The sequence below is a fragment of the Amycolatopsis sp. NPDC114478 genome (genome assembly GCF_055633805.1).
The window spans coordinates 1-54,872 of the sequence record NZ_JBVKDO010000025.1; the positions used below are offsets into that span (position 1 = coordinate 1).

Below are 54,872 nucleotides of genomic sequence, written 5' to 3' on the forward strand. Positions count from 1 at the left end.
ATTTAATGCTCTCAAAGGAACCTCATACGAGGTTCAATACATAAGCTCTACTGGCTTAGTTCACTAGCACACTGTTGAGTTCTCAAGCAACACACCCCGAGTCGCGCCGCCGTCAAGCGGCCTTACTCGAAGCGAGTTATTTCTAGCAGTTTTTGGTGGGACACCCACTCAATCGCTTCTGCGAGAGCTTGGTTCGTGTCCCGGCGGCCACCCGGTCTCCCTGGCGACTTGGAGAACTTTACACCCCGCGAGGAGGCCCGAAACAGGGGGGTACCTTAACCGCGTTCCCGCAGGTCAGACCCCTGTTTCGGGCCGTCGGGGCCCGGTCAGCCGCCGAGCGCGACGCCGGCGACGTTCCGCTTGCCCTTGCGGACCACGAGCCACTTGCCGTGCAGGGCGTCGCCCGGCGCCGGCTTCCACTCCTCGTCCGCGATCTTCACGTTGTTGACGTACGCGCCGCCCTCCTTGAGTGTGCGGCGCGCGGCACCCTTGCTGTCCACCAGTCCCCCGGCGAGCAGCAGGTCGACGATCGTCGCGTCACCGGACGGGTCGACCTTGCCGTTCGGCACCTCGGCCATCACGGCGTCGAGGGTGCGTTCGTCCAGCTCGGCGAGCTCGCCGCGGCCGAACAGCGCCTGGCTGGCGTTGATCACCTGCCGGGTCTGCTCCTCGCCGTGGACGAGGATCGTGAACTCCTCCGCCAGCCGCTTCTGCGCGGCCCGCAGGTGGGGGCGCTGCTCGGTGTCCTCCGCCAGCGCAGCGATCTCCTCCTGGCTCAGGAACGTGAACATCCGCAGGTAGCGGACAACGTCGGCGTCGCCGACGTTCACGAAGTACTGGTACCAGGCGTACGGCGAGGTCATCTCCGGGTCGAGCCAGAGGTTCCCGCCCCCGGTGGACTTGCCGAACTTGCGGCCCTCGGCGTCGGTGACCAGCGGCGCGGTCAGCGCGTGCACGCCCGCCCCGTCGGTCCGGCGGATCAGGTCGACGCCGCCGACGAGGTTGCCCCACTGGTCGGACCCGCCGACCTGCAGCTTGCAGTCGTACTTGCGGTGCAGCTGCAGGTAGTCCTGCGACTGCAGCAGCAGGTAGCTGAACTCGGTGTACGACATGCCGTCGCCCTCGAGCCGCCGCTTGACCGTCTCCCGGTTGAGCATGACGTTGATCGAGAAGTGCTTCCCGACGTCGCGCAGGAACTCCAGGGCAGTCTGCTGGCCGGTCCAGTTCAGGTTGTTCTCGACGATCGCGCCGGTGGGCGAGTCGTCGAAGTCGACGAACCGTTCGAGCTGGCCGCGGATCCGCCCGGCCCAGTCGGCGACGACGTCGAGCGTGTTCAGCGTCCGCTCCCCGGTGTCCCGCGGGTCGCCGATCATCCCGGTCGCGCCGCCGGCCAGCACGATCGGCCGGTGCCCCGCGCGCTGGAAGCGCTTGAGCATGAGCAGCGGGACGAGGTTGCCGGCGTGCAGGCTGGGCGCGGTCGGGTCGAAGCCGCAATAGAGCGTGACGGGACCCTGGTCGAGCTCGCGCCGGAGGGCGTCGATGTCGGTGGACTGCGCGATGAGGCCGCGCCAGGTCAGCTCGTCGAGGATGTGTTCGCTCACGCCTGTAGATCCTCCCGCACCTGGTCAACCGACTAACTGGCGGGTCGGACCCGGCGCTTCCCGCCCCGGCGGTAGGTGGACACTGCCGGCGACGCGGCGTCCCAGAACCGCCACGGCGTGTCCATGGCCATCGCGACGCCGACGCGGGGCCCGGTGCGGATCCGCTCGGCGGGGACGCGCTCGCCGACGTGCAGCCGGACCGGCGACGCGGGGTCGGTCAGGTCGACGCCGTTCTGCGCGCGATCGACGCGCAGCACCGACGTCAGGATGGCCGGGCCCTTCGCCAGCTCGCCGGTCCCCCGCGCGGACGGCCGCCGCTTGCGGACGACGTCGAGGCCGGTGACGACCTCGCCGGCGCGGAGCAGCACCGCGCCGGGCATGCCTTCGTGCGTGCCGACGACGTTCGCGCAGAAGTGCATCCCGTAGACGAAGTACACGTACAGGTGACCCGCGGGTCCCCACATGACGGCGTTGCGCGGCGTGCGGCCGCGGTAGCAGTGCGACGCCGGATCGTCCTCGCCGCGGTAGGCCTCGACCTCCACGAGCCGGACGCCGACCGTGCCGTCGGGGCCGGTGGCCTCCAGGACCGAGCCGAGCAGCAGCTGGGCCAGGTCGACCGGGTCGAGGGCCAGCTCGTCACGGGTGAACAACCGGCCTGCGTCGCCGTTCAAACGGGTTCCTCTCGTCGAGCTGCCTGGCGGGATCACCCTAGCCCTTGAGCGATCGCTCAAACTTCTCTACAGTCGATTTGAGCAGTCGCTCAAACTCTGAGGGGAGCCGCGAGATGCGACCGAAGGCGCTCTACGTCGAGACCTTGATCCGCACGGACCTGGACACGCTGTGGCGGCACACGCAGGACCCGGCCCTGCACCGGCGCTGGGACTTGCGCTTCACCGACATCAGCCCAATCCCCGGGCACGACGGCCACTTCCGCTACGCCTCGCGGTTCCTCGGGGTCACGGTCACCGGCGTCGGAGTGAGCGCCGCCTCGCGCACCTGGCCGGACGGCTCGCGCACGTCCGTGCTGCGGTTCGCCTCCGCCGACCCGCTGTCGCTGATCAGCGCGGGGGCCGGGTTCTGGCGCTACACACCGGCCGGCGACGGCGTCCGGTTCGTCACCGGCTTCGACTACGGGACCCGCTGGGGACGCTTCGGCCGCGCGGCGGACCGGGTGTTCCGCCCGCTGTTCGGCTGGATGACGGCCTGGTCGTTCGACCGGCTGCGCCTCTGGCTCGAGACCGGCACGCCACCGGAGGAGCAACTGTTGACCGCGCCTTCGGCCGCCCGCTGCGGCCGGACGCGCCCCCGTGACGAGGTGGCGGCGCGATGACCGGCGTCTTCGAACGCGCGCTCGGCGCCGACTTCGCGTTCCTGCACCCACGCATGCGGGAACGTCTTGCCCTGTCGGCCGGGCGCGGCATGATCGGCCACGGCGTGATGGACCGGATCTGGCGCGGTCCGGCGTTCACGCTGCCGTTCCTGTGGCTCGGGTCGACGCGGCACATCCTGTTCCCCGACTGCGGCCGGAACGTGCCGTTCACCATCGAGAACTACCCGTACGTGGACCGGCACGGCCGCGAGACCGTGTCGTTCGTGCGCACCTTCGAGTTCCCAAGGCGGCGCAGGCGGTTCGACGCGCAGATGGTGTTCAGCCCCGGCCGCGGGCTCGTCGACTACCTGGGGACGCACCAGCACCTGGCGGTCGACCTCGCGATGTCCGTCCGGCCGGACGGCGGGTTCCGGATCCGCACCGGCGAGTTCCGGCTCCGGGAAGGACCGGTCCGCGCCGGCCTGCCGCGGGTGCTCACCGGCTCGGCGCGGGTCGACGAGTGGTTCGACGAGGCGAGCGGGCAGTTCCGGATCGAGGTCGCGGTGGTCAACCCGCGCTTCGGGCCGGTGTTCGGCTACGAAGGCGCCTTCGGCGCGCGGTTCGTCGACGTCGGCGGCGGGGTGAGCGGGGCGGTCAAGCCGCTTCGTGAGAAGGTCATGGACTGATGGGCACCGGCCGGAACTCCAGCTCGCGGGACACGAAGCAGAAGCTCGTGGACGGCGTGCTCGAGATCATCCGGCACCAGGGCATCACCGCGGTCTCCGCGCGGTCGGTCGCGACCGCGGCCGGCGCGAACCAGGCGCTGATCTTCTACCACTTCGGCAGCGTCGAAGAGCTGATCGCGCAGGCGTGTGTTTTAGCGACGGAAGCCCGCGTCTCGCTCTACCGGGAGCGCTTCGCCGCCGTGGCCACCGTCGGCGACCTGCTGGCGCTGGGCCGCGAAATCCGGGTCGCCGAACGCGCGGAGGGCAACCTCGCCGTGCTGGCCCAGACGCTGGCCGGGGCGCAGGGCAGCGAGCGGCTTTCCCAAGCGACCCGCGAGGGCCTGGAGAAGTGGATCACCGAGGTCCGGACGGCGCTGGAGCGCGTGCTCGCCGGGTCGCCGCTGGCCGAGCTGGCCGACCCCGCCGGGCTGGCCCACGCCGTGTCGTCGGGGTTCCTCGGGCTGTCGCTGTTCGAGACCGTCGACTCCGACGGCGCCGAGCAGGCCATCGCCGCGCTGGAGCAGCTGGCCGTGCTCGTCGACGTCCTGGACGGGCTCGGCCCGGTGGCCACGCGGGCCGTCCGGGCCAAGCTCCGCAAATCCCTCAGTTGAGCCACTGACGGGCCGCGTTGACGCGCTCCTCGAGCCGCGCGCGCTGTTCGGCCACGCGCTCGGGCGCCGTGCCACCCCGGGCATTGCGCGACTTCACCGAGCCTTCGACGGTGAGCACGGCCCGCACCTCAGGGGTGAGCGCCGGGTTGATCTTCTCGAACTCCTCGTCGGTCAGCTCGTCCAGGCCGGCGCCGCGGGCCTCGGCGACGCGGACGCTTTCGCCCGCCGCCTCGTGCGCGACGCGGAACGGGACGCCCTGGCGCACCAGCCATTCCGCGATGTCGGTGGCGAGGGTGAACCCGGCCGGGGCCAGCTCGGCGAGCCGGTCGGTGTGGAAGGTCAGCGTGGCGAGCATGCCGGCGATCGCCGGGAACAGGAGCTCGAGCTGCTCGACCGAGTCGAACACCGGCTCCTTGTCCTCCTGCAGGTCGCGGTTGTAGGCCAGCGGCTGCGCCTTGAGGGTGGCCAGCAGGCCGGTGAGGTTGCCGATCAGCCGCCCCGCCTTGCCGCGGGTCAGCTCGGCGACGTCCGGGTTCTTCTTCTGCGGCATGATCGAGCTGCCGGTGGCCCAGGCGTCGTCCAGCGTGACGTAGCCGAACTCGGCGGTGTTCCAGATGATCACCTCTTCGGCGATCCGGGACAGGTTGACCGAGAGCATCGCGACGGCGAAGGCGAACTCGGCGACGAAGTCACGCGAGGCGGTGCCGTCGATGGAGTTCTCGACGCTCGTCGCGAAGCCCAGTTCCTCGGCGACGGCCTCGGGGTCGAGCCCCAGCGACGAGCCGGCGAGCGCGCCCGAGCCGTACGGCGACTCGGCCGTGCGCGCGTCCCAGTCCTGCAGCCGCGAAACGTCGCGCAGCAGCGCCTGGCCGTGGGCCATCAGGTGGTGCGCGAGCAGCACCGGCTGGGCGTGCTGCAGGTGCGTGCGGCCGGGCAGGATCGCGTCCGGGTGCCGCTTGGCCTGGGACACCAGCGCGTCGATCACTTCGAGCGTCCCGGCGACGACCCGGCGGGCGGCGTCGCGCAGCCACATCCGGAACAGCGTGGCCACCTGGTCGTTGCGCGACCGGCCGGCGCGCAGCTTGCCGCCGAGCTCGGTGCCGGCCCGCTCGAGCAGGCCGCGTTCGAGCGCGGTGTGCACGTCCTCGTCGGCGATCGTCGGGGTGAACGTCCCCGAGGCGACGTCCTGCGCGAGTGTGTCCAGCGCGGCCAGCATGCCGGTGAGCTCGTCCTCGGTGAGCAGGCCCGCCTTGCTCAGCACTCGGGCGTGCGCGCGGGACCCGGCGATGTCGTAGGGCGCCAGGCGCCAGTCGAAGTGCGTCGACGCGCTCAGCGCGGCCATGGCCTCCGCCGGACCGCTGGCGAACCGGCCGCCCCAGAGCTGCACCGGCTGCTCGTTCCCGCTCACTGTTCTCGCTTCTCCTCGGTGTTCGTGTGTTCAGGCGACCGTGATCCGGCCGTCGTACAGGACCAGGCGGACACTGGCACATCCGCGGCCGGTCCGCCGTTCGAGTGCGGCGCACGCTTCGCCGCGCCCGATTCTCTGCGCTTCGCCACGCGCGCTCAACATCCGGCGCGCTTCGGCGACGGAGACGGTCTCGCCGTCGATCGCCACCGGGATCCCGTGGTCGAAGGTGATCACGACCTCGTCCGGCGCGAGGAACTCACCCTCGGCCGGGAAGATGTCGGCGATCGCGATCATGGTGGTCCTTCTTCTCCCGCTTCGTGCGCCGAGCGCTGCGCGAGGGCGGCGAAGCGCTCCGCCAGTTCCTTGCCCGTCAACGGTTCCCGGGCGATCACGGCGACGGTGTCGTCCCCGGCGATCGAGCCGACGACCTCTTCGAGCGCGGCCCGGTCGATGGCGCTGGCCAGGAACTGCGCCGCGCCCGGCGGGGTCCGCAGCACCATCAGGTTGCCCGACGAGTCGGCCGAGACCATCAGCTCCGCGAGCAGCCGGGAGAGCCGGGACGTGCCGCCCTGCACCCCGCGGACGGGACTGCCGTCCTCGGGGATGACGTAGACCGGCGCGCCCGAGTCCGGGCCGCGCAGCTTGACCGCGCCCAGCTCGTCGAGGTCGCGCGACAGCGTCGCCTGCGTGACCTCGATGCCCTCGGCGGCCAGCAGCTTGGCCAGCTCGGTCTGGCTGCGGATCGTCATGGTCGACACCAGTTCGGTGATCCGCGCCTGCCGGCCCACCCGGCTGCTGGTCATCGCCGGCTCTCTTCGAAGAGCCAGACCAGCAGGGCCTTCTGGGCGTGCAGCCGGTTCTCGGCCTCGTCCCACACCGCGCTCGCCGGGCCGTCGATCACCTCGTCGGTGATCTCCCAGCCGCGGTGCGCGGGCAGGCAGTGCAGGACGATCGCGTCGTCCGCGGCCTTCTTCAGCAGGTCCGCGTTGACCTGCAGGGCGCGGAACGGGCCGACCCGGTCGAGCCCGTCGTTCTCCTGCCCCATCGACGTCCACGTGTCGGTGACGAGCACGTCCGCGCCGGCGACGGCCTCGTACGGGTCGGTGAAGACGGTGGCGGTGCCGCCGGTCTCCTCGCCGCGCTTCTTCGCGTCCAGCATGACCTGCTGGTCGGGCTGGAACCCGAGCGGCGAGACCACGCGGACGTGCATGCCGGCGGTGACCCCGGCGAGCAGCAGCGAATGCGCCATGTTGTTGGCGCCGTCACCGAGGTAGACGAGGGTGAGGCCCTCGAGCTTGCCCTTGCGCTCGCGGATCGTCATCAGGTCGGTGAGCGCCTGGCACGGGTGGAACTCGTCGGTCAGGGCGTTGACGACCGGGATCGACGCCGCCGACGCCATCGCCTCGATGCGCTTCTGCGCGAAGGTCCGCCACACGATCCCGTCGACGTACCGCGACAGCACGCGCGAAGTGTCCTCGATGGTCTCTTCGCGGCCGAGCTGCATCGAGCGGCCGTCGACGATCACCGGGTGGCCGCCGAGCTGGCTGATGCCGACCTCGAACGAAAACCGCGTGCGGGTCGAGTTCTTCTCGAAGATCGCCGTGATCGACTTGCCGGCGAGGGTCTTGGTGCCGAGCGGGTCGGCCTTCAGCGCGTCGGCGAGGTCGAGGATGGCCTTCTGCTCGGCGGGACTGACGTCGTCGTCGCGGAGGAAGTGGCGGAGCATCAGTCGGAGTCCTTCGTGGTGGAGTCGAGCGCGTTCGGGAGGGCGGCGAGGAAGCCGTCGGCCTGCTCCGCGTCGAGGACGAGCGGGGGCGCGAGCCGGACGGTGCCGGGCGCGACCGGGTTGACGAGGTAGCCGGCGTCCTGGACCGCCTTGGCGACCGCGGCCGAGACCGGCTCGCGCAGGGCGATGCCGAGCAGCAGGCCGGCCCCGCGCACCCCGGCGACGAGCGGGTGGCCGAGCGCCTCGATGCCCGCCGCGATGTCCTTGCCCAGAGACGAGACGTGGTCGAGCAGGCCGTCCGCGGCGATGGTCTTCAGCACGGCCAGACCGGCCGCGCAGCACACCGGGTTGCCGCCGAAGGTCGTCCCGTGCTGGCCCGGCTTGAGCAGGTCGCCCGCCGCGCCGACGCCGATCACGGCACCCAGCGGCAGGCCGCCGCCGAGGCCCTTGGCCAGCGTGATCACGTCCGGCACGATGCCGGCCTGCTGGTAGCCGAACCACGTGCCGAGCCGGCCGAGGCCGGTCTGCACCTCGTCGAGCACCAGCAGCGTGCCGGTGGCCTTGGTGATCTCGCGCGCGGCCTGCAGGTAGCCGTCCGGCGCGGGGATCACGCCGGCTTCGCCGAGCACCGGTTCCAGGAAGACGGCCGCGGTCTCGGTGTCGACGGCCGCCTTCAGCGCCGCGACGTCCCCGAACGGCACGTGCTCCACGCCGGGCACCAGCGGTTTGAAGGGGTCGCGCTTGCCGGGCTGGCCGGTCAGCGTCAGCGAGCCCATGGTCCGGCCGTGGAACGCGCCCTCGGCCGCGACGACCTTGGTGCGCCCGGTCAGCCGGCTGATCTTCAGCGCGGCTTCGTTGGCCTCGGCGCCGGAGTTGACGAACAGCACCTTGCCGTTGCCGGTGAGGCCGGCGACGTCGAGCAGCGCCTCGGCGAGCTCGACGGCCACCGGGTTGACGTAGAGGTTCGACGTGTGGCCGAGCTGCTTGATCTGCGCGGTGACGGCCTCGACGATCGCCGGGTGGGCGTGGCCGAGCGCGTTGACGGCGATGCCGCCGACCAGGTCGACGTACTCCCTGCCGTCGGCGTCCCACACCTTCGCGCCTTCGCCGCGCACGAGGGTCAGCGCGGGCGTGCCGTAGTTGTCCATGAGGGCGGACTGCCAGTGCGTCTGGCCGTCCACATTGGACTTGAGGTCGGTCACGGGAGCTCCGTTTCGGGGAAGACCATGGTGCCGATGCCGCGCGAGGTGAAAACCTCCAGCAGCACCGAGTGGGCGAGACGGCCGTCGATCACGTGCGCCCGGCGCACGCCGCCGCGGATGGCGCGCACGCACGCCTCCATCTTCGGGATCATGCCGCTGGCCAGGGTGGGCAGCATCGGCTCGAGGTGGTCGACGCGGATGCGGTCGATCAGCGACGACCGGTCGGGCCAGTTCGCGTACAGGCCTTCGACGTCGGTGAGCACGACGAGCTTTTCGGCGCCCAGCGCGGCCGCCAGCGCGCCGGCGGCCGTGTCGGCGTTGACGTTGTGCACCACGCCGTCGACGTCCGGGGCGACGGTGGACACCACCGGGATGCGCCCGGCGTTGACGATGTCGAGCACCGCGTCCGGGTTGACCTCGGCGACCTCGCCGACGAGCCCGATGTCGACCTGCTCACCATCCACAGTGGCCTGTTTGCGCTCGGCGGTGAACAGCCGGGCGTCTTCGCCGGAGATGCCGACCGCGTACGGGCCGTGGGCGTTGATCAGGCCGACGAGCTCGCGGCTGACCTGGCCGGTGAGCACCATCCGGACGATGTCCATCGTCTCGGGCGTGGTGACGCGCAGGCCGCCCTTGAACTCGCCTTCGACGCCGAGGCGCTTGAGCATCGCGGTGATCTGCGGGCCGCCGCCGTGCACGACGACCGGGCGCAGGCCGGCCAGCCGGAGGAACACCATGTCCTCGGCGAAGGCCGCCTTGAGCCCGTCGTCGATCATGGCGTTGCCGCCGTACTTGACCACCACCGTGGCGCCGTGGAAGCGCTGCAGCCACGGCAGCGCCTCGATGAGCACCCCGGCCTTCTCGGCCGCCGTCGCGAGTCGTTCGTCCGCGGAAATCAGTGCCTCCTTGGTCATGAGGAGTACGCGCTGTTCTCTTCGACGTAACCGTGCGAAAGGTCCGTGGTGTAGATGGTGGCCGCGGCGCCGCCGACGCCGAGGTCGACGACGATCTCGACGGCCCGCGCGGTGAGGTCCGCCTCCGAGCGGTCGGCGGCGGGCATCCCCTGGGCGAACAGGGTGACGCCGTTGATCGCGATCGACACGGTCTCGGGATCGATGCGGGCCGGCACCCGGCCCAGCGCCATCGCGATCCGGCCCCAGTTCGGGTCGGAGCCGAACAGCGCCGTCTTGACCAGGTTGTCCTCGGCGATCGTGCGGGCGACCGCGATCGCGTCCGCTTCGGATTCCGCGCCCTGGACGGTGATGTCGACGTCCTTCGTCGCGCCTTCGGAGTCCGCGCGCAGCTGGAGGACCAGGTCCAGGCCGACCCGGGTGAGCAGCTCGGTGAGCTCGGCTTCGCTCGGCTCGACGCCGCTCGCACCGGAGGCCAGGACCAGGACGGTGTCGTTGGTGGACGTGCCGCCGTCGACGTCGAGCCGGTCGAAGGTGACGTGGGTGGCCGCGCGCAGGGCGCGGTCGAGGGTTTCCTTGTCCACCACGGCGTCGGTGGTCAGCACCGAGAGCATGGTGGCGAGGTTCGGGGCGAGCATGCCCGCGCCCTTCGCGAAACCGCCGACGCTCCAGCCGGTTTCGTGCTTCGCGAAGGCCTGCTTCGGCTTGGTGTCGGTGGTCATCACGCCCTTGGCGGCGTTGAGGCTCGCTTCGGCGCTCGCGTCGAGGGCCTTGAAGGCGCTGTCCACTCCGCACAGGACCGCGTCCATCGGCAGCCGTTCGCCGATCAGGCCGGTGGAGCAGACGGCGACCTCGATCGCGCCCGCCTGCAGCACTTCGGCGACTTTTTCGGCGGTGGCGTGGGTGTCCTGGAAGCCGCCGGGGCCGGTGGCCGCGTTCGCGCCGCCGGAGTTGAGGACGACGGCCTTGAGCCGCTGCTGCTTGAGCACCTCCTGCGACCACAGCACCGGCGCGGCCTTGATGACGTTGCGGGTGAACACGCCCGCCGCGACGTCCAGCGGGCCGTCGTTGACGACCAGCGTGAAGTCGAGCGCGCCGGAGGCCTTGATCCCGGCGGCGACGCCGGCGGCGCGGAAGCCCTGGGGGCCGGTGACGGTCACGGTGCCACTCCTACGGTGGAAAGGCCGGTGGTCTCGGGGAGGCCGAGGGCCAGGTTCATCGACTGGACGGCACCGCCGGCGGTGCCCTTGGTGAGGTTGTCGATCGCGGCGACGACGACCAGGCGCTTCGCGTCGGCGTCGACCGTGACCTGCAGCTGGACGTTGTTCGAGCCGAGCGTCGCCGAGGTCGTCGGCCAGGCGCCCGCGGGCAGCAGCTGGACGAACGGTTCGGCGTCGTAGGCCTTCTCGTACGCCGCGCGGGCGGCGGTCTCGTCGACGCCGTCCTTCAGCGGGGCGCTCGCGGTGGTCAGGATGCCGCGGGGCATCGGCGCGAGGACCGGCGTGAAGGACACGGTGACCCGCTCCCCCGCGACGGCCGAGAGGTTCTGCGCGAACTCGGGGGTGTGGCGGTGGGCGCCGCCGACGCCGTACGCGCTGGCCGAGCCCATCACCTCGGAACCGAGCAGGTTCGGCTTGAGGCTCTTGCCGGCGCCGGAGGTGCCGGTGACCGCGACGACCGTGACGTCCGGCTCGATGAGCCCAGCGGCGAAGGCGGGCGCCAGGGCCAGCGACCCACCGGTCGGGAAGCAGCCGGGCACGGCGACGCGCTTGGTGCCGGCGAGCTTTTCGCGGGCGCCGGGCAGTTCGGGCAGGCCGTAGGGCCACTGGCCGGCGTGGTCGCCGCCGTACCAGCGCTGCCAGTCGGCCGGGTCGGCCAGCCGGTGGTCGGCGCCGAGGTCGACGACCAGGACGTCCGGGCCGAGCTGGGCCGCGATCTCCGCCGAGTGCCCGTGGGGCAGCGCGAGGAACACGACGTCGTGGCCGGCGAGGGTCTCCGGGGTCGTCTCGGCGAGGACGCGGTCGGCGAGGGGGACGAGGTGGGGCTGGTGGACGCCGAGCTTCGTGCCCGCGCTGCTGGCGGCCGTGAGCGCGCCGATCTCGACCTCGGGATGGGTCAGGAGCAGGCGCAGCAGTTCGCCGCCCGCGTACCCGCTGGCTCCGGCCACCGCGATGTTCACCGTCATACGCATGATTATGCACACCCTTGCAAGTCTAAACAAACCCGGAGTGGTGCCCGCCACCTTGGGATGCTGGGCCCATGACGGACACCCCGGCCCGGTTGCTCGGCCTGCTTTCGCTGCTCCAGACACCGCGTGAGTGGCCGGGCAGCGAGCTGGCCGAACGGCTCGGTGTCAGCCCGCGCACGATCCGCCGGGACGTCGACCGGCTGCGCGAGCTCGGCTACCCGGTGGAGGCCAGCCGCGGTGTCGCGGGCGGCTACCGGCTGGTGGCGGGCACCGCGATGCCGCCGCTGGTGCTCGACGACGACGAGGCCGTCGCGATCGCGGTGGGGCTGCGGACCGCCGCGGGGCAGACCGTCGCCGGGATCGAGGAGGCGTCCGTGCGGGCGCTGGCCAAGCTGGAGCAGGTCCTGCCGGCCCGGCTGCGCCGCCGGGTGGGCACGATCGGCACGGCGACGGTCGCCGTCCCGGCCGCGGGACCGGCCGTCGACCCGGCGCAGCTGACTGTGTTCGCCGGCGCGATCACCAACCACGAGACGGTCCGCTTCCGCTACCGCGCCAACGACGGCACCGAGACGCGGCGCCGGGCCGAGCCGCTCCGGCTGGTCGCCGCCGGGCGCCGCTGGTACCTGGTGGCGTACGACCTGGACCGGGCGGACTGGCGCATCTTCCGCGCCGACCGGATCCGCGACGCCCAGGCGACCGGCGGGCGGGTGGCGCCGCGCCGGCCACCCGCCACGGACCTGGCGACGTACGTGATCGACCGGCTGTACGACCTCCTGCCGACGTACCGGGCGGTGGCGGTGCTGACGGAATCGTCGTCGCAGGTCGCACCCAGGCTGGGCGCGGCGCCGGGCGAGCTGACCGACCTCGACGAGGGCGGCTGCCGGTGGCGCAGTCACCCGGACACCCTGGACTGGCTCGCGTTCCGGCTGCTGGGCGTGGGGTGCGCGTTCACCGTCGAGGAGCCACCGCAGCTGGTGGCGCACTTGAGGGTGCTCGCGGACCGGGCCACCGCGGCGGCGGGTGTGCGGAGCTAGCTGGTTGCCGAAGCCGTCCGGCATTGGTCGTCCCTCTCCTGGTCGCAGCGTTCACCGGCCGCCGTGGTGGGCCCGTCCATCGGGGACCGGCCCACCGCGCCGTCAGCTCGGCTCACCCCCGTCCAGGTCCGTCCGCCTGCTCGGCGGCACGGGGAGGTAGCAGCCCGGGTTCTCCGGGTCGCAGCCCACGCGGGGCAACCGGGCGCGGATGCCGCCCGGCGTGCGCTCGAAGTACGCCGCGATCTCCGCGACGCTCTCGCCCGCGAGCCACCGCGACTCCAGCTCCGCGTCCATCGCCTCGTTCCACGGCCGGCCCTGCTGCGCGGGACGGCCGGCGGATCTTCGCCGCGGCCCCCGGCCCTCCCCGGTCGCGGACAGCAACCCGTCCGCGACGAGGTCGGCCACCTTGGCCGCCACCGCCACGTCCAGGTCGAGGCTGCCCTCGGCGACCGGTTCGCCGCCGGGGCCGCCGGCTTCCAGGGTGATCATCACCCGGGGAGTCGGTTCGGCGCGGTCGTCGTCCGTCCTGGTGGCGACCGCGATCAGGTAGGTGATGTCCTGTGCCCGGACCTCGGTCCGGCGCTCTTCGATGATCGACATGCCGCGAAGCTAGCGCGCACCCCCGACAATTTCCGGCCACGCGCTGCTCACGGCCGACTCCGCTCCGAAATTGTCGGCCCCCTCCCCTAACGTCTCCGGCGACCACACCCCGTCATCAGGAGGCGACGATGAGACACCGGCGGACAAGACGGTGCCCCGGTCCGGGCGAGCCGGACCGGGGCACCGTGGGGACCTTCCGATCAGAAGTGCAGCAGCTGTGCCAGTTGCTTCTCCTGCACGGCCTTCGCGGAGCTGTCCGACTTCTGCGCGGCGGCGCCGTCGGGCACCGGCGGCGGAACCGGGCTGCACTGGACGTCCGAGTGGTTGCCGGGCTGGCGCTTCGGCAGCGCGCCGGTGGCCAGGTAGTCGGCGACCTTGTCGTCCACACAGGACACCCCGGACAGCGAGCCGGCGTGCGTCGTGCCGCCCGGCGCGCTGATCAGGCTCGAGTTCGGGTACCGCTTCCGGACCTCGAGGCTGCCGGGGTACGGCGTGGCGGCGTCGAGCTCTTCGCTGATCAGCAGCGCCCCGGCGACCTTGCGGCCGTCGATGTCGACGGGCTTGCCCGCCTTGGCCGGCCAGTACACGCAGGGCGCGTTGAACCAGGCGTTGCCCCAGGTCTCGAACGGGGCCTTGAAGTAGGTCAGCCAGTTGTCGGCGCGCCACTTGTTCCAGTTGGTCGGCCACTGGACGTCGGTGCACTGCACGCCCAGGTACACGGCGAAGCCGTTGTCGGCGCCGGGCGGGTTCGAGTCGTCGTAGAGCGCCTTGAGCGTCTGCCAGTCACCCTTGTGGACGTAGCCGTCGAAGGCCTTGGCCATGTCGACCCAGCCGAAGACGTAGTAACCGGCCTGCAGGAAGATGTCGGTCCACTCGTCGCCGCCGATCACCCCGCCGGCCGGGTTCTTCGCCAGCTTGCGCTGCGTGGCGTACCACAGCTTCTCGACCGCGGAACCGGTCTTGCCGAGGTGGTACACGTTGTCGTAGGACGCCAGCCAGTCGAAGTAGATCTTGATGTTCTTGTCGAACGCGACGTCCTGGTCGAGGTTGGCCTGGTACCAGACCTTGCGCGGGTCGACGTTGCCGTCCAGCACCATCCGGCGGACGTTCTTCGGGTACAGCGTGCTGTACACCTGGCCGAGGTAGGTGCCGTAGGAGAAGCCGTAGTAGTTGATCTGCTTCTCGCCCAGCGCCTTGCGCAGGCTGTCCATGTCCTGCGCGACGTCGGTGGTCTTCAGGTGGTCGAGGATCTCACCGTTCTTCTTGCACGCGTCGGCGTAGCCCTTCGACCGGGCGAGCCACGTCTGCTCGAGCCCCGGCGTGGTCGGCACGTAGGCCGGCCGGTTGTAGCTGAAGTAGTTCCCGTCGCAGCTGATGGCCGGCTTGCTGGACCCGACGCCCCGCGGGTCGAAGCCGATCCAGTCGTAGTTGTCGCCGGCGTGGTTCGGCACGTACTTGCCGAGCACCGAGAGCCCGAGGCCGGACCCGCCGGGGCCGCCCGGGTTCACCAGCATGATGCCCTGGGACTGCGCGGTCTTGTGCTTGATCCGCGACACCGCGACGGAGACCTTGGTCCCGCCCGGCTTCGCGTAGTCCATCGGCACTTCGAGGAAGCCGCACTCGGCGCCGTTGGCCTTCAGGCTCGCCGACGCGCAGGGCCCCCAGGCGATCGGCGCGGGCGTGAACTGCACCCCGGGATCCGCCGAGGCGGCGGGCGCGGCGGCCATCAGCCCGGCCGCGAGACCCGCGGCGGCGACGGCGGCAACGATTCTCTTCACAGTCGTCCTTTTCATCCGCAATGGACAGAGTTCGCCGGATTCCGGCGAACCTACCGGCAACCTTCGCCAATCTCGTCGACCGGCGCGACTTCCGCCATCCGTCTTTCGTCGGTACCTGCGCCGGCCGCCGAGGGCCGGAACTGTCGGTGCCCGGCAGTACGCTGCGGCCCGCCGGAACGCGACAGGAGGACGCATGAGCGCGGACGAACAGCTGGTCAAGGCGATCCGCACGGGGCTGGCCGAGCTGGCCGACCCGGTGAAGGCACCGGCGATGCAGGCGTACATGAAGTCGGCCATGCCGTTCCGCGGGGTGGCTTCACCCGAGCGGACCGTGCTCCTCAAGCGGGTTCTGGCCGACCACAAAGTGACCGATCGGGTGAAATATTCAGCCACGGTGCTGGAGCTGTGGCGGACGGCCGAATTCCGCGAAGAGCGCTACGCGGCCATCGCGCTCTCCGGGCACCGGGCGTACCGGCAGTGGCAGGACCGGGAGCTGGTGCCGATGTACGAGGAGATGATCGTCGACGGCGCGTGGTGGGACTACGTGGACGAGCTCGCGATCCGCCGCATCGGCCCGATCCTGCGCGCCGACCGGAGCGGCGTGACGCCGACGATGCTGAGCTGGGCGGCGGACACGGACCTCTGGCGGCGCCGAACGGCGATCATCTGCCAGATCGGCGCGAAGGAGGACACGGACACCGACCTGCTCACGCGGACGATCGAACCGGCGATCGCGGAGCCGGAGTTCTTCCTGCGCAAGGGAATCGGCTGGGCGCTGCGCGAGTACGCGAAGACCGCGCCGGACTGGGTCCGGTCCTTTGTGGATGATCACCCGAGATTGTCGGGGTTGTCGCGGAGGGAGGCGTTGAAGCACATCGGTTGAGGCGAGGGGTGCGGGCGGTTGGCTGAAATGCCGGAAGGGGCCGGTTTCCCGACCCCTTCCGAACTACCCAGCCTCTATTGGCCAAGGGCAAGCGTCCACACGCTACGCGCGCAGCGTTGCCCCGAAGCGCTCGCCGGCGGCCGCCACCGCGGCGTCCCGGGCCTTCGTCGCCTCGTCGACCGTCAGCGTCCGGTCCGCCGCGCGGAACCTGAGCTTGTACGCCAGCGACCGCTTGCCCGCACCCACCTGCTCGCCCGCGTACACGTCGAACAGCGTGATGTCCTCGAGCAGCTCACCCGCGCCCTCACGCAGGACCGCGGCCAGGTCCGCCGACGGCACGTCCGCCGCCGCGACCAGGGCCACGTCCAGGAGCACCGGCGGGTAGCCCGACACGCTCGGCGCCGGACGCGAGTCCGGGAGCGGGATCGCGTCCAGGTCCAGCTCCATCGCCACCGTCCGGGGCGGCAGGCCCAACGCCTCGACCACCTTCGGGTGCAGTTCGCCCGCGTGGCCGACCGGCCAGTCGCCGACCTGCAGGCGGGCGCAGCGGCCCGGGTGCCACGGCGGGAGGTCCGTCGCCTGGACCGTCAGCTCGATGCCCGATGCCTCGGCGATCGTGCGGGCCGCCTCGACCGCGTCGGCCCAGTTCGCCTGCTCGCCGGGGCCCCACCAGCCCGCGCGGGTGCGCTGGCCCGCCAGGACCACCGCGACGTGCAGCGGCTGCTGCGGCACGGCGGCTTCGAGCAGCGCGAGCTCCTCGTCCGTCGGCCGCCGGTCGACGCCGAGATCCGGGACCTTCAGCGGGTTCGGTGCGGGCAGGACCACCTGGCCGATGTGGAACAGCGCCACGTCCTTCATCCCGCGGGACACGTTGCGCTGCAGCGTGTCCAGCAGGCCCGGCAGCAGCGTCGTCGCCAGCCGGTTGCGGTCGGCCTCCAGGGGGTTGCGGACCACGACCGTGTTGCGGCGGACGTCGTCCGCCGGGAGGCCGAAGGCGTCCCAGACCGAGTCGGAGATGAACGGGAACGGGCGCACCTCGACGTACCCTGCCTCGGCCAGCGCCCGGGACACGCTGCGGACGCGCCGCTGGCTGTCGGTCAGGCCGCGGCCGGCCGGGGCGGCCGGCAGCGTCGACGGGATGCTGTCGTAGCCCTCCAGCCGCAGCACCTCTTCGACGAGGTCGGCCGGCTGGCGCAGGTCGCCGCGCCAGCTGGGCGGGATCGCCGTGACCTGGCCGGTGCCGTCGTCGCCCGTGCTGACCGTGACCTTGCAGCCGATCTGGGAGAGGCGCCGGACCGTGACCCCGCGCTTGTAGTTCACGCCCGCAACCTTGTCGGGCAGGTTGATCGGCATCACGACGGGCGGGTTCGGCTCGACCGAGCCCTCGTCGGTGCGGCCGGGCTGGATGGCGGCGTCGCCGTACTGGCGCAGCAGCCGGGCGGCCAGCTCGACCGCCGCCGCGCTCAGCTGCGGGTCGGTGAACCGCTCGAACCGCTTCGCGGCCTCCGAGAACAGCTTGTGCCGGCGCGCCGTGCGGCTGATCGCGGCCGGGCTCCAGTGCGCCGCCTCGAGCAGCACGTCGGTGCTCTCCGGCGTGATCTCGGTGCTCGCGCCGCCCATCGTGCCGGCGAGGGAGATGACGCCGCTGTCGTCGGCGATGACCACGTCGTCCGGGTCGAGCGTGCGCTCGACGTCGTCCAGCGTCGTCAGCTTCTCGCCCGGCTTCGCCCGGCGGACCACCAGATCACCCTGGATGGCCTTGGTGGCGAACGCGTGCAGCGGGTGCCCGAGCTCGAGCATCACGTAGTTGGTGACGTCGACGGCCAGGGAGATGGACCGGATGCCGGCCAGCATCAGCCGCCGCCGCATCCACCACGGCGTCGGCGCCGTCGCGTCCAGGCCGGTGACGCGCCGCAGCACGAACCGCGGGCAGCCTTCCGGGTCCTCGACGTGGACCGGCCAGGCGTCGCCCTCGGCCGCCGGGACCTCCAGCAGGGCCGGGTCGCCGAAGGGCACGTCCAGCGCGTTCGACAGCTCGCGCGCGAGGCCGCGGACGGACAGCGCGTAGCCGCGGTCCGGGGTCGGGGCCAGCTCGAGCACGGTGTCGTCGAGGCCGAGCAGCTCGCGGGCGTCGTCACCCGGGCTCGCGGTGCCCGACGGCAGCACGAGGATGCCGGCGTGGTCGTCGCCGAGGCCGAGCTCGCGCGCCGAGCAGATCATGCCGTCGCTGACGCGGCCGTAGGTCTTGCGGGACGCGATGGTGAAGTCGCCGGGCAGGACCGCGCCGGGCAGCGCCACGACGACCAGGTCGCCCTCGGCGAAGTTGCGCGCGCCGCAGACGATGCCGCGGGTGCGGATGCCGTGCGGGCCCTCGTCCTCGAACTCGCCGTCTTCGTCGTCGTCCTCGTCTTCGTCGTCGGCGGCAGCGGCGTCAGTGGGCTCCTCGGCCTCTTCACCGACGTCGACGCGGCAGAACCGGATCGGCTTCTTGAACTCGGTCAGCTCTTCGATGTCGGCCACCCGGCCGACGACCAGCGGGCCGGTCACCGGCCCGAGCTCCTTGACGTCGTCGACCTCGATGCCGATCCGCACGAACGCGTCGGCCAGGTCCTGCGGCGTGACCTCCTCGCCGATGTCGAGGTGCTCGGTCAGCCAGCTGACGGGGACTCGCACTACGCCTCCGTTCCGAAGGGAAGGGTGAAGCGGACGTCGCCCTCCACCATGTCGCGCATGTCCGGGATCCCGTTGCGGAACTGCAGGGTGCGCTCGATGCCCATGCCGAACGCGAACCCCGAGTACACGTCGGGGTCGACGCCGCAGGCGCGCAGCACGTTCGGGTTGACCATGCCGCAGCCACCCCACTCCACCCAGCCGGGGCCGCCCTTCTTCTCCTCGAACCAGACGTCCACCTCGGCGGACGGCTCGGTGAACGGGAAGAAGTGCGGACGCAGCCGGGTCTTGGAGCTCTCGCCGAACATCGCGCGGGCGAAGGCGTCCAGCGTGCCCTTGAGGTGCGCCATGGTGATGCCCTTGTCCACCGCGAGGCCTTCGACCTGGGTGAACACCGGGGTGTGCGTCGAGTCCAGCTCGTCGGTGCGGTACGTCCGGCCGGGGCAGACGACGTACACCGGCAGGTCGCGGTGCAGCAGCGTGCGGGCCTGCACCGGCGAGGTGTGCGTGCGCAGCACCAGGCCGGAGTCCTCCTCGCCGACGTAGAACGTGTCCTGCAGCTGACGCGCGGGGTGGTCCTTGCCGAAGTTCAGCGCGTCGAAGTTGAACCACTCGGCTTCGAGCTCCGGGCCCTCGGCGACCTCGTAGCCCATCGCGACGAACGCGTCCGCGACGCGCTCGGAGATCGTGCTGATCGGGTGCCGGGCACCACGCGGGATGCGGTCCCACGGCAGCGTGACGTCGACCGCCTCGTCGCGCAGCACGCGCTCGTCGCGCTCCACCTGGAGCTCGGCGCGGCGGGCGTCGAAGGCCGCCTGGATGGCCTGCCGGGCCTCGTTGACGCGCTTGCCGGCCTCGGCCTTCTCCTGCTTGGGCAGGGCGCCGATCTCACGGCGGGCCAAGCCCACCGGAGACTGGTCGCCGAGATGAGCCGGCTTGACCTCGGCCAGCGCTTCGAGCCCGGTCGCGGCGGCGAACGCGGCTTCGGCGGCCTTGACCGCCTCCTGCAGCGTCTCGGGGGCGAGCACCGCGCCCTGGGCTTCCTTCTCCTTGGCTCCGGACATAACTCCTCGGCGTCCGCTGGGACTGGTCGTACGCGCACCGCCGGACACGCGGCGCGCGAGAGGTCAAAGGTGGGAAAAGTCTATGGGATCGGGTCCGCGCGCCCCCGGTCGCCCCGGGCCGCGCGGATGCACGCTCAACGCGCCCGGAACGCGTCGGCGAAGTCGACCGACGCGAATTCGCCGGGTACCACGCCATCGGCGGCGTAGCGGTACAGCGCCGTCTGGTAGATGCCGGACAAAGTCGTGGTGAAGACGGCGACGAGCACCGTCCACCCGACCGCGAGGGCGGCGCAGACGAACAGCGTGGCCGTGCCGCCCAGCAGGAGGCCGGCGACGAGCAGCACGACGTAGCCCGCCATGGCGAGGCCGACGCCGATCAGGCTCAGGCCGAAGCCGCCGGCCGCGTTCTCGCCCCACGTCCGGCGGAACAGCTCGACCGACCGCTTGACCCCCGCCTTGACCCCGGCGCCCTCCAGCACGACGACGGGGAGCACGAGGAACGTCGTGAGCCGCCAGGCCAGGCCGACCAGGCCGCTGACGATGCTCCCGAGGAACCCGAGCCGCTCCTCCACGGTCCGCAGGACCAGGCTGACCGTCGCGGAGACACCGGCCCAGCCGAGCAGCGCGGGCCAGCGGTGTGCGGCCGCGGCGAGGCCCGCGCCGACCGCCGGCGTGCCGCCGCGCAGCGCGACGTCGGCCTGGGAGATCAGGGCGGCGTTGAAGAAGATCGTCACGAACGCCGAGACGAGGTAGAAGGCCGCGACCAGCACCCACGAGCCGGCGGTGAGCCTGCCGTGGTCGGTGATCTCGGCGTGCGAGGCGAAGAACGCCGGCGTCAGGAACGCCCCCGCGACGAACAGCGCGGCGACGCCGGCCAGCACGGTGAACCAGGTCAGGCCCTTGTGGGCGCGCAGGACCTTGAACGAAGCGGTGAACAACGCGTAAGAGCGGGTGACCCGGCCCATGATTTCCCCCAAGTGGCCACAGTGGATACCGCGGCAGCCTACTCGCGGGTCAGCGCCGTGCCGCCATCGCACTCGTGTACACGCAGACGGCCGCCGCGGTGGCGAGGTTGAGGCTTTCCGCCTTGCCGTACAGGGGGATCCGGACGACGAGGTCGGCCCGGTCGAGGACGTCGGCGGGCAGGCCGTGGGCCTCGTTGCCGAAGACCCACGCCGTCGGCTCGGTGAGGTCCACCCGATCGAGTTCGGCGTCGGCGTAGCCGTGCGCGGCGAACGTGCGCAGGCCCGCGGCCGAGCAGGCGGACAGGGCCGCCGGGACGTCGCGGACGCGCGCGATCGGCAGGTGGAACAGGCTGCCGGCGGCGGCGCGGACGCACTTGCCGTTGTGCGGGTCGACGGTGTCGCCCGCCAGCACCACGGCGTCGGCGCCCGCCGCGTCGGCGACGCGGATCACCGTGCCCGCGTTGCCGGGGTCGGCGACGTCGACCAGCACCACGACGAGCCGGGCACCCGGCGTCACGGCCTCCTCGAGCGGGCGGTCGAGCAGCGCGCAGAGGGCCACGATGCCTTGGGGCGTCACAGTTTCGGAGAGCCCGTCGGCGGCGCGGTCGGTGATCGGCGAAACCGCGACGCCGGCCGCGCGGGCCGCGTCGACCAGGTCCGCGTGCTGCTCCGCCGCGCGCGAGGTGACGAACAGCTCGTGCACCCGGCCGCCGGCCAAGGCGGCCTCGACGGCGTTGGCGCCTTCGGCCAGGAACCGGCCGGTCTTGTCCCGCTCCGCGCGCCGCGTCAGCTTGCGCGCAGCAACGACCCGGGGGGTCCGCTCGGTGAACGGATCCGCCCCGGGTCGGGGAAAGCTGCCGGTCAGGCCGACTTCGCTTCGGTGTTCACGTTGGCCTTGGCGAGCTCGGCCAGCGCGGTGAAGGCGGCGGCGTCGTTGACGGCGAGGTCCGCGAGGATCTTGCGGTCGACCTCGACACCCGCGGCCTTGATGCCCTGGATGAACCGGTTGTAGGTCACGCCGTTGGCGCGGGCGGCCGCGTTGATGCGGGTGATCCACAGCTGGCGGAAGTCACCCTTGCGGGCACGGCGGTCCCGGTAGGCGTAGTTGAGCGAGTGAAGCGTCTGCTCCTTGGCCTTGCGGTACAGCCGCGAACGCTGGCCGCGGTAGCCGCTGGCCAGTTCGAGAGTTGCGCGACGCTTCTTCTGGGCGTTGACCGCCCGCTTGACGCGTGCCACGGGTCCATCCTGTCGATCTCGGGGGGCGAGGGGAAACGCCCCGGGTGGTTACTGCAAGTTCTGTGGGATCAGATGCCGAGCAGGCGCTTGACGCGGCCGGCCTCGGTCTTCGCCAGCTCGGTGGTGCCCTCGAGGCGGCGGGTGAGGCGGTTCGACTTCTTCTCCATCAGGTGGCGGCGGCCGGCCTTCTGGCGGCGCAGCTTGCCCGTGCCCGTGACGCGGATCCGCTTGGACGTCCCGCTGTGGGTCTTCATCTTCGGCATTTCAGTCCTCTTTCGTGCGGCGGCTCACCGGAGATTCCGGTGAGCCGCTGACTGTGCTGGTCGGCGCCTACGCGTCGGGGGTCGGCTCGGGGGCCGCCTCGGCCTTCGCCTTCGGCTTCACGTTCTTGTGCGGGGCCAGCACCATGATCATGTTGCGACCGTCCTGCTTGGCCGACGACTCGACGAAGCCGAGCTCCGTGACGTCTTCGGCGAGCTTCTGCAGCAGCCGGTAGCCGAGCTCCGGCCGGGACTGCTCGCGGCCGCGGAACATGATCGTGACCTTGACCTTGTTGCCCGCCGCCAGGAAGCGCGACACGTGACCCTTCTTGGTCTCGTAGTCGTGCTGGTCGATCTTGGGGCGCAGCTTCTGTTCCTTGATGACGGTCAGCTGCTGGTTGCGCCGCGACTCACGGGCCTTCTGCGCGCTCTCGTACTTGAACTTGCCGAAGTCCATGAGCTTGCACACCGGCGGGCGGGCCTGCGGCGCGACCTCGACGAGGTCGAGATCGTTCTCCTGCGCCAGGCGCAGCGCATCCTCGATCCGGACGATGCCGACCTGTTCGCCGGCGGGGCCGACGAGTCGGACCTCCGGCACCCGGATACGGTCGTTGATGCGTGTCTCGGAGCTGATGGGGCCTCCTTGGTCCGAGGAATGTTTCCTGTTCTCGTTCGACCTGGTGCCCACATAGCGAAGGCCCCGACACCGTTCGGTGCGCGGGGCCCACTCTGTTTCCGATCGTGCCCCGGAGGACACTTCTTCACCCTGGACTCAGTGTCCGGGCGAGACCGGACCCGGCCACCTTGTACGGTGACGCGGGTGGGAGCGGGGCTCCACTTGCCGCCCCCGATCGCTCGGAGGCTGGTCGCTCGTGGAAGGGTACCAGACGTGTCAGATCAACCCTCCGAACAGGCCCCCTATTCCCCGGACGACCGCCACCTGGCCGAGATCCCCAGCGTGGAGGTGATCAGCCGCGCGGCGGTGATGCTGCTGTCGGCCGGCGCCGAGCGGCTCGGCCTGGCCGACGCCGACCCGGCGACGTCCCCGCACCGCGACCTCGACGAAGCCCGCCGGCTCATCACCGCTTTGGCCGGGCTCGTGACGGCGTCGGCGGAGTATCTGGGCCTGCACGCCGGGCCGTTGCGGGACGGTCTGCAGTCGCTCCAGAAGGCGTTCCGGGAGGCTTCGGCCGTGCCCGACGAGCCCGGCAAGGGCCCCGGCGAAAAGTACACCGGTCCCGTTTACTGACTCGACGGCCCGGCCGGTGCCACGGCGCCGGCCGGGCCGGATCGGCCGGCGTTCCGCGCCGACCACGCGCCTCGCCGGGCTCACCACACCGGCGTCAGCCGACCGCCGCTTGCCGGACCAGCCGACCGACATCTAACATGTTACATGTGAGTCTCCCCAAGGTCACCCGCCCGCTCCTGCGTGACGAGGCGTACGACCGCATCCGGCACGCCATCGTCGACGGCACGCTCCCCCCGGGCACTCCCCTGCGCGACGGCGACCTCGCCGAACAGCTCGGGCTGTCCAAGGCCCCCGTCCGCGACGCGCTGCGCCGCCTCACCGAAGACGGCCTCGTCGACCAGAAGCCGCAGAGCTACACGCGCGTCTCCGATGTCATGTCGCCCGATGTCCTCGACGCGCGGGAGATCGTCCGGCTGCTGCACGAGTTCGCCGTCCGGGCAGCGGCGACGACAGCACGCCCGGAGGACATCGCCGCCATGCGCGCCGCCAACGACCGGTTCGCCAAGGCGATCGAGGCGGGTGATGTGGACGCCGCGATCAAGGCCGACGACGAACTGCACGACATCCCCGTCCGGCTGGCGGGCAACGCCGCCGTCGCCGCGACCCTCGACCGCTACACACCTCTCCTGCGCCGGCTGGAGCACGCGCGCTTCAGCTCGGCGCTCGCCTGGAACTCCGTCGAGCGGCACACCCGGCTCATCGACGCCCTCGAAGCCCGCGACACCGGCACGGCGGTCTCCGTGATCTCGACCATCTGGACCGATCTGCTGGAGGACCGATGACCCTCGCCGACTTCCCCCGCTACCCCCTGTTGTTCGGCCCGTCGCCGGTGCACCCGCTCGAACGCCTCACCGCGCACCTCGGCGGCGCGAAGGTCTGGGCCAAGCGCGAGGACGTCAACTCCGGCCTCGCCTACGGCGGCAACAAGACCCGCAAGCTCGAGTACCTCGTGGCGGACGCGCTGAAGGAAGGCGCGGACACCCTCGTCTCCATCGGCGGCGTCCAGTCCAACCACACCCGCCAGGTCGCGGCCGCCGCGGCGCGCGCCGGGCTGAAGGCCGTGCTGGTGCAGGAAAGCTGGGTCGACTGGCACGACCCGCTCTACGACAAGGTCGGCAACATCCAGCTCTCGCGCATCCTCGGCGCCGACGTCCGGCTCGTCGACGCCGGCTTCGGCATCGGCTTCAAGCAGGCGTGGGAGGACGCGGTCGCCGAGATCGAAGCGAACGGCGGGAAGCCCTACGCCATCCCGGCCGGCGCGTCGGACCACCGGCTCGGCGGGCTCGGGTTCGCGAACTGGGTCGTGGAACTGGAACAGCAGGAGGAGGAACTCGGCGTCTTCTTCGACACGGTGATCGTCTGCTCGGTCACCGGCAGCACCCAGGGCGGCATGGTCGCGGGGACCGCGCTCGGCCAGAACCGGCGCATCCTCGGTATCGACGCCTCCGCGAAGCCCGAGGAGACCCGCGAGCAGATCACGCGCATCGCGCGCAACACCGCCGAGCTGATCGGCGCCGGCGAGACCCCCGAGGTCGAGCTGGACGACCGCTACCACGCCGGGATCTACGGCATCCCCGACAAATCCACTGTGGACGCGATCGAGACCTGCGCCCGGCTGGAGGGCGTGATCACCGACCCGGTGTACGAGGGCAAGTCGATGGCCGCGCTGATCGACCTCGTCGGGAGCGGGGAAATCGGCAAGGACTCGAACGTCCTCTACGCCCACCTCGGCGGGCAGCCCGCCCTCAACGGCTACACGAGCGTCCTCGGCTGAGCACCCCGGGGCCGGGAAGCCGGCCCCGGGAAAGCCTCAGTCCAGCACGCAGAGCACGTCGATCTCGACGAGGAGCTCACCCGGCAGGCCGACGTACACCGTCGTGCGGGCGGCGTGCGGCGCGTCGCCGATCAGCTCGTCGTAGACCTCGTTGAACGGCGCGAAGTGCGCGGTGTCGGTCAGGTACACCCGGACCATGATCGCGTCGGCCAGGCTCGAGCCCGCCTCGGCCAGCACGGCCTCGATGTTCTTGAACGTCTGCCGCGTCTGGCCGACGACGTCGTCGCCGACGATCTCGCCCGTGGCCGGGTCGAAGCCGACCTGGCCGGCGACCTGCAGCAGGTTCCCCTTGCGGACGGCCTGCGAGAACTTCGCCGGCGGCTTCGGCGCGTTCTCGGTGGAAACTGCCGTCTTGCTCATCAGTGCCCCTTTCCGTTCTCCGTCCATCCACTGTGGACGGAAGCTTCCGTGGTCGCGGCGCGCAGGTCCGGCACCAGCGTGAGCAGGCCTTCGTAGTCCAGCAGCACCTTCGGCACCGACATCGACGCGGCGGCCAGCACTTCGCCGTCCGCGCCGCGCACCGGGGCGGCGATGCAGTGGATGAAGTCCTCGTGCTCGGCGTTGTCGACGGCGTACCCGAGGCGCGCGACGCGTTCCAGCTCCGCCAGGAAGTCCGACGGCGTGGTGATCGTGTTCGGCGTCAGCACCGGGTACTCGATCGACCGCGCGATCTCCTCGCGGCGGGCCTGCGGCATCGCCGCGACGAGGACTTTGCCGACCGCCGTGCAGTGCAGCGGCGCCCGCTTGCCGACGCGGGAGTACATCCGGACCGAGTGGCGGCCCTCGTACTTGTCGATGTAGACGACCTCGCCGTCGTCGTAGCTGGCCAGGTGCACGGTGTGGCCGGTGCGCGCGTTGAGCGCGGCCAGCGCGGGCTGGGCGCTGCGCCGGACGTCGATCGAGTCGAGCGCCTGGTTGGCCAGGTCGAACATCGCGCTGCCCAGCCGGTAGTACCGGGCGCCTTCGCGGCGGACGAAGTGGTGCTGTTCGAGGGTGCGCAGCAGCCGCAGCACGGTCGACTTGTGCACGCCGATCTCCTCGGCGAGGTCGTCGAGGGTGCGCGCGTCCTTCGCGATCGAGCTCAGCAGCGTCAACGCGCGATCGAGGCTCTGGCTCACGTCCGCACCAGCCCTTCTCCGGTCAGCCGGGCCGAACTCCACTCGTCCGGACCCGCCTGCAGCAGGCTATCCACCACCGGACGCGGCAGCGGCACCCCGACGTCGTCGTGGGTGAGCAGGGTGACGGCGGCCTGCAGGTGCCCCTGCCGTAGCCGTTCCAAAGGCGACGCGCCCCGCAGCGTCGCGGCGAGGAAGCCCGCGGCGAACGCGTCGCCGGCGCCGACCGGCTCGACGACGTCGACCTTCAGCGCCGGGGCGAACAGCGGCTCGCCTTCGACCAGCGTCGCGCCGCGTTCGCCGTGCTTGACGACCAGCGTGCGCGGCCCCGGCAGCAGGGCGCGCAGCTCGGCGGGGTCGCCGGTCCCCCAGACGTGCTGGGCCTCGTCGTCACCGGTCAGGACGATGTCGGCCTGACCGGCCAGTTCGGCGAGCAGGCGCGGGTCGCGGCCCGCCCAGAGCGCGGGCCGCAGGTTGACGTCGAACGAGATCAGCCGGTCGCCGCGGGGCATGGCCAGCAACGCGCGCACCAGCGCGAGGCAGCTGTCGGACAGCGCCGGGGTGATGCCGGACAGGTGCAGCACGCGGACGCCGTCGAGGTCGAGCCGGTCCAGCAGCGACGGGTCCATCGCCGACGCCGCCGAGCCGGCCCGGTAGTAGCGCACCGGGCTGCCGCCGGCGCCGCTTTCCTTGACGTAGAGCCCGGTCGGTCGCGTCGGATCGACGAAACAGGCGCTGACGTCGACGCCGTGGGAAGCGACCTCCCGCAGCATCGCCCGGCCGAACGGGTCGTCCCCGACCGCGCTCACCCAGCCGCTGCGCACCCCGAGCGTCGGCAGGTTGCAGGCCACGTTCGACTCGGCGCCGCCGATCGTGCGCAGCCACCGCTTCACCTCGTCCGGCGGGCCGGGTTCGGCGGGCACGAACAGCGCCATCGTTTCGCCGATACACAGCACCTCGGGCCCGCTCGTCACTTTCCGTCTCCCCTGTCCGTCACCCCGTTGACCTGTGGCGACCCGGATGCTACACCTATGGCACTCAAAATGCGCAACAGTCGTTGCAACATACGCAACCGAGGTCGCCGCCGATGAACCAACCCGCCGCTTGCACCATGAACACCGCCGCGCTCGACGCTCTCCGCCAGGAGCGGGTCGACTGGCGCTTCCGCTCGGCCGCCCCCGCCCTGACCGGGCTCACCCTGGACGAAGCCGCGGACCGCCGGCTCAACCTCTTCGCCGACGGGTTCTTCGCGCCCTTCGTCGTCCTCGACGAGGAAGCGCTCGAACACAACCTGCGGACGATGGCCGCGTGGTGCGTCGCCCGCGGCGTCGTGCTCGCCCCGCACGGCAAGACGACCATGGCACCGCAGCTGTTCGCCCGCCAGATCGAGCACGGCGCCTGGGGCGTGACCTGCGCGAACGCCGGTCACCTCCGGATCTACCGCGCGTTCGGCGTCTCCCGGATCCTGCTGGCCAACCAGTTCCTGGACCCGGCCGGCCTGCGCTGGCTGGCCGCCGAGCTGGCGGCCGACCCCGCGTTCGAGTTCGTCTGCTGGGTCGACTCGGTCCGCGGCGTCGAGCTGATGACCGCGGCTCTCGAAGGCAGCGAGCGTCCGGTGGACGTCCTGCTCGAGCTCGGCGCCGACGGCGGCCGCACGGGCGTCCGCGACACCGCGACCGCCTGGGCCGTCGCCGAAGCCGTGGACGCCAGCCCGGTGCTGCGGCTGCGGGGCACCGGCGGCTACGAGGGCGCGCTCTCCCACGACACCGACGAAGCCGCGCTCGCCAAGATCAGCTCCTATGTGGACGGTCTGCGCGACCTCGCGATCGCGTTCGCGGACAAGGGACTGCTCGACGGGCAGGTCATCGTCACCGCCGGCGGCAGCGCGTACTTCGACCAGGTCGCGAACGAGCTGACCAAGCCGTGGCCGGACGGCCTCGACGTGCTGCCGGTGCTGCGCAGCGGCGCGTACATCACCCACGACGACGGCTTCTACCGCGAGATCTCCCCGCTCGGGGACCACCCGCGCATCGACGGCGTCGAGTCGTTCCGGCCCGCCCTGCGCGCCTGGGCGCAGGTGACGTCGAAGCCGTCGGACACCCTCGCGCTGCTGACGATCGGCAAGCGCGACGCGTCCTTCGACGAGGGCATGCCCGAGCCGCAGCTGCGCCGGACGCCGAACGGCCCCGCCGAGCCCCTGGACGGGCACGTCGTCGCGAAGATGAACGACCAGCACGCGTTCCTCACCCTGCCCGCCGGCTCGCCGGTCGAGGTCGGCGACTGGATCGGGCTCGGCCTCTCGCACCCGTGCACGGTGTTCGACAAGTGGCCGCTGCTGCCGGTGACCGCGGCCGACGGCGAAACCGTCGTCGACCTCGTGCGGACGTGGTTCTGATGGACGTCGTCGTCAAGAACGCGCTGGTCGCGGACGGCACCGGCGAACCACTCGCCCGCCACGACGTCGGCATCAGCGACGGGAAGATCGCGGACATCGGCGACGCCGGCTCGCTCACCGGCGGCCGGACGATCGACGCCGGCGGGCTCGTGCTCGCGCCCGGGTTCATCGACATGCACTCGCACTCCGACCTGCAGCTGCTGGCCAACCCGGACCACGCCGCGAAGATCACCCAGGGCGTCACGACCGAAGTGCTCGGCCAGGACGGGCTGTCGTACGCGCCGGTCGACGACGCCGTCCTGGAAGCACTGCGGCAGCAGCTCGCCGGGTGGAACGACGACCCGGCCGGCTTCGACTGGAACTGGCGCTCGGTCGGCGAATACCTCGACCGCCTCGACCAGGGCGTCGCCGTGAACGCGACCTACCTCGTGCCGCAGGGCACGGTCCGGATGCTCGCCGTCGGCTGGGACGACCGGCCCGCCACCGACGCCGAGCTGACGCGGATGAAGGACCTCGTCGCCACGGGCCTCGCCGAGGGCGCGATGGGGATGTCGTCCGGCCTGACCTACACGCCCGGGATGTACGCGGAGACGAACGAGCTGGTCGAGCTGTGCCGCGTGGTCGGCGAGGGCGGCGGGTACTACAGCCCGCACCACCGCAGCTACGGCAAGGGCGCGCTGGAGGCGTTCGCCGAGATGATCGACGTCAGCCGGCAGTCCGGCTGCCCGCTGCACCTCGCGCACGCGACGATGAACTTCTCGGTGAACAAGGGCAAGGCGCCCGACCTGCTGAAGCTCCTGGACGACGCGCTCGACGACGGCTGCGACATCAGCCTCGACACCTACCCGTACCTGCCGGGTGCGACCTACCTTTCCGCGCTGCTGCCGAGCTGGGCCACCGAAGGCGGTCTGGACGCGACGCTCGCCCGGCTGTCCGATGTGGACACGCGCGAGCGGATCCGGGTGGCGATCGAAGAGTCCGGTTCGGACGGTGCCCACGGCGTCCCGATCGACTGGGACGCCATCGAAATCAACGGCGTCCGGAACGACCACAACGCCCACCTCGTCGGGCACAGCGTCGCCGCGTCCGCGCGTAAGCAGGGCACCGAACCGGCGAAGCTGTACTTCGACACGCTGCTGGAGGAAAAACTCGGCACGTCGTGCCTGATGCACGTCGGGCACGAGGAGAACGTGCAGGCCATCATGCGGCACCGGACGCACACCGGCGGCAGCGACGGCCTTCTCGTCGGCGCCCGGCCGCACCCGCGCGCGTGGGGGACGTTCCCCCGCTACCTGGCCCGGTACGTCCGCGAACTGGGCGTGCTGGACCTCGCCGAGTGCGTCGCCCACCTGACCGGGCGGGCCGCGCGGCGGCTGCGGCTGACCGACCGCGGGCTCGTCCGCACCGGCTACGCCGCCGACCTGGTGCTCTTCGACCCGGACGCGGTCACCGACACCGCCACCTTCGACGACCCGCGGCAGCCCGCCGCGGGGATCACGCACGTCTTCGTCAACGGCGTCGCCGCCCTCGACGACGGCCGTCCCACCGGCGCCCTCGCCGGCCACTCCCTGCGCAACCCCCGGAGAGCCCGATGATCCACTGGCTGCAACACACCACGGGCGGGCTGCTCACGCTCGCCGCCGTCTCGATCGCCGTCCTGCTGGTGCTGATCGTCAAGCTCAAGATCGAGCCGTTCATCGCGCTGATCGTGGTCGGCCTGCTCACCGCGCTGGCCGCGGGCCTGCCCGTCGGCACGATCGTCGGCACCGCCCAGAAGTCGTCGGACTCCTTGCTGGAAAAGGGCTTCGGCAGCATCCTCGGGCACATCACGGCGATCATCGGGCTCGGCACACTGCTCGGCTCGATCCTCGAACGCTCGGGCGGTGCGAAGGTGCTCACCGGAGCGTTGCTGCGGGGCTTCGGGGAGAAGCGGGCGCCGCTGGCCATGGGTGTCGCCGGGTTCATCTTCGGCATCCCGGTGTTCTTCGACATCGGCATCTTCGTGCTGGCGCCGCTGGTGTACGTCGCCGCGAAGCAGGGAAAGCGCTCCCTCGTGCTGTACGCGATGCCGCTGATCGCCGGTCTGTCGATCACGCACGCGTTCCTGCCGCCGCACCCGGGCCCGGTGGCCGCCGCCGGCCTGCTGCACGTCGAACTCGGCTGGATCATCCTGATGGGCCTGGCCTGCGGCATCCCCGCGTTCCTCGTCGGCGGCGTGCTGTATGCGACCTGGATCGGCAAGCGCATCGACGTCGAGGTGCCGCAGGAGATGATCGTCGCCGAGGAAGAGGGCGAGACCGAGGAGGACGTGCCGTCGCTGGCGCTGGTCGGCTCGATCATCGCGGTGCCGCTGGTACTGATCCTCGCCGGGACGTTCGGCAGCATCTGGCTGCCGAAGAACTCCGCGCTCGCGGGTGTCGCCGCGTTCATCGGCACGCCGGCGGTCGCGCTGACCGTCGCCGTGCTGCTCGCGTCCTGGCTGCTCGGCCTGCGCCGCGGGTTCACCGGCAAGGACCTCAACGAGCTGGCCGCGAAGTCGCTGCGGCCGGTCGCGATGATCCTGCTGGTCGTCGGCGCGGGCGCGTTCTTCGGCGCGGTGCTCTCGGCCACCGGCATCGGCAAGGCCGTCGCCGATTCGCTGCACGACGCCGGGCTCCCGGTGCTGCTGGCGGCGTACGTGATCAGCTGCGGCATGCGGATCGCGCAGGGCTCGGCCACGGTCGCCATCGTGACCACGAGCGGGATCATCGCGCCGACCGTGGCGCAGCTCGGGTATTCGCAGGTGCAGCTGGCGTTGCTGGTCATGGCGATCTCGGCCGGGTCGATCATCGCGTCGCACGTCAACGACGGCGGCTTCTGGATCGTTTCGCGGTACTTCAACATGAGCGTCGTCCAGACACTGAAGTCGTGGACCGCGCTGGAAACCGTGCTTTCCGTTTCCGGATTCGCGGTTTCGGCATTGCTCATGGCCGTGGTCTAGACCATACTGGGGTGAGCCGCCGACCCGAACCCGTTGGGAGACAATGACGATGACCGGACTTTCTCGTCGCACGTTCCTCGGCGCCGCCGCGGGCGCGAGTGCCGCCACCGTTCTCGGCGCGCAGCTCGCGTCCGCGGCCACCACCTCGAAGGGCTGCATCGCCGGAGGGACCGTGTACATCGGCAGCTACACCAGCGGGGCGAACGGCCACGGCCTCGACGTCACGAACCGGTCGGGCGCCGCGCTGAACCCCGTGCGCACGGTGCCCGGCATCACCGACACGTCGTGGTTCGACCGCAGCGCCGACGGCAAGACCCTGTACGTCACCGACGAAGGCGACCCGAACGGGTACGTCTCGGCGCTGAACATCGCCGACGCGGCGAACCCGAAGCTGCTCAACAAGGTTTCTTCGAAGGGCGGCGCGCCGACGCACCTGAGCGTGCACTCGAGCCGGAAGTACGTGCTAGCGGCGAACTACAGCTCGGGCAGCGTCGTCGTGCTGCCGATCCTGGCCGGGGGCAAGCTCGGCGCGGCCACGGACCTCGTGACGCACCAGGCGGATTCCGGGCAGGCGCACGCCCACCAGGTGGTCAACGACCCGACCGGCCGCTGGGTGCTGTCGGTCGACCTCGGCGCCGACTCGGTGTACGTCTACTCGCTCGACGTCGCCACCGGGAAGCTCGCGCTGCACCAGCAGCTCAAGCTCCCGGCCGGCGCCGGGCCGCGGCACCTCGCGTTCGACAGGACCGGGACGTTCGCCTACATCCTGCAGGAGCTGCGGCCGGAGGTGACGGTCGCGGGCTGGGACGCGGCCACCGGCACGCTGAAGGCGCTTTCCGTCGTCCCGGCCGTGCCGCCGGGCAGCACCGGCGACCTGTACCCCGGCGAGATCACCTTGTCGAAGGACGGGAAGTTCGCGTACGCCACCGTCCGCGGCCCGAACACCCTGGCGACGTTCTCCGTCGCCGGCGAGACGCTGAAGCTGGTGTCCACTGTGTCCAGTGGCGGCAACTGGCCGCGGCACGTGGCCCTCGACCCCGGCGAAAACTGGTTCTACGTCTCGAACCAGCGTTCCGGCACCGTCACCTGGCTGCCGCGCGACCCGGCCACCGGCCTGCCCGGCGCGGTCGCGGGCTCGCTCGCCGTCGGCAGCGTCAACTCCGTTTACTTCGCCTGAGCCGCTCAGGCCGCACTGGAGGACCCATGAGACTGCGCCGCACCCTGCCCGTCGTCGCCGGGCTGGCCCTGCTCGCCGGCTGCGCGCCCACCCAGTCCGCGCCCGCCGGCTCCGGTGGGGACGACAAGACCGGCACCGTCCGCGTCTGGCTGTTCGACGAGGCCAACCGCGCGCCGAAGGAGGCCGCGGTCAAGGACGCCATCACCGAGTTCAAGGCCGCGCACCAAGGCGTCGAGGTCGACGTCCAGTGGGTGCCGGTCGAGGGCCGCGCCGACAAGTTCTCCGGCGCCTTCAACGACCCGAGCAACGCGCCGGACGTCGCCGAGTTCGGCAACACCGACGTGTCCAGCTACGCGGCGACCGGCGCGCTCGCCGACCTGACCGGCGACCTCGCGTCGTGGAGCGAGGGCAAGGACCTCATCCCGACCGTGCTCGACACGGCGAAGTCCGGCGGCAAGACCTACGGCCTGCCCTGGTACACCGGCATCCGCGCGCTCTACTACCGCACGGACGTCTTCACCGAGCTGGGTCTCAAGCCGCCGACGACGCTCGCCGAGCTGACCGACGACGCCCGCAGGATCCGCGCCGCCAAGCCGGACCTCTACGGCATCTCCGTCGGCGGCAAGTACACCTACGCGATGCTGCCCTTCCTCTGGGCCAACGGCGGCGAGCTCGCGCGGGACAACGGCGGCAAGTGGAAGTCGGCCGTGACCGAGGACCCGGCCAAGGCCGGCGTGACGCAGTACGCGAGCTTGCTCAAGGACGACATCTGCCCGCCCGCGCAGTGCGCGAACCTGACCGGCACGCAGAGCGTCACGGCGTTCGCCGGCGGCAAGGCCGGGATGACCATCGGCGGCGACTTCAACCGCAAGGCCGTCGAGCAGGGCGCGGTGAAGGGGAAGTACGCGGTCGTTCCGATCCCCGGCACGGCCGCGAACAGCGTCGCACCGGCGTTCGCCGGCGGCAACCTCCTGGGCGTCTTCAACGCCAGTAAGCACCGCGGCCTCGCGCTGGAGTTCGTCGAGCTGCTCGGCGGCGCGAAGTACCAGGAGAAGATGTACACGGCGATGGGCAACCTGCCGACGCTGAGCAGCGTGCAGCAGAAGCTCGCGGCGAACGACCCGTTCCTCAAGCCGTTCGTCGACACGCTGAAGGCGGGCACCAAGTTCGTCCCGGCGACGCCCGCGTGGTCGAAGATCGACAGCCAGAACGTGCTGCCCACGGCCGTCCAGCAGATCGCGACCGGCGGCAAGGACCCGGCGGCGGCCCTGACCGACGCGGCCGCGGCGATGGACAAGGCCTTCGGGTAGTGGTGACCGTCCAGGAGGCCCCTTCCGTCTCGGCCCCCGCGCGGCGGCCGAGGCGGAAGGGGGACGGCCGGGCCGCCGCGCTCTACCTCGCCCCGGCGGGCATCCTGCTCGTGGCGATGCTGGCCTACCCGATCTACCAGCTGGTCCTGATCTCGTTCTACGACTACGGCCAGCCGCAGGCCGCGGGCAACGCGCCGCTGGTGTTCCTCGGCTTCGCGAACTACACCGACCTGCTGGCCCAGGCGGAGTTCTGGACGGTGCTCGGCAAGACGGTCGGGTTCGCCGGGGCCTGCGTCGTCGGTTCGCTGCTCGTCGGCACCGGCCTCGCGGTGCTGGCTTCGCGGGTGCGCTCGCTGCCCCGGACGCTGCTGTTCCTCGCCGCGCTGGGCGCGTGGTCGACGCCGGCGATCGCGGGCTCCTACGTCTGGCTGTTCCTCTTCGACACCGACTTCGGCCTGGTCAACGAGGTGCTCTCGGGGATCGGGCTGCCGTTCGAGCACCACTCGTGGACCTTCGGCACGCTCGGCGCGTTCGGGCTGGTCGCCGCCGAGGTGATCTGGTGCTCGTTCCCCTTCGTGCTGGTCACGATGTACGCGGGGATCAAGGGAGTGCCGGACGAGGTGCTCGAAGCGGCGTCGCTCGACGGCGCTTCGGTGTGGCGGACGACCTGGTCCATCGTGCTCCCGATGGTGCGGCCGCTGCTGATGATCGCGACCGTCCAATCGATCATCTGGGACTTCAAGGTGTTCACCCAGATCTACGTGATGACCAACGGCGGCGGCGTCGCCGGCCGCAACCTGGTCCTCAACGTCTACGCGTACCAACAGGCTTTCGCCGGGCAGGAGTACGGCCTCGGCTCGGCGATCGGAGTCGTCATGACGCTGTTGCTGCTGTCGGTCACCGGGCTGTACGTCCGCTCGCAGCGCCGGAGCGCGGCATGGCTGTGAAACGTCCGGGGCGCCTGGTCGCCGAAGTCGTCACGGTCGTGATCGCCGGGATCGTCGCGTTCCCGCTGTACTGGATGCTGCTCTCGGCGTTCAAACCGGCGGGCGAGATCCAGTCGGCGAACCCGAAGCCGTGGACGTTCAGCCCGTCGCTCGACAGCTTCACCCGGGTCCTCACGGTGTCCGGCTTCGGGCGGTTCTTCGTGAACAGCCTGGTGGTGGCGCTGGTCGTCGTGGTGCTTTCGCTGCTGCTGTCGTTCCTCTCGGCGGTCGCGCTGACGCGGTTCTCGTTCAAGGGCCGGACCGTGCTGCTGGTGATGATCCTGGTGGCGCAGATGGTCCCGGTGGAGGCGCTGACGATCCCGTTGTTCTTCCTGATGCGCTCCCTCGGCGCGGCGGTGCCGGCTTTCGGTTTGAACGAACTGGGCTCGCTGGTGCTGGTGCACCTGGCGTTCAGCCTGCCGTTCGCGATCTGGATGCTGCGCGGGTTCGTGGCCGCGGTGCCGGTGGAACTCGAAGAGGCGGCCAAGCTCGATGGCGCGTCGCGGATGCGGTTCACGTGGCAGATCCTGTTCCCGCTGGTGGCGCCCGGACTGGTGGCGGTGAGCGTGCTGGCGTTCATCCACGCTTGGAACGACTTCCTCTTCGCCAAGACGTTCATCATCTCCAAGACCGAGAACCAGACGTTGCCGCAGGCGATCCTGGTGTTCTTCAAGCCGGAGGACACCGACTGGGGTGCCGTGATGGCGTCCTCGGCGCTGATGACGATCCCGGTGCTCGTGTTCTTCGTCCTCGTGCAACGACGGCTGGTGTCCGGGATGGCCGGCGCCGTGAAGGGCTGACATGGCTTTCGACACCCTGCTCCCCCGCCCGGTTTCCGTGACGCCCGCCTCCGGGTCATGCGCCTTTCTGTCTACTGTGGACGTTCGGGACGCTTCGCTGCCGGCCGAGGGGTACCGGTTGGAGATCACTCCTTCGGGCGTGGTTCTGTTTTGCGGTGACCCGGCCGGGGAGTTCTACGGGCGGCAGACGCTGCGTCAGCTGGCGGGGCCGTCGGCGTTCCGCGCGGCTTCGATCGGTGGTGCGTTGTCCGTCCCGTGCGGCGTGGTCGAGGACCACCCGCGGTTCGGCTGGCGCGGGTGCCTGCTCGACGTCGCCCGGCACTACCGGACCAAGGCCGAAGTGCTGCGGTTCATCGATCTGCTGGCGGCGCACAAGCTGAATGTGCTGAACCTGCACCTGACGGACGATCAGGGCTGGCGGTTCGAGGTCCCTTCCTATCCGCGCTTGACGTCCGTGGGCGGGTGGCGGCCGTCATCGATGGTGGGCAGCGGGGGCGAGCAGGACGGCCGTCCGCACGGCGGGTTCTACACCGGCGACGACCTGCGGGAGATCGTGGCGTACGCGGCTTCCCGGGCTGTCACGGTGGTTCCGGAGATCGATATCCCCGGGCACGCCCGTGCCGCTTTGGCCGCTTACCCTTCGCTCGGGACTTCGTCTTCTTACGAGATCTGGACTTCCTGGGGTATCAGCACTTCGCTGCTCTCCCCGGTTGATTCCACTTTGGACTTCTTCCGGACGGTGTTCGACCACCTGCTGGAGATCTTCCCGTCGCAGGTGATCGCCCTGGGCGGCGACGAGACCCCGGGCGCGACGGAGGAGCACCGCGCGTTCGTCCGGCAGCTGGCCGAGCACTTGGTGGCGCGCGGCCGGAGACCGATGGGCTGGGACGAGGTCCTGGACATCCCGGATCTGCCCCCGATGGTGATCGGCTCGTGGCAGAACGAGGAGGCGGGCATCCGAGCGGCCTCAGCCGGGCACGACGTGGTGATGTGCCCGGAGCAGCACGTGTACCTGGACCACCGCCAGTCAGCGGACCCGGACGAGCCGATCCCGGTCGGCTGGGTCCACACGCTGGAGGACGTGTACCGGTACGAGCCGGCGTTGGCGGGGCCTCGGCTGCGTGGAGTGCAGGCTCAGGTGTGGAGCGAGCACTTGGACGATGTCCGGCGGGTGGACTACATGGCTTTTCCGCGGTTGTCGGCCTTTGCGGAGGTGGCTTGGAGCAGCGGTGCCCGGGAGTACGCGGAGTTCCTGCCGCGCTTGCGGGACCACCACTTGCCGCGGCTGGACGCGTTGGGCGTCGAGTATCGGCCGTTGGACGGGCCGCACCCCTGGCAGACTCGGCCGGGCGTGCCGGGTCGGCCGCGCTGAATTCCGGGACGCCCAGCTCATTATTTTCGACCTCGCGCCGTACCCGGAAAAGCGGCAATGAAACCACCGCCCGTAACACCTCTCGAATGAACCGCGACTCGAGGAGTTGCGATTCGGGAGACCACCAAAGGCCGCCCGGACGCATTGACCGAAAGGAAGTGCGCCCGTGCTCAACGCGTATCCGAAATGGCTGCCGGCCGGCCTGGTCATCGCGATCGTCGGCGTGGTCGTGGGCCTCGTCCTGCACGCGAAGAACGCTTCCCAGGCGCAGAGCTGCTCCACCACGATCGGGGACATCCACCAGCGCCTGTCGCCGACGTTCAAGGCGACCTGCACCGCCGCGAAGTCCATGACCGGGATCAGTACCGGGATCATGGCGGCATGCGGTGTGGTGGCCGCGATCATGCTCGTCATGGCGGTCGTGTACACCATGCAGGCGGGGCAGGCGAAACCCGCCGCGTAGTTTTTCGGCACACCTATGGTGTTCCACGACGGCTTTCTTGCCGGATTGCCCGGCAAGAAAGTTCCGTCGATTCAGGGCAGCAGCGTCACCACGACCGACCGCGTCGGGCCTACGTTGCCCGCCGTGTCGATCGAGCGGTACTCGATCCGGTGGCAGCCGTACCCCGGCTTCCGCTCGGTGAACGGCGAGACCGTCAACCCGTCCGGGCCGAGGTTTCCGTACGCCAAGCCGTCGATCTCCGTGCCCCGGGGCGTGAACAGGTACGGCGCGTTCGGGTCCGTCGGCCAGCCGTAGTACTTGTGCCAGCCGTCGCCGTCGACGCGGAACTCCGGCGTTCCGTCCGATGCCGTCAGCCGCATCGGGAACGAGCCGTGGAACACCGCGTCCGGGGGCAGCGAGACCGTCGTCGTCGGGCCGTCCGCGTCCACCGTCCAGGTCAACGTGACTCCGCCGGTCGTCGCCGTGAGCGAGTGCTGCCCGCGGGACTCCTTCAAGACGAAGTCGGACCCGCTGCCGGCCGGTCGGCCGTCGAGCGTCCAGCGAACCTGCGGGATCGAGCCGGTCGGCTCCCCCGTCTCGACGTACACGACGTCGTGGCCGCCGACCGGGGCCGTCGTCGGGGTGGACGCGATGACCGCCGAATCTCCTGCGGGCGGCGTGACCACCGCTGTGTCCACGGTCCACGTGCGGGTCGCCGTCGGCCGGACGGCCGGGTCGCGGACGAACGGCGTCGGGTCGGTCACCGTCGCCGTCAGCGTGTGCTTGCCCGGCTTGACGTGCGCCTGCCGCAGGTCGAGGGCGTCGGAGCCGCGCAGCGGACGGCCGTCGAGAGCCCACGTGACGGCGAGGCGGTGGTCCACCGGGTGCATCGGCCGCACCCACACGACGCGGTCGGCGCCGATCGTGCCGGCCGGTGTCCCGCCGCTGATGAGCGGTACCTTCGCGGAGACCCGTTGCGTCATCCGCTCGCGGCCGACCTGGTCGAACGCGTAGCCGAGGGTCTTCATCATCGAGTGCTTGCTGGGCCGCCAGACGCCGGTCTGCGTGTACAGCCCGCCTTCGAAGCGGCCGATCGTGCCGCCGGCCTCGCTGGGTTCGCCCAGCCAGCGCCACCACTTCGCGTGCTGGTCGCGCATCTGCTGTTCGGTCAGCAGCGTGTGGTGGATCGAGTCCGGTTCGCCGCCCTCGTACGCGCCACCCGGGACGTTGCGCGCGTAGTAGTCGTACTCGTCGTCGAGGCCGCCGAGCGAGTGGCCGAGCTCGTGCGGCGAGATCAGCGCGGACAGCGCGTTCCCGCCGGACGCCGTCGCGAACGTGCCGCCCGCGCCGCCGTAGGTGGAACTGTTGCCCAGCGCCAGGATCTGCCGGTTCGCGCGGGTCGTGCCGGGGACGAGGTCGGCGTACCGCTGCGCGGCCGCGTCGTCGACGGTCAGCAGGCGCTGGACGCTCTGCGCGTTGCAGCCGCCCCAGAAACCCATGTTCAGCGGGGTGTCGCGCCGCGGCGCGTCGAGCGAGGGGTCACAGTCCACACCGGACTCGGGTGAGGCGATCGACACGGCGTAGACGTTGAAGTAGCTGCGGTAGGACTTGAACGGCTCGAGCGACCAGAGGGTGCTGACGTGCCGCTGGACGTCGGCGAAGAACTTGCCCTGTTCGGCGGCGGTGTAGCCGTCCCCGAGGACGACCAGGTTGAACCGCTGGGCGACGGGCCCGGTCACTTGGACGTCGGTGACGCTCGCGGCGGGCTCGTCGGCGTACGCCGGGGTAGCGGTTCCGACGGCGATCAGCAGTGCGGCGAGGAACCCGGCCCACTTCGACATGGTCCCGGTCTACCGCACCGCAAAAGCGGCCGGAACCGCCGGAAGTCGGGCTATCCTCGCGAAATGGGGAATCGAGGGGGAATCCTGACCACGGCCGGTGCGCTGGCCCTGCTGAGCGCGTGCTCGACGCCGGCGCCGGCCGCGCCGGCCGTGACTTCACCGATCTCGGTCACGAAGCCGGTTCCCTCGTCCGACGCGCCGGCCTTGGGCAACGGGCCCGGCTCCCGGCCGCCGACCACGCCGCAGCCACCGCCCCCGCGGTCGCCGGACAAGGTCACCTCCGCTTGCCCGTTCCTCGGCGTGACCGAGATCAGTGCCGCGATGGGCGCCGCCCTCGACGCGTGGGCCGAGGAGGCGAAAGCGGACAGCGGGTGGCGGGTCCCGGTCTACCGCTGCGACTACCCCTCCCGCGTGGGCGGCCGCCAGGTGCGCCAGCTGTACGTCGCCGCGGTTCCAGGCACCGGACGGCTCGAGGCCACGCTCGGGGAATTCGCCCCCGACTGCGGCAAGCCGGTGTAACCGATCGCCGTCCCCGCCGGAACGGCGCGCTCGTGCCGGTCCACGAACCCGGACAAGGAAGGCGACACGATGGTGCTGGTCGCGAAGAAGAGCCACGGCCAGACCCGGCTGGCCGAGCTCGATCTCCGTCCCCAGCGGGCCGACGTCTACGCGAAAATCGCCCAGCTCCTCAGCGACCGGCTGTAAGTCGTTATACGCGAGTGAGCCGGTACCAGACCTCGGGTCGTCCCACCTGCCCGTAATGCGGTTCCCGGTGCGCCATCCCGTTGTCCGCCAAGTACTCCAAGTACCGCCGCGCCGTCACTCGGGACGCGCCGATCGCCGAAGCCGCCGCTCCCGCCGACAGTCCCTCCGCCGCTCCCGACAGTGCGTCCGTGATCGCCTCCAGCGTCTGGACGCTCATTCCCTTCGGCAGCGGTGGCTGCTCTGTCGTGCGCAACGCCCCGAGCGCGCGGTCGATCTCCGCCTGGCCCGTCACTTCGCCGGACGCGTCGCGGAATTCCGTGTAGCGCTCCAGCTTTTCGCGCAGCGTCGCGAACGTGAACGGCTTCAGCAAGTACTGCACCACCCCCACCGACACCGCCGCCTTGACCAGGCCGAGGTCGCGCGCCGAGGTCACCGCGATGACGTCGATCGGGAGGCCGGCCGCGCGCAGGGAACGGCACACCGCCAAGCCGTGCGTGTCGGGCAGGTAGAAGTCCAGCAGCACCAAGTCGACCGGCTCGCGTTCGCAGAACCGCAGCGCCTCGCCGCCGGAATGGACCACGCCGGCCACCGAAAAGCCCGGCAGCCTTTCGACGTACACGCGGTGTGCCTCGGCGGCCACCGGCTCGTCCTCCACCACCAGCACCCGGATCACCGGTCCGCCTCCTGTCTGGGCAGCCGCACGGTGAACACCGCGCCGCCGTCGTGGCCGACTTCGACCGTGCCGCCGTAGCGGCGCACCGCCTGGCCGACCAGCGCCAGGCCCAGCCCGTGGCCGTCGCCGGCCTTCGTCGACCAGCCGCGGCGGAAGACGTCGGCCTCCTCGGGCACGCCCGGCCCGCTGTCGGCCACGCGCAGCAGCAACCCGTCGTCTTCGGTCCGGGCGGTGACCACCACCGCCGGCTTGCCGCCGCCGCGCACGGCCGCGTCGAGGCCGTTGTCGATGAGGTTGCCGAGAATCGTCACCAGGTCACGGGCTTCGACGCCGAGCGAGACGTCGTCGATCACCGTGTCCGGCGTGACCGTCAGCTCGACGCCGCGTTCGCTCGCCTCGGCCGCCTTGCCCAGCAGCAGCGCCGCGAGCACCGGCTCGGCGACCGCGCCGACGACGCGGTCGGTCAGCTCCTGGGCGAGCGCGAGCTCGGCGGTCGCGAACTCGACGGCCTGCTCGGGTTTGCCGATCTCCACCAAGGAAACGACCGTGTGCAGCCGGTTCGCGGCCTCGTGCGCCTGCGACCGCAGCGCCTCCGCGAGACCGCGGGCGGTGGTCAGCTCCCCGGTCAGCGTCTGCAGTTCCGTGTGGTCGCGCAGGACGACGACGGTGCCTTGCGCCCGGCCGCCCGAGCGGACGGCGGTCGTGCTGACCAGCAGCACCCGGGCGTCGGTCAGGTGCAGCTCTTCTGCCCGGTTCTCTGACGACGTGAACGCCCGCGCGAGCTCGTCCGGCAGGCCCAGGGACGCCAGCTCGCGTCCGACCGGGTCGGCGTCGAGGCCGAGGAGGGCGCGGGCACCGTCGTTGCAGAGGCCGATGCGCCCGTCGCGGCCGACGAGCAGCACGCCTTCGCGGACGGAGTGCAGCACGGCTTCGTGGTACTCGAAGAGGTTGCTCAGCTCGTCCGGCGCGATCCCGCGGGTCTGGCGCCGCAGCCGCGCGCTGATCAGCCAGCCGCCCAGTGCCCCGACCACCAGCACCGCCCCGGCGACGCCGAACAGCGGCCAGAGCCGTTCGCGCAGTTCGGCCGAGATCGCCACCACGGTGATCCCGACGGCGACCAGCGCGACCACCCGGTGGCCGGGACCGAACACCGGCACGACCGTGCGCACCGACGGGCCGAGCGAACCCGTGTAGGTCTCGGTGAGCTCGCCGCCGCGTTGCGCCTGGTCGATGGTCCCGATGTAGTGCTGGCCGATCAGCGCCGGGTTCGGGTGCGTGTACCGGATCCCGGCCGGGCTCATGATGGTGATGAAGTCGACGTTGGTGTGGTTCTGCACCTGCAAGGCGAACGGCTGCAGCGTCGCGCTCGGGTTCGGCGTTCCCACCGCGGCGGCGACGGTCGGCGCTTCGGCGACCGTCGAAGCGACCGCGCGGACCTGATCGCGCGCGTTCTCGTTCACCGCGCGGGACGCGTCGAGGTAGGCGAACGTGATGCCGGCGCCGGCGAGCACGCAGAGCACCGCCAGCTGCAGCACGAGCAGCTGACGGGCGAGGCTCCAGCGGGACCGCATCGTCGGGGGCACCTCCTCATACCAGCACACGCGCTCCGGTGTCCGAAAGGGACGGTGCGCGAACTCAATGAACACAAGTGAGCCGGGTCACGGATCTGCGCCTACAGTGTGCCGCAACCTGGAACACCCCTGAGCTGGAGGCAACGGTGCCGACCCCACCGACGACCGAGGAGACCCCGCGCAAGCGGGACAAGACCCACTACCTGTACCTGGCCGTGATCGTCGCGGTCGTGCTCGGGATCCTGGTGGGCTTCCTCTTCCCGGGCTTCGCCAAGGGCCTCAAGCCCCTCGGCGACGGTTTCGTCAACCTGATCAAGATGATGATCACGCCGATCATCTTCTGCACCATCGTCATCGGTGTCGGCTCGGTCGCGAAGGCGGCCAAGGTCGGCAAAGTCGGTCTGATGGCGTTGTTCTACTTCATCGTCATGTCGACCTTCGCCCTGGCGATCGGCCTGGTCGTCGGCAACATCCTGCACCCGGGCACCGGCCTGCACCTCAACCCGGCCGACGTGAAGAGCGTCCAGAAGTCCGCCGGCGGCGCCGAAGGCCCGGTCGACTTCCTGCTCGGCATCATCCCCAAGACGCTCGTGTCCGCCTTCACCGAAGGCGAGGTGCTGCAGACGCTGCTGGTCGCGCTGCTCGTCGGGTTCGCACTGCAGAAGCTCGGCCCGAAGGGCGCCCCGATCCTGCGCGGCATCGAGCACATCCAGCGGCTGGTCTTCCGGATCCTGGCGATGATCATGTGGGCCGCCCCGATCGGCGCGTTCGGCGCCATCGCCGCGGTGGTCGGCGCGACGGGCTGGGCGGCGTTGAAGAGCCTCGCCGTCATCATGGTCGGGTTCTACGCGACCTGCCTGGTGTTCGTGTTCGTGGTCCTCGGGATCGTGCTGTGGCTCGGCGCCCGGGTCTTCATCTGGAACCTGCTGCGCTACCTCGGCCGCGAGTTCCTGCTGATCCTGTCGACGTCGTCGTCGGAGTCGGCGCTGCCGCGGCTGATCGCGAAGATGGAGCACGTCGGCGTCAGCAAGTCCGTCGTCGGCATCACGGTCCCGACCGGCTACTCGTTCAACCTGGACGGCACGGCGATCTACCTGACCATGGCGACGTTGTTCATCGCCGCGGCCCAGGACGAGCCCCTGTCGATCGGTGAGCAGATCGGCCTGCTGGCCTTCATGATCATCGCGTCCAAGGGCGCGGCGGGCGTCAGCGGCTCGGGCATCGCGACCCTGGCGAGCGGTCTGCAGTCGCACCGGCCGGAGCTGCTCAACGGCGTCGGCTTCATCCTCGGCATCGACCGGTTCATGTCGGAAGCCCGCGCGCTGACGAACTTCGCCGGCAACGCCGTCGCGACCGTCCTCATCGGAAACTGGACGAAGGAGTTCGACCGCGAGAAGGCGCAACGCGTCTTCGCCGGCCAGGAACCGTTCGACGAGGCGACGATGCTCGACGAGCACAGCCACGCGGCCGGGACCGACGACCTGGAAGAGGCGGTCAAGGTACCCGCCCGGTAACACCGAAAGCGTTCGTGCTCACTGCCCCCGCTGAGCACGAGCCACGACGGGCCGCTGTGCGAGTTTCCCCGACCTCGCGCAGCGGCCCGTTTCCACGTCTTCAGACGGCGGCGTCGTAGGCGACGCGCGCCGCCGCGATGTCCTCGCGGTGCTGCTCCGCCCAGCCGAGCAGGCCGCTCAACGACTGGTACAGCTCCTTCGCCATCGCCGTGGCTTCGTACTCCACGCGCGGCGGCACGGTCGGGTAGATCGTGCGCTCCAGGAGCCCGTCGCGTTCGAGGTTGCGCAGCGTCAGGGTCAGCATGCGGCGGCTGATCCCGTTGACCGCGCGTTCCAGTTCGGTGAACCGCACCGGGCCGCGGATGGCCTCCAGCAGGATGCCGATCGCCCACTTGCCGCTGATCCGGTTGATGACCTCGAGCACCGTGCAGACGTCGAGTTTCTCCGGGTCGATCTCCGTGACCTGGACAGGTACACCGATGTTCCCCTGGGACATGGAAGTGCCTCCTTACGCGCGCACCCATGGTCACACATGATGGGCACTGTTACAAGAAGTGCCCTGGCAACGAACAGGGAAAACGCTCGACTGGAGGGGCCCCACATGGCCGAGAACCACCCCACCCGCTCCCGCGGCCTCGCACTGGCGGTGCTGTGCGCCGCGTCGCTGATGGTCGTGCTCGACAGCAGCATCGTCGCGGTGGCGCTGCCCGCCATCCAAGCCGACCTCGGGTTCACGCCCGCCGGCCTCGCCTGGGTCGTCACGGCCTACCTGGTCGCGTTCGGCGGCCTGCTCCTGATCTCCGGCCGGCTCGGCGACCTGCTCGGCCGGCGCCGTGTCTTCCTCGGCGGGCTCAGCCTGTTCACCCTCGCGTCCCTGGTCGCCGGTATCTCGGAGGACGCCGGTGTGCTGGTCGTCTCGCGGTTCGTCCAGGGCGTCGGCGGCGCGCTCGCGTCGGCCGTCGTGCTCGGCATGATCGTGACGATGTACCCCGAGCCGCGCGCCCGGGCTCGCGCCATCGGCGTCTACAGCTTCACGCAGGCCGCGGGCGCGTCGATCGGGCTCATCGCGGGCGGCGCGCTGACGCAGGCGCTGAGCTGGCACTGGACGTTCTACGTCAACCTGCCGATCGGCGCGGCCGCGCTGGTGCTCGCGGTCCGGGTCGTCTCGCCGGACCGCGGTACCGGGCTCGGGGCCGGCCTGGACGTCCTCGGCGCGGTACTGGTCACCGCGGCCGTGATGCTGGGCGTGTACGGGATTTCGTCGGCGGTGTGGCCGGCGCTGGCCGCGGCCGTCGTCCTGCTGGCCGCTTTCGTGGTGCGGCAGGCGAAAGCGCGCACGCCGCTGCTGCCGCTGCGGCTGTTCCGGATCCGCGCGGTCACCGGCGCGAACGTCGTGATGGTGCTGATGGTCGCCGGGATGCTCGGCTTCCAGTTCGTGACGGCGCTGTACCTGCAGCAGGTGCTGGGCCTCGACGCGCTGCGCACCGGCGTCGCGTTCCTGCCGGTGCCGCTGGTGATCGCGGTGGCGTCGCTGGGCTTCGCGGACAAGCTGGCGGCGCGATTCGGGCCGCGGACGGTCCTGCTCTCCGGTCTGGGCCTGGTGATCGTCGGCTTGCTGCTGCTGACGCAGGTCGGCGATGACTACTTCACCGGCGTGCTCCCGCCGCTGCTGCTGATGGGCCTCGGCGCGGGCGCGGCGATCCCGGCGCTGATGGGGCTGGCGATGTCGGACGTCCCGGCGGAGGACGCGGGGGTGGCGTCCGGCCTGATCAACACGACCCAGCAGGCCGGAGCGGCGATCGGCACGGCGGTGCTGGCTTCGGTGGCCGCGTCCCGCACGGCGAGCCTGTCCGTGGCGGACCACCGCGAAGCGCTGGCGTCGGGCTTCCGGCTGGCCTACGGGGTCAGCGCGGGCTTCCTGGTGGCCGCGGTGGCGCTGGGCGGGCTGGTGCTGGTCAGCCGTCCTCGCCGGGCCGTCGTGCCCGAGGTCTGCGTCGCCGGTCAGGCCAGGTAGGCCGACAGCCCACGGTGGCCCCGCCGCATCATCAGCGCGTGGTTCGCGCGGAAGAGCGGCCGGGCCACCGCGTCGAGCCGCCGCAGCAGCTCCCTGCGAGCCTGGACGTCCTGGGTGATCTGCAGGAGCGTGCCCGCGCCCGCCGCGCGGACCGCTCCCGCCAGCACCCCGTCCAGGTCGCCGCTCAACCGGACCCGCAGCAGGCCCGCCTGTTCGTCCTGGTGGTCCCGGTGCATCCGGACCACCAGGCGGAACGGGAGCCGGGACCGGCAGACCAGCTCGGCGGTGTCGTCGTCCACCCGGCGCACCGTGCGGACGTCCGACCACCACCGCGGGTAGCCGGCGAGGTCGGTGACCGCGCCGAACACCCGCTCGGGTGCAGTACCGGGCAGCAGCCACGTGCTGCTGAACCGGTAGCGCGCGCCCGTCACGTCACACCTGGGCCGAGACCAGCTTCCGGCCGTCCACCGTGACGATGTCGACCGACTTCACGTCCTCGGGTGCCACCAAAGCGGAACCGTCGAGCGTGAAGCCCGAGCTCTCCCACTTCTGGGACACCTTCCAGCTGCCGGCGGTGACCGCCTGGCCTTCCTTCGTGACGACCTGCAGCAGGCACTGTTCCCCGGCCTTGACGCCCTTCACGGCGACGTTGACCCGGACCCAGCCCTGGAAGGGGCTGACCGACGCGGCCAGCTGCACGCCGGTCGTCGGATCACGCCCTTCGACGCTCTTCGTGCCGGGCACCTCCGTCGGCGGCGCGGGGATCGCGAGCGGCTCGCTTCCGCCACCCGTCTGCCGTCCCACGAGGATCCCGCCACCGAGCGCGGCCACCACCAGCACGGCCGCCGCGACCAGGGCCAGGCCCCGGCGAGACGAACGGCCGGAGCGGACCGGCGCCGACTGCTCTTCGTCGCGCACCCGGCGCAGGGTCTTCTGCAGCAGCAGGTCCCCGCCCTCGGGCGGCCCGTCGAGGAACGCCTCGGGCGGTACCTCGTCGAGCGACTCGCGCAACGCCACGAGCTCGTTCAGGTCGAACCGGCACTGCGCGCAGGTCTGCAGGTGCCGCCGCTCGAAGTCGGCCGCCTCGTTCGCGTCGAGCGCGCCGAGGGCGTACGCGCCGAGCTGCGTGTGACTCTCGTCGACCGAGTTCATCGCGCCACCTCCGTTCCGCTCGAAATCATCGCTGCTCTCAGTGCTCTCAGTGCGTAGTAAGACCTTGATTTCACGGTACCCGGCGCGACGCCCAGTGTTCTCGCCGCTTCGGCCACCGTCCGTCCCCGGTAGTAGATCTCCACCAGGACCTCTCGGTGTTCGTTCGACAGGCCGTCCATCGCGCCGAGCACCGTCATCGAGTCGACCACGCCCTGGGCGTGATCGCGCTCGACGGCCGGCGTCGGCACGCCTTCGGCCGGTTCGGCCACCTCCTGTGGCCGCGCCGCCCGGGCTCGGGCCCGGTCGGTGACCAGGTTGCGCGCGACGGTCAGCAACCAGCCGCGCACCGAGCCCTTCCCGTCGTTCTGCAAGTCGTCCGCGTGCTTCCACGCTCGGACCAGCGTCTCCTGGACCACGTCCTCGGCCGCCGCCCGATCACCGGTCAGCCTCGTCGCGTAGGCCAGCAGGCTTCGCCCGTGTTCGGCATAAAGCTGCCGGATCAGGTCCTCGCCTTTGGCCTTCTTAGGCCGCCTGCCTCCTATGGCCACCCTCGTCCTCCCGACGGTGTTCTGAGTCGGCGAGGACAGTACTGCAACCCTCAGCTCCACCGGCGGTGCGTGCGCCGAGCGCAGCGCGACCATGGTGTTCATCGGCTGCCCGTCCTTCCTCGTTCTGCCCGGAGAACCGTCGTCGGTCAGGACCCGGAAGCCCTGGCCGCGGTGATCTTGCTGCCGTCGGGGGCGATCGCGAACCAGGTGCCGTTGACCCCCTGGCCGTTCGCGTCGCCCAGTGCCCGGTCACCCGAGAACTGGTACAAGGGCCAGCCGTTGAGCGTGAGCTGCTTGCCGCCGTCCTTGCGGGTCACCGTGCCGACCTGGGACTCCTGGATGCCCTGGAGCATCGGGGTCGCCACCCCGGCGAGCACCGGCGGCCAGGCCGTCGCGCACTCGCCGTCGCAGTTGGACGTCGGCGGTTGCGAGAGGTCCTTGTCGAACCGGTAGAGCGTCTTGCCGTCGGCGTCGGTGACCACCGCGCCGAGCCCGGTGACCGAGCCGGCCGCCAGCATCTTGTGCCCCGGCTGCCCGTGTTCCGGACCCTGCGCCCCGGAGGCCATCTCGCTGCAGGCCGACAACGTGGCGACGGCGGCGAGCGCCAAGGCGCTGACGACGACCGGCCGGATACGGTTCATGACGTTCTCTCCTCGGTGAGGGCGGCACCGCCGTTCGGCGGACCTCGACACCTGGGAACACGGACGGTTGCGGAAAACGGTTCAGCGGGGTTTCCCGCGGTTCGGTGCCGGTTCGCCGGCGGATTGGTGCGTGCCGGTGATCGGCACGATCTTGTCGCCGTGCGGGCGGGTTCCTAAGCTGATCACGTTCGCACCGCCGCCCCGCTCGTCCCGGGAGCCGCCGTGTCCGCGAAACCCCTTGTCTTGGTGGCGCTGCTGGCCGCGGGCTGTTCGGCTGCCGCGCCACCGCCCTCGTTCGCCGCTTCGCTGACGTCACCGACCGACGTGGTGTTGACGTGGCCGGACGACGGCGAAGGCCACCGGGTCGACTACGCGAACGACCCGGCGGGGCCGTGGACGACGCTGCGGTTCCTGCCCGCCCACACGACGAGCTACCACCACCCGGACCTGATCCCGGAGACGCCGTTCTACTACCGGGAACAGCCGTTCGGCGGCCCGGTGTCGACCGAGCTGCGCGCGGTGCCCTCCGGCGACACGGTGACGTTCACGTGGGCCGACCGCACGAGCGACGAAGCCGGGTTCCTGCTGGAGATCCGGCGGCCGGGCGCGCCGGACTACGACCCGGTCGAGGTGACCGATCCGAACGCGACGACGTGCACGCTGTCGCTGCTGCCCGGCGAGGAGAACTCGGCGTTCCGGGTGCGGGCGCTGCACTACGGCCCGCTCTCCCCGGTGGTCCACCAGACCACCGGGAAGAAGCGGTAGCCGTCACTCCGCCGTGAGCACCGTCCGCAGGAAATCGCCGGTGTAGCTGGCCTCGACCCCGGCGACGTGCTCCGGCGTGCCCTCGGCGATCACCGTGCCACCGCCCGAGCCGCCCTCGGGACCCATGTCGATGATCCAGTCGGACGTCTTGATCACGTCGAGGTTGTGCTCGATCACGATCACCGAGTTGCCCTTGTCGACCAGGCCGTTGATCACGCCGATCAGCTTGTTGATGTCCTCGAAGTGCAGGCCGGTGGTCGGCTCGTCGAGGATGTACACCGTCTTGCCGGTCGAGCGCTTCTGCAGCTCGCTGGCCAGCTTGACGCGCTGGGCCTCACCGCCGGACAGCGTCGGCGCCGGCTGGCCGAGCCGGACGTAGCCGAGGCCGACGTCCACCAGCGTCTGCAGGTGGCGGTGGATGGCCTTGATCGGCTCGAAGAACTCCGCGGCCTCCTCGATGGGCATGTCGAGCACGTCCGAGACGGTCTTGCCCTTGTAGTGCACCTCGAGGGTTTCCCGGTTGTACCGCGCGCCCTTGCAGACCTCGCAGGGGACGTAGACGTCCGGGAGGAAGTTCATCTCGATCTTGATCGTGCCGTCGCCGGCGCACGCCTCGCAGCGGCCGCCCTTGACGTTGAACGAGAACCGGCCCTGCTGGTAGCCGCGGACCTTCGCCTCGGTGGTCGCGGCGAACAGCTTGCGGACGTGGTCCCAGACACCCGTGTAGGTGGCCGGGTTGGACCGCGGGGTCCGCCCGATCGGCGACTGGTCGACGCGCACCAGCTTGTCGACGTTGTTCAGGCCGTTCACGCGGGTGTGCCGGCCCGGCACCTGGCGGGCGCCGTTGAGCTTGTTCGCCAGCACCGTCGCGAGGATGTCGTTGACCAGCGTCGACTTGCCCGAGCCGGAGACACCGGTCACCGAGACCAGGCAGCCGAGCGGGAACGAGACGTCCAGCCCGCGCAGGTTGTGCTCGCGCGCGCCGACGACGGTCAGCTGCCGCTTCTTGTCGATCGGCCGCCGGATCGCCGGGATGTCGATCTTGCGCCGGCCGGACAGGTACTGCCCGGTCAGCGACTCCTTGCTCTTGAGCAGCTTCTTGTACGGTCCACTGTGGACGATGTGGCCGCCGTGCTCGCCCGCGCCCGGGCCGATGTCGACCACCCAGTCGCTCGAGCGGATGGTGTCCTCGTCGTGCTCCACGACGATCAGCGTGTTGCCCAGGTTCCGCAGCCGGGTCAGCGTCTCGATCAGACGGTGGTTGTCGCGCTGGTGCAGGCCGATCGACGGCTCGTCCAGCACGTACAGCACGCCGACGAGGCCGGAGCCGATCTGCGTCGCGAGCCGGATCCGCTGCGCTTCACCACCCGAAAGGGTGGCGGACGCGCGGTCGAGCGAGAGGTACGTCAGGCCGACGTCGAGCAGGAAGCGCAGCCGGGCCTGGATCTCCTTCAGGACCGCCCCGGCGATCATCGCCTCGCGCTGCCCCAGCTCCAGCTCCTCGAGGAACTGCGACGCCTCGGCGATGGACAGGGCGCAGACCTCGGCGATCGACATGTCACCGCGGGTCTTGTGCTGCAGCGTCACCGCGAGGATCTCCGGCTTGAGCCGGGTGCCCTGGCAGGCCGGGCACGGCACCTCGCGCATGTAGCCCTCGTACCGCTCGCGCATGTACTCGGACTCGGTCTGCTCCTGGCGCCGCTCGAGGAACGGGATGACGCCCTCGAAGGCCGCGTAGTACGAGCGCTGGCGGCCGTAGCGGTTCTTGTAGCGGACGTGGACCTGCTCGTCGACGCCGTGCAGCACCGCCTTCTGGGCGCGCGCGGGCAGCCGCCGCCACGGCGTGTCCATGCGGAAGCCGATGGTCTCCGAGAGCGACTCGAGCAGGCGGATGAAGTAGTCCGCGCTCTGGCCGCCCGACCACGGCGCGATCGCGCCCTCGGCCAGCGACAGCTCGTCGTCCGGCACCACCAGCTCCGGGTCGACCTCCTTGCGGATGCCGATGCCGGTGCACTCGGGGCAGGCGCCGTAGGGCGAGTTGAAGGAGAACGAACGCGGTTCGAGGTCCTCGATGGCCAGCGGGTGGCCGTTGGGGCAGGCCAGGTTCTCGGAGAAGCCGCGGATGCGGTGCGGGTCGTTCTCGGGCAGGTCGACGAACTCGAGCTCGATCAGCCCGTCGGCCAGGCGCAGCGCCGTCTCGACCGAGTCGGTGAGCCGCTGCCGCGAGGCCGCCTTCACGGTCAGGCGGTCGATGACCACGCCGATCTGGTGCTTTTCCTGCTTCTTCAGCTTCGGCGGGTCGGTGAGCGGGTACACCGTGCCGTCGACGACCACGCGCGCGTAGCCCTGCTGCTGCAGGTTCTCGAACAGGTCGACGTACTCGCCCTTGCGCCCGCGCACCACCGGGGCGAGCACCTGGAACCGGGTGCCCTCCTCCATGGCGAGCACCTGGTCGACGATCTGCTGCGGGGTCTGCTTGCTGATCGGCTCGCCGCACGTCGGGCAGTGCGCCTTGCCGGCGCGGGCGTAGAGCAGGCGCAGGTAGTCGTAGACCTCGGTGATCGTGCCCACAGTCGAGCGCGGGTTGCGCGAGGTCGACTTCTGGTCGATCGACACCGCGGGCGAGAGGCCCTCGATGAAGTCGACGTCCGGCTTGTCCATCTGCCCGAGGAACTGCCGGGCGTACGCCGAGAGCGACTCGACGTAGCGCCGCTGCCCCTCGGCGAAGATGGTGTCGAAGGCGAGGCTCGACTTCCCGGACCCGGACAGGCCCGTGAACACGATCAGGCTGTCGCGGGGCAGGTCGAGATCCACGCCGCGGAGGTTGTGCTCGCGGGCACCGCGAACAACGAGGCGATCAGCCACGCCAGGGTCCTCTCAAGTCATTCTCGGTTGCAGTCGCCGACCCGGTCTCAAGCTGCACGGGTGGCTGCGATCCATGCTACGAGCCACCACCGACAGAAACTGGTTCCGCGTCCTTGACCTGCGGTTCTTCGGGCTTCCGGCGGGTCGTGAGCCACCGGTGGGCCGGGCGTTCGACCTCCGCGGTGACCGCCCAGCCGGCCAGCACGGCGGCGCCGACGACCACGGGGAGCCGCAGCCAGCCGGGGAGGCCGAGGTCGAGCAGGACGCGGGCCAGGATGTAACCCAGTTCCTGGTGCACCAGATAAAGACCATACGAGATGCCAGCGAGCCAGGTGACGGCCGGGGCGATCCGCGCGAGTCCGGGGAACCGCCAGTCCGGGCCGCGGGCGGCCAGGCAGACCAGCAGGAGCAGCACGGCGAACCCGATCGTGGACGGCCAGCGCTGCGCGTCCTGCGGCAGCGCGACGTGGAACGGGAAGACCTGCAGGTCCTGCGCGGCCACCGCGGCGGCGACGAAGAGCGCGGCGTGCCACGTCTTCAGCCGGTGCTGCGCCCACAGCCAGATCGCGACGCCGATCGCGAAGACGTGCAGCCGGTGCAGGCCCAGGCCGTAGAAGAACGTCTCGACGACCGGGCTCGCCGTCCCGGGCGGGAAGACGAGGAAGCGCAGCGCGAGCGGGACCAGGATCAGCGCCCAGAGCAGGGCGACGGTCAGCCGGTGGGTGCGCCACGACCGCGGCCACAGCAGGGCGGCGCCGGTGAAGGCCAGCAGCTGCACCGGCAGCGTCCAGTAGGAGCCGTCGAGGTAGTAGAACGTCTCCGACCGGATGCCCCATTCCTGCACCATGCCGAGGTTGGCGACGAGGTCCAGCCCGGTCGGGATGTACCAGGGCGACGGGTCGGCGGGCGGCCCCTGCGGGACCCCGAAGAGGAACCCCGTGACGCCCGGCGGGTAGGGCAGGCCGCTGAAGGAGATGGCGGCCCACCGCGTCACGACGTAGGTCAGCAGGACGGCGACCAGGTAGGCCGGCACGAGGCGCGCGACGCGGTTCCAGAGCCACCGGCGCGGGTTGCCCTTGCGGAGGCTGGCGCAAACGAAGTAGGCGGAGATCACCAGCAGGATGGCGGCGCCGAACTGCGCTGTCACCCGGAAGGGGTACCCCGTGAGTTCCGGGTGGAGAAGTGCCCCCTGGTGGGTGACGTGCCCGAGGATGACGGCGAGGACCGCGACGACGCGAAGGAGGTCCCAGCTGATCCGGCGCGGCGTCGGGGAGGTGGGCACGGTCGTCCTGGGGTTCGGCTCGGCTGGGGGTCGCCGTGAGCCTACGTGCCGCCGCGGGCGCGTGCTTGTGCGGGTGGAACCGGTTGGAGCGAAACGACTACCGTGTGCCAGGTGAACATCGTGGAGACCTACACGGGGCACGTCGACCCGGGCGGCGACGCCACCCGGCGCACCCTGGACGCGCTGACCATCACCAAGCTGTCCGTCGGCCCGATGGACAACAACACGTACCTGCTGGTGTGCCGCGCGTCGAACGAGGGCCTGCTGATCGACGCGGCGAACGACCCGGAGCGCATCTCGGACCTGATCGGCCACGGCCCCGACCGGCCGGCGTTGCGCACGGTGGTGACGACCCACCAGCACCAGGACCACTGGCAGGCGCTGGGCGCGGTCGCCGGGGCCAACGGGGCGAACACGGCGGCCCATCCGCTGGACGCGTCGCCGTTGCCGGTGCCGCCGGACTTCCTGGTGGAGCACGGGGACACGCTTTCGGTGGGCCAGGTCACGCTTTCGGTGATCCACTTGCGCGGGCACACGCCGGGGTCGATCGCTCTGCTTTACCGCGATCCTTCGGGGCATCCGCATCTGTTCACGGGGGACTCGCTGTTCCCGGGCGGGGTGGGGCGGACCACTTCGCCTGAGGACTTTGCGTCGTTGTTGGACGATGTGTCGGCGCGGATTTTCGATGAGCTGCCGGATGAGACTTGGTTTTATCCGGGGCATGGGGACGATTCGACGCTGGGGGCGGAACGTCCGAAGCTGAAGGAGTGGCGCGACCGCGGCTGGTGAGCGCAGACGCTGGGCGTGCCGAGCGAGCTTGCGAGCACCGCTCACAACTACTCTCGGCAAGCCCCGCGTAACTCACAGGGTGGATGTCTGCCACCTGCCCAGCGGACAGCTTTTGGCGAACCCGTGCTTGATACTGAGAAGTTCGAGCTGAATCGCCGTCCACGGGGAGGAAGGCGGATGCACGGTGTTCGCCCGCTGGTGGCAGTCAAATGCAAGCTCGGCGAATTGGGCGCGGTGGAGAAGCTGCGCTCCCCTCAGGACGCGCAAGTACGCGTGATGGTCGAGCTGCTCGACTCCGTGAAACCGGACGGCGGCAAGGTGCTGCCCGCGCTCGTCCGGGCGGCGTTGAATGTCGCGGAAATCGGTCTGCCCCTGTGGCTCGACACGACTTGGCTCGCGCCCACCAGCCCGCTCGCGCAACAACCGGGCGGGGTTTTCGAATATCTCGACAACCTCATCGAAACCGCGGCACTGGAAGAGTACGGGCTGCTCGCGAGCAATTTCGCCGGTCCGGTTCCGGTCGTCCCTTTCCACGCATCGGACGACGAACTGCGCCGGGTACGGTCCCTGGTCGGCCACAAAGAACGCGACGTCGCCATCAGGATCAGCCGTCCGGCCCGCTCGGCGCGGGAACTCGGTGAGCGAGTTCAGGCGATCATGCGGTCGACCGGCACGCGGGCC

The 54,872-nt window shown here is 70.9% G+C and carries 55 protein-coding genes (1 of these 55 running past the window's edge); 23 read left to right on the top strand and 32 right to left on the bottom strand.

Going from position 1 to position 54,872, the window contains the following annotated elements; translation table 11 throughout:
- Nucleotides 1-326: 326 nt before the first annotated feature.
- Nucleotides 327-1,601 carry a tyrosine--tRNA ligase gene (gene tyrS / locus ACZ7OH_RS43330; RefSeq protein WP_470286247.1) on the bottom strand — a complete coding sequence of 425 codons (1,275 nt, stop codon included), beginning with the start codon at nt 1,599-1,601 and terminating at the stop codon, nt 327-329.
- 32 nt (nt 1,602-1,633) lie between these two features.
- Nucleotides 1,634-2,272 carry a DNA-3-methyladenine glycosylase gene (locus ACZ7OH_RS43335; protein ID WP_400909578.1) on the bottom strand — a complete coding sequence of 213 codons (639 nt, stop codon included), beginning with the start codon at nt 2,270-2,272 and terminating at the stop codon, nt 1,634-1,636.
- 113 nt (nt 2,273-2,385) lie between these two features.
- Here ACZ7OH_RS43335 and ACZ7OH_RS43340 point away from each other — a divergent pair, with 113 nt between their 5' ends.
- Genes ACZ7OH_RS43340 through ACZ7OH_RS43350 form a run of 3 tightly spaced genes read left to right on the top strand, consistent with a single transcriptional unit; the run spans nt 2,386 to nt 4,246 of the window.
- On the top strand, nt 2,386-2,931 hold the full coding sequence (locus ACZ7OH_RS43340) for a hypothetical protein (protein ID WP_470286248.1): 546 nt from the start codon (nt 2,386-2,388) through the stop codon (nt 2,929-2,931).
- Entirely contained in the window at nt 2,928-3,596 is a 669-nt protein-coding gene (locus ACZ7OH_RS43345; protein ID WP_470286249.1) for a DUF4166 domain-containing protein, read from the top strand. Before ACZ7OH_RS43340 ends, ACZ7OH_RS43345 begins: the two co-directional genes overlap by 4 nt.
- A complete protein-coding gene (locus tag ACZ7OH_RS43350; RefSeq protein WP_470286250.1) occupies nt 3,596-4,246 on the top strand; it encodes a TetR/AcrR family transcriptional regulator in 651 nt (216 codons plus the stop codon). The genes ACZ7OH_RS43345 and ACZ7OH_RS43350 overlap by 1 nt, the downstream gene beginning before the upstream one ends.
- Here the strand turns inward: ACZ7OH_RS43350 and argH are convergent.
- Genes argH through argC form a run of 8 tightly spaced genes read right to left on the bottom strand, consistent with a single transcriptional unit; the run spans nt 4,239 to nt 11,678 of the window.
- Nucleotides 4,239-5,654: an argininosuccinate lyase gene (gene argH, locus ACZ7OH_RS43355; RefSeq protein WP_470286251.1), complete on the bottom strand. Its 1,416-nt coding sequence runs from the start codon at nt 5,652-5,654 to the stop codon at nt 4,239-4,241. The two genes, ACZ7OH_RS43350 and argH, sit on opposite strands and share 8 nt — an antisense overlap.
- A 30-nt stretch (nt 5,655-5,684) precedes the next feature.
- Nucleotides 5,685-5,948, bottom strand: a complete 264-nt coding sequence (locus tag ACZ7OH_RS43360; protein ID WP_372667190.1) for an argininosuccinate synthase — start codon at nt 5,946-5,948, stop codon at nt 5,685-5,687.
- Entirely contained in the window at nt 5,945-6,457 is a 513-nt protein-coding gene (locus ACZ7OH_RS43365; protein WP_400909588.1) for an arginine repressor, read from the bottom strand. Before ACZ7OH_RS43365 ends, ACZ7OH_RS43360 begins: the two co-directional genes overlap by 4 nt.
- Complete coding sequence (argF, locus tag ACZ7OH_RS43370; protein WP_470286252.1) at nt 6,454-7,380, bottom strand: ornithine carbamoyltransferase; 927 nt, start codon at nt 7,378-7,380, stop codon at nt 6,454-6,456. Before argF ends, ACZ7OH_RS43365 begins: the two co-directional genes overlap by 4 nt.
- On the bottom strand, nt 7,380-8,582 hold the full coding sequence (locus ACZ7OH_RS43375) for an acetylornithine transaminase (protein ID WP_470286253.1): 1,203 nt from the start codon (nt 8,580-8,582) through the stop codon (nt 7,380-7,382). The genes argF and ACZ7OH_RS43375 overlap by 1 nt, the downstream gene beginning before the upstream one ends.
- Entirely contained in the window at nt 8,579-9,496 is a 918-nt protein-coding gene (gene argB / locus ACZ7OH_RS43380; protein WP_400909594.1) for an acetylglutamate kinase, read from the bottom strand. The genes ACZ7OH_RS43375 and argB overlap by 4 nt, the downstream gene beginning before the upstream one ends.
- Nucleotides 9,493-10,653, bottom strand: a complete 1,161-nt coding sequence (gene argJ, locus ACZ7OH_RS43385) for a bifunctional glutamate N-acetyltransferase/amino-acid acetyltransferase ArgJ (RefSeq protein WP_470286254.1) — start codon at nt 10,651-10,653, stop codon at nt 9,493-9,495. Before argJ ends, argB begins: the two co-directional genes overlap by 4 nt.
- Entirely contained in the window at nt 10,650-11,678 is a 1,029-nt protein-coding gene (gene argC, locus ACZ7OH_RS43390) for an N-acetyl-gamma-glutamyl-phosphate reductase (protein WP_470286255.1), read from the bottom strand. The genes argJ and argC overlap by 4 nt, the downstream gene beginning before the upstream one ends.
- Before the next feature lie 74 nt (nt 11,679-11,752).
- On the opposite strand from argC, the gene ACZ7OH_RS43395 reads away from it, so the two are divergent.
- On the top strand, nt 11,753-12,715 hold the full coding sequence (locus ACZ7OH_RS43395; RefSeq protein WP_470286256.1) for a helix-turn-helix transcriptional regulator: 963 nt from the start codon (nt 11,753-11,755) through the stop codon (nt 12,713-12,715).
- A gap of 102 nt (nt 12,716-12,817) precedes the next feature.
- On the opposite strand, the gene ACZ7OH_RS43400 is transcribed toward ACZ7OH_RS43395, so the two are convergent.
- Together ACZ7OH_RS43400 and ACZ7OH_RS43405 are read right to left on the bottom strand one after the other, a co-directional pair.
- Nucleotides 12,818-13,315 (bottom strand): helix-turn-helix domain containing protein, encoded by a 498-nt coding sequence (locus tag ACZ7OH_RS43400; protein WP_470286257.1) that lies wholly within the window; start codon nt 13,313-13,315, stop codon nt 12,818-12,820.
- Between the two features lie 200 nt (nt 13,316-13,515).
- A complete protein-coding gene (locus ACZ7OH_RS43405; RefSeq protein ID WP_470286258.1) occupies nt 13,516-15,093 on the bottom strand; it encodes an alpha/beta hydrolase in 1,578 nt (525 codons plus the stop codon).
- 193 nt (nt 15,094-15,286) lie between these two features.
- Between ACZ7OH_RS43405 and ACZ7OH_RS43410 the strand changes: the two genes are divergently transcribed.
- Nucleotides 15,287-15,976 (top strand): DNA alkylation repair protein, encoded by a 690-nt coding sequence (locus ACZ7OH_RS43410; RefSeq protein ID WP_470286259.1) that lies wholly within the window; start codon nt 15,287-15,289, stop codon nt 15,974-15,976.
- Between the two features lie 102 nt (nt 15,977-16,078).
- Here ACZ7OH_RS43410 and pheT read toward each other — a convergent pair whose 3' ends face one another.
- From pheT to infC, 7 genes are all read right to left on the bottom strand, one after another.
- A complete protein-coding gene (gene pheT / locus ACZ7OH_RS43415; RefSeq protein ID WP_470286260.1) occupies nt 16,079-18,649 on the bottom strand; it encodes a phenylalanine--tRNA ligase subunit beta in 2,571 nt (856 codons plus the stop codon).
- Nucleotides 18,649-19,710, bottom strand: a complete 1,062-nt coding sequence (gene pheS / locus ACZ7OH_RS43420) for a phenylalanine--tRNA ligase subunit alpha (protein ID WP_470286261.1) — start codon at nt 19,708-19,710, stop codon at nt 18,649-18,651. Before pheS ends, pheT begins: the two co-directional genes overlap by 1 nt.
- A gap of 134 nt (nt 19,711-19,844) precedes the next feature.
- Entirely contained in the window at nt 19,845-20,687 is an 843-nt protein-coding gene (locus ACZ7OH_RS43425; protein ID WP_400905833.1) for a DUF6159 family protein, read from the bottom strand.
- Nucleotides 20,688-20,724: 37 nt separating this feature from the next.
- Nucleotides 20,725-21,540 carry a TrmH family RNA methyltransferase gene (locus ACZ7OH_RS43430; RefSeq protein WP_470286339.1) on the bottom strand — a complete coding sequence of 272 codons (816 nt, stop codon included), beginning with the start codon at nt 21,538-21,540 and terminating at the stop codon, nt 20,725-20,727.
- Complete coding sequence (gene rplT, locus ACZ7OH_RS43435; protein WP_086672344.1) at nt 21,537-21,911, bottom strand: 50S ribosomal protein L20; 375 nt, start codon at nt 21,909-21,911, stop codon at nt 21,537-21,539. The genes ACZ7OH_RS43430 and rplT overlap by 4 nt, the downstream gene beginning before the upstream one ends.
- A 68-nt stretch (nt 21,912-21,979) precedes the next feature.
- Entirely contained in the window at nt 21,980-22,174 is a 195-nt protein-coding gene (rpmI, locus tag ACZ7OH_RS43440; protein WP_086672342.1) for a 50S ribosomal protein L35, read from the bottom strand.
- Nucleotides 22,175-22,241: 67 nt separating this feature from the next.
- Entirely contained in the window at nt 22,242-22,859 is a 618-nt protein-coding gene (gene infC, locus ACZ7OH_RS43445) for a translation initiation factor IF-3 (RefSeq protein WP_043780275.1), read from the bottom strand.
- Nucleotides 22,860-23,060: 201 nt separating this feature from the next.
- Here infC and ACZ7OH_RS43450 point away from each other — a divergent pair, with 201 nt between their 5' ends.
- The 3 genes from ACZ7OH_RS43450 (at nt 23,061) to ACZ7OH_RS43460 (ending at nt 25,194) form a co-directional block, all read left to right on the top strand.
- Nucleotides 23,061-23,420, top strand: a complete 360-nt coding sequence (locus tag ACZ7OH_RS43450; RefSeq protein ID WP_167379973.1) for a DUF1844 domain-containing protein — start codon at nt 23,061-23,063, stop codon at nt 23,418-23,420.
- A 137-nt stretch (nt 23,421-23,557) separates the two neighbouring features.
- Complete coding sequence (locus ACZ7OH_RS43455) at nt 23,558-24,202, top strand: GntR family transcriptional regulator (protein ID WP_470286262.1); 645 nt, start codon at nt 23,558-23,560, stop codon at nt 24,200-24,202.
- Nucleotides 24,199-25,194 carry a 1-aminocyclopropane-1-carboxylate deaminase gene (locus tag ACZ7OH_RS43460; protein ID WP_470286263.1) on the top strand — a complete coding sequence of 332 codons (996 nt, stop codon included), beginning with the start codon at nt 24,199-24,201 and terminating at the stop codon, nt 25,192-25,194. Before ACZ7OH_RS43455 ends, ACZ7OH_RS43460 begins: the two co-directional genes overlap by 4 nt.
- A gap of 36 nt (nt 25,195-25,230) precedes the next feature.
- Here ACZ7OH_RS43460 and ACZ7OH_RS43465 read toward each other — a convergent pair whose 3' ends face one another.
- The 3 genes from ACZ7OH_RS43465 to ACZ7OH_RS43475 are packed head-to-tail and all read right to left on the bottom strand — an operon-like array spanning nt 25,231 to nt 27,343.
- Nucleotides 25,231-25,614, bottom strand: coding sequence for a RidA family protein (locus tag ACZ7OH_RS43465; RefSeq protein ID WP_400905826.1), 384 nt, complete (start codon nt 25,612-25,614; stop codon nt 25,231-25,233).
- Nucleotides 25,614-26,372, bottom strand: coding sequence for an IclR family transcriptional regulator (locus ACZ7OH_RS43470; protein ID WP_470286264.1), 759 nt, complete (start codon nt 26,370-26,372; stop codon nt 25,614-25,616). Before ACZ7OH_RS43470 ends, ACZ7OH_RS43465 begins: the two co-directional genes overlap by 1 nt.
- The gene (locus ACZ7OH_RS43475; RefSeq protein ID WP_470286265.1) at nt 26,369-27,343 is read right to left on the bottom strand and encodes a sugar kinase; all 975 of its coding nucleotides are present in this window, start codon (nt 27,341-27,343) and stop codon (nt 26,369-26,371) included. Before ACZ7OH_RS43475 ends, ACZ7OH_RS43470 begins: the two co-directional genes overlap by 4 nt.
- A gap of 113 nt (nt 27,344-27,456) precedes the next feature.
- On the opposite strand from ACZ7OH_RS43475, the gene ACZ7OH_RS43480 reads away from it, so the two are divergent.
- The 9 genes from ACZ7OH_RS43480 (at nt 27,457) to ACZ7OH_RS43520 (ending at nt 37,852) form a co-directional block, all read left to right on the top strand.
- Nucleotides 27,457-28,764, top strand: a complete 1,308-nt coding sequence (locus ACZ7OH_RS43480; RefSeq protein WP_470286266.1) for an amino acid deaminase — start codon at nt 27,457-27,459, stop codon at nt 28,762-28,764.
- Complete coding sequence (locus ACZ7OH_RS43485; protein WP_470286267.1) at nt 28,764-30,359, top strand: N-acyl-D-amino-acid deacylase family protein; 1,596 nt, start codon at nt 28,764-28,766, stop codon at nt 30,357-30,359. Before ACZ7OH_RS43480 ends, ACZ7OH_RS43485 begins: the two co-directional genes overlap by 1 nt.
- Entirely contained in the window at nt 30,356-31,744 is a 1,389-nt protein-coding gene (locus tag ACZ7OH_RS43490) for a GntP family permease (RefSeq protein WP_470286268.1), read from the top strand. The genes ACZ7OH_RS43485 and ACZ7OH_RS43490 overlap by 4 nt, the downstream gene beginning before the upstream one ends.
- A 43-nt stretch (nt 31,745-31,787) precedes the next feature.
- A complete protein-coding gene (locus ACZ7OH_RS43495; protein ID WP_470286269.1) occupies nt 31,788-32,921 on the top strand; it encodes a lactonase family protein in 1,134 nt (377 codons plus the stop codon).
- A gap of 26 nt (nt 32,922-32,947) precedes the next feature.
- On the top strand, nt 32,948-34,231 hold the full coding sequence (locus ACZ7OH_RS43500) for an extracellular solute-binding protein (RefSeq protein ID WP_470286270.1): 1,284 nt from the start codon (nt 32,948-32,950) through the stop codon (nt 34,229-34,231).
- Nucleotides 34,231-35,178, top strand: coding sequence for a carbohydrate ABC transporter permease (locus tag ACZ7OH_RS43505; RefSeq protein ID WP_470286271.1), 948 nt, complete (start codon nt 34,231-34,233; stop codon nt 35,176-35,178). The genes ACZ7OH_RS43500 and ACZ7OH_RS43505 overlap by 1 nt, the downstream gene beginning before the upstream one ends.
- On the top strand, nt 35,169-36,017 hold the full coding sequence (locus tag ACZ7OH_RS43510) for a carbohydrate ABC transporter permease (RefSeq protein WP_470286272.1): 849 nt from the start codon (nt 35,169-35,171) through the stop codon (nt 36,015-36,017). Before ACZ7OH_RS43505 ends, ACZ7OH_RS43510 begins: the two co-directional genes overlap by 10 nt.
- Nucleotide 36,018: 1 nt before the next feature.
- Nucleotides 36,019-37,389, top strand: coding sequence for a beta-N-acetylhexosaminidase (locus tag ACZ7OH_RS43515; protein ID WP_470286273.1), 1,371 nt, complete (start codon nt 36,019-36,021; stop codon nt 37,387-37,389).
- Nucleotides 37,390-37,555: 166 nt separating this feature from the next.
- The gene (locus tag ACZ7OH_RS43520; protein WP_470286274.1) at nt 37,556-37,852 is read left to right on the top strand and encodes a hypothetical protein; all 297 of its coding nucleotides are present in this window, start codon (nt 37,556-37,558) and stop codon (nt 37,850-37,852) included.
- 71 nt (nt 37,853-37,923) lie between these two features.
- Here ACZ7OH_RS43520 and ACZ7OH_RS43525 read toward each other — a convergent pair whose 3' ends face one another.
- A complete protein-coding gene (locus ACZ7OH_RS43525; RefSeq protein ID WP_470286275.1) occupies nt 37,924-39,672 on the bottom strand; it encodes a M64 family metallopeptidase in 1,749 nt (582 codons plus the stop codon).
- A gap of 63 nt (nt 39,673-39,735) precedes the next feature.
- On the opposite strand from ACZ7OH_RS43525, the gene ACZ7OH_RS43530 reads away from it, so the two are divergent.
- Complete coding sequence (locus ACZ7OH_RS43530; RefSeq protein WP_470286276.1) at nt 39,736-40,191, top strand: hypothetical protein; 456 nt, start codon at nt 39,736-39,738, stop codon at nt 40,189-40,191.
- 190 nt (nt 40,192-40,381) lie between these two features.
- Here the strand turns inward: ACZ7OH_RS43530 and ACZ7OH_RS43535 are convergent, their stop codons facing one another.
- Together ACZ7OH_RS43535 and ACZ7OH_RS43540 are read right to left on the bottom strand one after the other, a co-directional pair.
- Nucleotides 40,382-41,050, bottom strand: a complete 669-nt coding sequence (locus ACZ7OH_RS43535) for a response regulator (protein ID WP_400905794.1) — start codon at nt 41,048-41,050, stop codon at nt 40,382-40,384.
- Nucleotides 41,047-42,621 carry a sensor histidine kinase gene (locus tag ACZ7OH_RS43540; RefSeq protein WP_470286277.1) on the bottom strand — a complete coding sequence of 525 codons (1,575 nt, stop codon included), beginning with the start codon at nt 42,619-42,621 and terminating at the stop codon, nt 41,047-41,049. Before ACZ7OH_RS43540 ends, ACZ7OH_RS43535 begins: the two co-directional genes overlap by 4 nt.
- A gap of 146 nt (nt 42,622-42,767) precedes the next feature.
- Between ACZ7OH_RS43540 and ACZ7OH_RS43545 the strand changes: the two genes are divergently transcribed.
- The gene (locus ACZ7OH_RS43545; RefSeq protein ID WP_470286278.1) at nt 42,768-44,135 is read left to right on the top strand and encodes a cation:dicarboxylate symporter family transporter; all 1,368 of its coding nucleotides are present in this window, start codon (nt 42,768-42,770) and stop codon (nt 44,133-44,135) included.
- Between the two features lie 100 nt (nt 44,136-44,235).
- On the opposite strand, the gene ACZ7OH_RS43550 is transcribed toward ACZ7OH_RS43545, so the two are convergent.
- Nucleotides 44,236-44,631 (bottom strand): winged helix-turn-helix transcriptional regulator, encoded by a 396-nt coding sequence (locus ACZ7OH_RS43550; protein ID WP_086672303.1) that lies wholly within the window; start codon nt 44,629-44,631, stop codon nt 44,236-44,238.
- Nucleotides 44,632-44,736: 105 nt separating this feature from the next.
- On the opposite strand from ACZ7OH_RS43550, the gene ACZ7OH_RS43555 reads away from it, so the two are divergent.
- Entirely contained in the window at nt 44,737-46,149 is a 1,413-nt protein-coding gene (locus ACZ7OH_RS43555; protein WP_470286279.1) for an MFS transporter, read from the top strand.
- On the opposite strand, the gene ACZ7OH_RS43560 is transcribed toward ACZ7OH_RS43555, so the two are convergent.
- The 4 genes from ACZ7OH_RS43560 to ACZ7OH_RS43575 form a co-directional block, all read right to left on the bottom strand.
- Entirely contained in the window at nt 46,137-46,580 is a 444-nt protein-coding gene (locus ACZ7OH_RS43560) for an SRPBCC family protein (protein ID WP_470286280.1), read from the bottom strand. The genes ACZ7OH_RS43555 and ACZ7OH_RS43560 overlap by 13 nt on opposite strands.
- A 1-nt stretch (nt 46,581) precedes the next feature.
- A complete protein-coding gene (locus ACZ7OH_RS43565; RefSeq protein WP_470286281.1) occupies nt 46,582-47,301 on the bottom strand; it encodes an anti-sigma factor family protein in 720 nt (239 codons plus the stop codon).
- Nucleotides 47,298-47,849: a sigma-70 family RNA polymerase sigma factor gene (locus tag ACZ7OH_RS43570; protein ID WP_026469270.1), complete on the bottom strand. Its 552-nt coding sequence runs from the start codon at nt 47,847-47,849 to the stop codon at nt 47,298-47,300. Before ACZ7OH_RS43570 ends, ACZ7OH_RS43565 begins: the two co-directional genes overlap by 4 nt.
- A gap of 146 nt (nt 47,850-47,995) precedes the next feature.
- Nucleotides 47,996-48,490, bottom strand: coding sequence for a hypothetical protein (locus tag ACZ7OH_RS43575; protein WP_470286282.1), 495 nt, complete (start codon nt 48,488-48,490; stop codon nt 47,996-47,998).
- 222 nt (nt 48,491-48,712) lie between these two features.
- Here ACZ7OH_RS43575 and ACZ7OH_RS43580 point away from each other — a divergent pair, with 222 nt between their 5' ends.
- Nucleotides 48,713-49,255 (top strand): fibronectin type III domain-containing protein, encoded by a 543-nt coding sequence (locus ACZ7OH_RS43580; protein ID WP_470286283.1) that lies wholly within the window; start codon nt 48,713-48,715, stop codon nt 49,253-49,255.
- Nucleotides 49,256-49,258: 3 nt separating this feature from the next.
- Here ACZ7OH_RS43580 and uvrA read toward each other — a convergent pair whose 3' ends face one another.
- Entirely contained in the window at nt 49,259-52,120 is a 2,862-nt protein-coding gene (uvrA, locus tag ACZ7OH_RS43585) for an excinuclease ABC subunit UvrA (RefSeq protein WP_470286284.1), read from the bottom strand.
- 76 nt (nt 52,121-52,196) lie between these two features.
- Nucleotides 52,197-53,402, bottom strand: coding sequence for an acyltransferase family protein (locus tag ACZ7OH_RS43590; RefSeq protein WP_470286285.1), 1,206 nt, complete (start codon nt 53,400-53,402; stop codon nt 52,197-52,199).
- A 111-nt stretch (nt 53,403-53,513) separates the two neighbouring features.
- Between ACZ7OH_RS43590 and ACZ7OH_RS43595 the strand changes: the two genes are divergently transcribed.
- Nucleotides 53,514-54,191 carry an MBL fold metallo-hydrolase gene (locus ACZ7OH_RS43595; protein WP_470286286.1) on the top strand — a complete coding sequence of 226 codons (678 nt, stop codon included), beginning with the start codon at nt 53,514-53,516 and terminating at the stop codon, nt 54,189-54,191.
- Nucleotides 54,192-54,368: 177 nt separating this feature from the next.
- Nucleotides 54,369-54,872, top strand: the 5' portion of a protein-coding gene (locus tag ACZ7OH_RS43600) for a beta family protein (protein ID WP_470286287.1). It continues 573 nt past the right edge of the window; 504 of the gene's 1,077 nt are visible here — the first part of the coding sequence; the start codon lies at nt 54,369-54,371; the stop codon falls past the right edge of the window.

What these genes read in the sequence shown, in the direction of transcription:
- ACZ7OH_RS43550 (WP_086672303.1), bottom strand. Translation starts at nt 44,631, where the DNA reads ATGTCCCAGGGGAACATCGGTGTACCTGTCCAGGTCACGGAGATCGAC.
- rpmI (WP_086672342.1), bottom strand. Translation starts at nt 22,174, where the DNA reads ATGCCGAAGATGAAGACCCACAGCGGGACGTCCAAGCGGATCCGCGTC.
- ACZ7OH_RS43495 (WP_470286269.1), top strand. Translation starts at nt 31,788, where the DNA reads ATGACGATGACCGGACTTTCTCGTCGCACGTTCCTCGGCGCCGCCGCG.
- ACZ7OH_RS43490 (WP_470286268.1), top strand. Translation starts at nt 30,356, where the DNA reads ATGATCCACTGGCTGCAACACACCACGGGCGGGCTGCTCACGCTCGCC.
- ACZ7OH_RS43350 (WP_470286250.1), top strand. Translation starts at nt 3,596, where the DNA reads ATGGGCACCGGCCGGAACTCCAGCTCGCGGGACACGAAGCAGAAGCTC.
- ACZ7OH_RS43365 (WP_400909588.1), bottom strand. Translation starts at nt 6,457, where the DNA reads ATGACCAGCAGCCGGGTGGGCCGGCAGGCGCGGATCACCGAACTGGTG.
- ACZ7OH_RS43345 (WP_470286249.1), top strand. Translation starts at nt 2,928, where the DNA reads ATGACCGGCGTCTTCGAACGCGCGCTCGGCGCCGACTTCGCGTTCCTG.
- ACZ7OH_RS43410 (WP_470286259.1), top strand. Translation starts at nt 15,287, where the DNA reads ATGAGCGCGGACGAACAGCTGGTCAAGGCGATCCGCACGGGGCTGGCC.
- ACZ7OH_RS43360 (WP_372667190.1), bottom strand. Translation starts at nt 5,948, where the DNA reads ATGATCGCGATCGCCGACATCTTCCCGGCCGAGGGTGAGTTCCTCGCG.
- ACZ7OH_RS43540 (WP_470286277.1), bottom strand. Translation starts at nt 42,621, where the DNA reads ATGCGGTCCCGCTGGAGCCTCGCCCGTCAGCTGCTCGTGCTGCAGCTG.
- argB (WP_400909594.1), bottom strand. Translation starts at nt 9,496, where the DNA reads ATGACCAAGGAGGCACTGATTTCCGCGGACGAACGACTCGCGACGGCG.
- argF (WP_470286252.1), bottom strand. Translation starts at nt 7,380, where the DNA reads ATGCTCCGCCACTTCCTCCGCGACGACGACGTCAGTCCCGCCGAGCAG.
- ACZ7OH_RS43460 (WP_470286263.1), top strand. Translation starts at nt 24,199, where the DNA reads ATGACCCTCGCCGACTTCCCCCGCTACCCCCTGTTGTTCGGCCCGTCG.
- ACZ7OH_RS43530 (WP_470286276.1), top strand. Translation starts at nt 39,736, where the DNA reads ATGGGGAATCGAGGGGGAATCCTGACCACGGCCGGTGCGCTGGCCCTG.
- ACZ7OH_RS43515 (WP_470286273.1), top strand. Translation starts at nt 36,019, where the DNA reads ATGGCTTTCGACACCCTGCTCCCCCGCCCGGTTTCCGTGACGCCCGCC.
- pheS (WP_470286261.1), bottom strand. Translation starts at nt 19,710, where the DNA reads ATGTCCGGAGCCAAGGAGAAGGAAGCCCAGGGCGCGGTGCTCGCCCCC.
- ACZ7OH_RS43510 (WP_470286272.1), top strand. Translation starts at nt 35,169, where the DNA reads ATGGCTGTGAAACGTCCGGGGCGCCTGGTCGCCGAAGTCGTCACGGTC.
- ACZ7OH_RS43455 (WP_470286262.1), top strand. Translation starts at nt 23,558, where the DNA reads ATGTTACATGTGAGTCTCCCCAAGGTCACCCGCCCGCTCCTGCGTGAC.
- ACZ7OH_RS43485 (WP_470286267.1), top strand. Translation starts at nt 28,764, where the DNA reads ATGGACGTCGTCGTCAAGAACGCGCTGGTCGCGGACGGCACCGGCGAA.
- ACZ7OH_RS43395 (WP_470286256.1), top strand. Translation starts at nt 11,753, where the DNA reads ATGACGGACACCCCGGCCCGGTTGCTCGGCCTGCTTTCGCTGCTCCAG.
- ACZ7OH_RS43480 (WP_470286266.1), top strand. Translation starts at nt 27,457, where the DNA reads ATGAACCAACCCGCCGCTTGCACCATGAACACCGCCGCGCTCGACGCT.
- ACZ7OH_RS43465 (WP_400905826.1), bottom strand. Translation starts at nt 25,614, where the DNA reads ATGAGCAAGACGGCAGTTTCCACCGAGAACGCGCCGAAGCCGCCGGCG.
- ACZ7OH_RS43565 (WP_470286281.1), bottom strand. Translation starts at nt 47,301, where the DNA reads ATGAACTCGGTCGACGAGAGTCACACGCAGCTCGGCGCGTACGCCCTC.
- ACZ7OH_RS43555 (WP_470286279.1), top strand. Translation starts at nt 44,737, where the DNA reads ATGGCCGAGAACCACCCCACCCGCTCCCGCGGCCTCGCACTGGCGGTG.
- ACZ7OH_RS43500 (WP_470286270.1), top strand. Translation starts at nt 32,948, where the DNA reads ATGAGACTGCGCCGCACCCTGCCCGTCGTCGCCGGGCTGGCCCTGCTC.
- ACZ7OH_RS43340 (WP_470286248.1), top strand. Translation starts at nt 2,386, where the DNA reads ATGCGACCGAAGGCGCTCTACGTCGAGACCTTGATCCGCACGGACCTG.
- ACZ7OH_RS43400 (WP_470286257.1), bottom strand. Translation starts at nt 13,315, where the DNA reads ATGTCGATCATCGAAGAGCGCCGGACCGAGGTCCGGGCACAGGACATC.
- ACZ7OH_RS43575 (WP_470286282.1), bottom strand. Translation starts at nt 48,490, where the DNA reads ATGAACCGTATCCGGCCGGTCGTCGTCAGCGCCTTGGCGCTCGCCGCC.
- argC (WP_470286255.1), bottom strand. Translation starts at nt 11,678, where the DNA reads ATGACGGTGAACATCGCGGTGGCCGGAGCCAGCGGGTACGCGGGCGGC.
- ACZ7OH_RS43525 (WP_470286275.1), bottom strand. Translation starts at nt 39,672, where the DNA reads ATGTCGAAGTGGGCCGGGTTCCTCGCCGCACTGCTGATCGCCGTCGGA.